Origin of the sequence: Flavobacterium psychraquaticum (assembly GCF_034497725.1) — a bacterium.
Lineage (GTDB): Bacteria > Bacteroidota > Bacteroidia > Flavobacteriales > Flavobacteriaceae > Flavobacterium > Flavobacterium psychraquaticum.
Genome location: NZ_JAXKVR010000018.1, coordinates 1 through 42,333 on the forward strand (window position 1 = coordinate 1; position 42,333 = coordinate 42,333).

At 34.3% G+C, this 42,333-nt stretch carries 37 protein-coding genes; 4 read left to right on the forward strand and 33 right to left on the reverse strand.

The genetic code is table 11. The features are described 5' to 3' along the window. Positions 1–486: 486 nt before the first annotated feature. From neuB to T1L09_RS00890, 18 genes are all read right to left on the reverse strand, one after another. Positions 487–1,527, reverse strand: a complete 1,041-nt coding sequence (neuB, locus tag T1L09_RS00805; RefSeq protein ID WP_322549036.1) for an N-acetylneuraminate synthase — start codon at positions 1,525–1,527, stop codon at positions 487–489. Between the two features lie 88 nt (positions 1,528–1,615). Further along, a complete protein-coding gene (locus T1L09_RS00810; RefSeq protein ID WP_322549037.1) occupies positions 1,616–2,284 on the reverse strand; it encodes an acylneuraminate cytidylyltransferase family protein in 669 nt (222 codons plus the stop codon). Then, positions 2,281–3,369 (reverse strand): glycosyltransferase family 4 protein, encoded by a 1,089-nt coding sequence (locus T1L09_RS00815; protein ID WP_322549038.1) that lies wholly within the window; start codon positions 3,367–3,369, stop codon positions 2,281–2,283. The genes T1L09_RS00810 and T1L09_RS00815 overlap by 4 nt, the downstream gene beginning before the upstream one ends. 2 nt (positions 3,370–3,371) lie before the next feature. Next, positions 3,372–4,403 (reverse strand): glycosyltransferase family A protein, encoded by a 1,032-nt coding sequence (locus T1L09_RS00820; protein WP_322549039.1) that lies wholly within the window; start codon positions 4,401–4,403, stop codon positions 3,372–3,374. 1 nt (position 4,404) lies between these two features. Beyond that, positions 4,405–5,331: a polysaccharide biosynthesis protein gene (locus T1L09_RS00825; RefSeq protein ID WP_322549040.1), complete on the reverse strand. Its 927-nt coding sequence runs from the start codon at positions 5,329–5,331 to the stop codon at positions 4,405–4,407. Positions 5,332–5,334: 3 nt separating this feature from the next. After that, positions 5,335–6,036, reverse strand: coding sequence for an NAD-dependent epimerase/dehydratase family protein (locus T1L09_RS00830; protein ID WP_322549041.1), 702 nt, complete (start codon positions 6,034–6,036; stop codon positions 5,335–5,337). Positions 6,037–6,164: 128 nt separating this feature from the next. After that, on the reverse strand, positions 6,165–7,319 hold the full coding sequence (locus tag T1L09_RS00835; RefSeq protein WP_322549042.1) for a glycosyltransferase: 1,155 nt from the start codon (positions 7,317–7,319) through the stop codon (positions 6,165–6,167). Beyond that, positions 7,320–8,495, reverse strand: a complete 1,176-nt coding sequence (locus T1L09_RS00840; protein WP_322549043.1) for a glycosyltransferase family 4 protein — start codon at positions 8,493–8,495, stop codon at positions 7,320–7,322. Position 8,496: 1 nt separating this feature from the next. Beyond that, positions 8,497–9,489, reverse strand: a complete 993-nt coding sequence (locus tag T1L09_RS00845) for a glycosyltransferase family 2 protein (RefSeq protein WP_322549044.1) — start codon at positions 9,487–9,489, stop codon at positions 8,497–8,499. 182 nt (positions 9,490–9,671) lie between these two features. Continuing rightward, entirely contained in the window at positions 9,672–10,574 is a 903-nt protein-coding gene (locus tag T1L09_RS00850) for a glycosyltransferase family 2 protein (RefSeq protein ID WP_322549045.1), read from the reverse strand. A gap of 2 nt (positions 10,575–10,576) precedes the next feature. Next, positions 10,577–11,698 (reverse strand): glycosyltransferase WbsX family protein, encoded by a 1,122-nt coding sequence (locus tag T1L09_RS00855; protein ID WP_322549046.1) that lies wholly within the window; start codon positions 11,696–11,698, stop codon positions 10,577–10,579. A gap of 13 nt (positions 11,699–11,711) precedes the next feature. Beyond that, positions 11,712–12,605 (reverse strand): glycosyltransferase family 2 protein, encoded by an 894-nt coding sequence (locus T1L09_RS00860; RefSeq protein ID WP_322549047.1) that lies wholly within the window; start codon positions 12,603–12,605, stop codon positions 11,712–11,714. Between the two features lie 2 nt (positions 12,606–12,607). Further along, entirely contained in the window at positions 12,608–13,255 is a 648-nt protein-coding gene (locus tag T1L09_RS00865) for an acetyltransferase (protein ID WP_322549048.1), read from the reverse strand. Beyond that, positions 13,249–14,325 (reverse strand): DegT/DnrJ/EryC1/StrS family aminotransferase, encoded by a 1,077-nt coding sequence (locus T1L09_RS00870; protein ID WP_322549072.1) that lies wholly within the window; start codon positions 14,323–14,325, stop codon positions 13,249–13,251. The genes T1L09_RS00865 and T1L09_RS00870 overlap by 7 nt, the downstream gene beginning before the upstream one ends. Positions 14,326–14,329: 4 nt before the next feature. Next, positions 14,330–15,544, reverse strand: a complete 1,215-nt coding sequence (locus T1L09_RS00875) for a glycosyltransferase family 4 protein (protein WP_322549049.1) — start codon at positions 15,542–15,544, stop codon at positions 14,330–14,332. Between the two features lie 29 nt (positions 15,545–15,573). Further along, a complete protein-coding gene (locus T1L09_RS00880; protein ID WP_322549050.1) occupies positions 15,574–16,833 on the reverse strand; it encodes an ABC transporter ATP-binding protein in 1,260 nt (419 codons plus the stop codon). A gap of 644 nt (positions 16,834–17,477) precedes the next feature. Then, positions 17,478–18,359, reverse strand: a complete 882-nt coding sequence (locus T1L09_RS00885) for an ABC transporter permease (RefSeq protein WP_322549051.1) — start codon at positions 18,357–18,359, stop codon at positions 17,478–17,480. A gap of 255 nt (positions 18,360–18,614) precedes the next feature. After that, positions 18,615–19,160 (reverse strand): DUF3575 domain-containing protein, encoded by a 546-nt coding sequence (locus T1L09_RS00890; RefSeq protein ID WP_322549052.1) that lies wholly within the window; start codon positions 19,158–19,160, stop codon positions 18,615–18,617. Between the two features lie 1,441 nt (positions 19,161–20,601). Between T1L09_RS00890 and T1L09_RS00895 the strand changes: the two genes are divergently transcribed. From T1L09_RS00895 to T1L09_RS00910, 4 genes are all read left to right on the forward strand, one after another. Next, positions 20,602–21,738 (forward strand): DegT/DnrJ/EryC1/StrS family aminotransferase, encoded by a 1,137-nt coding sequence (locus tag T1L09_RS00895; protein WP_322549053.1) that lies wholly within the window; start codon positions 20,602–20,604, stop codon positions 21,736–21,738. Positions 21,739–21,790: 52 nt separating this feature from the next. Further along, positions 21,791–23,728, forward strand: a complete 1,938-nt coding sequence (locus tag T1L09_RS00900; protein WP_322549054.1) for a polysaccharide biosynthesis protein — start codon at positions 21,791–21,793, stop codon at positions 23,726–23,728. 132 nt (positions 23,729–23,860) lie between these two features. Then, a complete protein-coding gene (locus tag T1L09_RS00905; RefSeq protein WP_322549074.1) occupies positions 23,861–24,547 on the forward strand; it encodes a polysaccharide biosynthesis/export family protein in 687 nt (228 codons plus the stop codon). Positions 24,548–24,549: 2 nt separating this feature from the next. After that, a complete protein-coding gene (locus T1L09_RS00910) occupies positions 24,550–26,940 on the forward strand; it encodes a GumC family protein (RefSeq protein ID WP_322549055.1) in 2,391 nt (796 codons plus the stop codon). 59 nt (positions 26,941–26,999) lie between these two features. On the opposite strand, the gene T1L09_RS00915 is transcribed toward T1L09_RS00910, so the two are convergent. From T1L09_RS00915 to T1L09_RS00985, 15 genes are all read right to left on the reverse strand, one after another. Then, a complete protein-coding gene (locus T1L09_RS00915) occupies positions 27,000–27,734 on the reverse strand; it encodes a tyrosine-protein phosphatase (RefSeq protein ID WP_322549056.1) in 735 nt (244 codons plus the stop codon). A 966-nt stretch (positions 27,735–28,700) separates the two neighbouring features. Further along, on the reverse strand, positions 28,701–29,285 hold the full coding sequence (locus T1L09_RS00920; protein WP_322549057.1) for a sugar transferase: 585 nt from the start codon (positions 29,283–29,285) through the stop codon (positions 28,701–28,703). After that, entirely contained in the window at positions 29,282–29,896 is a 615-nt protein-coding gene (locus tag T1L09_RS00925; protein WP_322549058.1) for an acetyltransferase, read from the reverse strand. The genes T1L09_RS00920 and T1L09_RS00925 overlap by 4 nt, the downstream gene beginning before the upstream one ends. A 124-nt stretch (positions 29,897–30,020) precedes the next feature. After that, entirely contained in the window at positions 30,021–30,743 is a 723-nt protein-coding gene (locus T1L09_RS00930) for an ATPase (protein WP_322549059.1), read from the reverse strand. After that, the gene (locus T1L09_RS00935) at positions 30,740–30,961 is read right to left on the reverse strand and encodes a hypothetical protein (protein ID WP_322549060.1); all 222 of its coding nucleotides are present in this window, start codon (positions 30,959–30,961) and stop codon (positions 30,740–30,742) included. Before T1L09_RS00935 ends, T1L09_RS00930 begins: the two co-directional genes overlap by 4 nt. A 213-nt stretch (positions 30,962–31,174) precedes the next feature. Further along, entirely contained in the window at positions 31,175–31,780 is a 606-nt protein-coding gene (locus tag T1L09_RS00940) for a sugar transferase (protein ID WP_322549062.1), read from the reverse strand. Then, the gene (locus tag T1L09_RS00945) at positions 31,773–32,921 is read right to left on the reverse strand and encodes a glycosyltransferase family 4 protein (RefSeq protein WP_322549063.1); all 1,149 of its coding nucleotides are present in this window, start codon (positions 32,919–32,921) and stop codon (positions 31,773–31,775) included. The genes T1L09_RS00940 and T1L09_RS00945 overlap by 8 nt, the downstream gene beginning before the upstream one ends. Continuing rightward, on the reverse strand, positions 32,918–34,090 hold the full coding sequence (locus tag T1L09_RS00950; RefSeq protein ID WP_322549064.1) for a glycosyltransferase: 1,173 nt from the start codon (positions 34,088–34,090) through the stop codon (positions 32,918–32,920). Before T1L09_RS00950 ends, T1L09_RS00945 begins: the two co-directional genes overlap by 4 nt. Positions 34,091–34,273: 183 nt before the next feature. Beyond that, positions 34,274–35,503: an O-antigen ligase family protein gene (locus tag T1L09_RS00955; RefSeq protein ID WP_322549065.1), complete on the reverse strand. Its 1,230-nt coding sequence runs from the start codon at positions 35,501–35,503 to the stop codon at positions 34,274–34,276. Then, entirely contained in the window at positions 35,478–36,641 is a 1,164-nt protein-coding gene (locus T1L09_RS00960) for a glycosyltransferase family 4 protein (protein ID WP_322549066.1), read from the reverse strand. The genes T1L09_RS00955 and T1L09_RS00960 overlap by 26 nt, the downstream gene beginning before the upstream one ends. Then, positions 36,638–37,849 (reverse strand): glycosyltransferase, encoded by a 1,212-nt coding sequence (locus tag T1L09_RS00965; protein ID WP_322549067.1) that lies wholly within the window; start codon positions 37,847–37,849, stop codon positions 36,638–36,640. The genes T1L09_RS00960 and T1L09_RS00965 overlap by 4 nt, the downstream gene beginning before the upstream one ends. Continuing rightward, on the reverse strand, positions 37,846–39,132 hold the full coding sequence (locus tag T1L09_RS00970) for an oligosaccharide flippase family protein (protein WP_322549068.1): 1,287 nt from the start codon (positions 39,130–39,132) through the stop codon (positions 37,846–37,848). The genes T1L09_RS00965 and T1L09_RS00970 overlap by 4 nt, the downstream gene beginning before the upstream one ends. Next, complete coding sequence (gene wecB / locus T1L09_RS00975; RefSeq protein WP_322549069.1) at positions 39,126–40,250, reverse strand: non-hydrolyzing UDP-N-acetylglucosamine 2-epimerase; 1,125 nt, start codon at positions 40,248–40,250, stop codon at positions 39,126–39,128. Before wecB ends, T1L09_RS00970 begins: the two co-directional genes overlap by 7 nt. Positions 40,251–40,260: 10 nt before the next feature. Further along, positions 40,261–41,553, reverse strand: a complete 1,293-nt coding sequence (locus tag T1L09_RS00980) for a nucleotide sugar dehydrogenase (RefSeq protein WP_322549070.1) — start codon at positions 41,551–41,553, stop codon at positions 40,261–40,263. 134 nt (positions 41,554–41,687) lie between these two features. Beyond that, a complete protein-coding gene (locus T1L09_RS00985; protein WP_322549071.1) occupies positions 41,688–42,212 on the reverse strand; it encodes an ArsR family transcriptional regulator in 525 nt (174 codons plus the stop codon). Positions 42,213–42,333: the final 121 nt, after the last annotated feature.

A 42,333-nucleotide genomic window follows, 5' to 3' on the forward strand; every position in this document is an offset into this window, starting at 1 on the left:
GTCTTGAGCCACGTCGAAAGGGAGTCGAGATGGATTAAAAAAGTCTCGATACTTCGACAAAGCTCAGCAAAGGCTAGCTCGACTTGACAGAATAGTAGTTGTAAGTTTTTGAATCAAGCAACACATTTTCAGATCGATTAGCCTGTCTTGAGCCACGTCGCAAGGGAGTCGAGATGGATTTGAGAAGTCTCGACTCCGCTCGACCTGACAAAATCTAGCTTTAAATAATAATAGTGAAATTACATAGCATAAAAACTACTTCTCTGTCATATCGAGTAGCCTGTCTTGAGCCACGTCGAAAGGGAGTCGAGATGGATTAAAAAAGTCTCGATACTTCAACAAAGCTCAGCACAAGCGAGCTCGACCTGACAGTACAGTGCATACGACTAGACCTAACAGAGACTACTAAATTTAAGATTTTATTATAACGCCAATGTTTTCAGATCGAACAGTCTGTCTTGATAAGATTATGTAATAATGCCTTAACTACTCAAAATCAGTAAAATCCAATTGCTCATCATTTGCAATGTCTCTTGTAGCTTTCTTACCTAATAACGAATCAAAATGTTCAGCTAAAATTTTTCCGGTTCCTGGTCGTTTTGCCCAAATGTTTTCTTTGGTTAGTATTGCTCCTTTTTGAATAGGCGCAATAGCACAAACCGTTGCAAAAGCAAAATCGATGGTTACTTGTTCTTCAGCTGCCGGTTTTTTTGTACCCCCACGCATTTGAGCCACTTCGGCACTGTTTATGATTAATTCTTTACACGCATTTTCGTCCATACTGCAAACAATATCGGGACCCGTTCTGTTCATACGATCCGTAAAATGACGTTCTAAAATAGAGGCTCCTAAAGCCACCGCTCCTATACAAGCATTGTTGTTTAACGTATGATCTGAAAGACCGAATACTTTATCAGGGAATGCTTGATGCATTTCTAGCATGGCGCCAAATCGTACGAGATGAATTGGGGTTGGATATAAATTGGTCGTATGCAATAAGGCAACTGGAATCTTGTGTTTGTCAAAAATAGCGACTGCTTTTGCTATGCTTTCAATGGTGTTCATTCCGGTGCTTAGAATAACAGGTTTTCCAAAAGAAGCAATATGCTCCAATAAGGGATAATTATTGCATTCGCCGGAACCAATTTTGTAAGCAGGAATATCAAATTTTTTCAAGCGTTCGGCTGCGGCACGAGAGAAAGGGGTTGATATAAAAATCATCCCTTTGCTTTCTACATAGTTTTTTAGTGCCAGTTCATCGGCTTCGTTTAAAGCACAACGTTCCATAATTTCATAGATGGAAACATCGGCATTACCCGGAATTACTTTTTTAGCTGCCGCACTCATTTCATCGGCCACGATATGGGTTTGGTGTTTTACTACTTCCACTCCTGCGCTATGCGCAGCATCGACCATTTCTTTGGCTACTTGTAAAGAACCTTCGTGGTTGATTCCTATTTCCGCAATGACTAAAGGCGGAAAATCTTGACCTATTTTTCGGCCGGCTATTTCTATGTAGGGATTCATTTTTTTTGTTGTAAGTTGTAGGTTGTAAGTTGTAAGTTGTAGGTTGTAGGTTGTAGGTTATGGGTTATGGGTAATTAGTTCTTTTTTCCTAATCACTCTTTACTTTTTTGTTGAACAAATAGGTTGCATATTCAAAGTCTTCCTGCGTATCGATATCGACTGATGCAAAAATATGATTTACTTCAAAAGGAAAACCAGCTTCGTCAAAGATACTATCTTTTAAAATTAATTCGGCCTTTGAAATATAGAGCAAGCCATTTTCATAATACAAAGGTTCTAAATCTTGACTTCGTTGACCGATGGTGTAATTAAAAGGTTCGAATTTATTGTGGTTTATTTTTCCCAATTTGTGCCGATTTTGAGAAACGGTAAACAAGCTGTCGCAATTCTTTTCTTGAAAAATTTGAAAAGCTTCCGCCAACATTTTCTCTGGTCTTAATGGATTGGTGGCTTGTAATAAAACTAAGTTTTCAACATCCTCCTCTATGGTTTCTAAAACATGTTTTAAGGCTGAAACCGTAGGTTCCAAATCGCCTGAAAGTGCTGCGGGTCGGTCGATAACTACCGCTCCGTAGTGCAAGGCTACTTTTTTTATCGCTTCATCATCTGTGGAAACATAGACTTCTGAAATAAAAGAATGTTTTTTGGCAAACAAAATACTGTGGGCAATTAGTGGAATTCCACCCAATAACTGAATGTTTTTGTTAGGCAGTCTTTTAGAACCGCCTCGTGCAGGGATGATGGCGATGGTTTTCATTTGAAATTTTCTTTTGTATTTTGAATTAATTGATTCATGTTTTTATTCCAAACTTCTTTAGAATATAATTCTTTCGGAATTGGTAAATTCTCATGATCACCTTTTAAATAATTCTCAATTGCTATAACCCATTCATCAATAAAATTTGGATTTTCTATTAATTTACCATATTTACCATATTCTAAAACCTCTGGAACACCACCTAATGCAGAGGCAATGCAATAACAACCGCAATGCAAAGCTTCTGTTAAACTTAAAGGAAAACCTTCTTGACACAACGTTGAAAACAAATATACATCTGCCATTTGATAATATCGAGCCAAATTGCTATTCGGTATACGACCTAAATAACTAATACCAGGTGAATCTTGCTTTTTAGCCGTACCAATAATTAATAATTCCACATTTGAATATTTGGCATAAACTTTTTGCCATGCATCCAAAATAATATGCAAACCTTTTTTAGGACGATCTTGAGAACACCATACAAAAATGGTTTTATGATTCAATTGAAACGATTTTTTCAAATCTTGCTTCTCTAGAGTTGATAGTGAATAAAATTTTGAAGTATCAATACCATTGTGTAAAATAGAAATACGACAAGGAAAAGTATTTACATTTTTTTTAATTGATTCATAACTTTTATAAGTTAGCAAAGTAAGTTCATCCACTTTGCTGTACAATTGTTCATTTTTAAAAAAAGGAAAGCCGTGATAAAAATAATGAATGTAAAAATTATCACGAATGCCTTTCTTTTCTAAGTAGGATGACAATGCCATACAAAGACCAAAGTTGTCAATGATATGAATAATATAATTACTTTCTGACTGTATTGCTTTTTTTAAAGTTGTGATAGTTTGATGCCAGGGAAGTTGCAATTTTAATTTCTTTAAAATTCTCGAGATTAAACTACCGTTGTTTTTTAAAAAAAAATATTTTTTATCTTGATATTGATTGTTAGTGTATGGACAAATAATTATATCAACTTCATTTTCAGTTTTTAAATAATTGTCATATATTGTAGACCAACTACCAATTTTTGAGTACGGTAATGGAATTTGTGAAATTAAAATTACTTTCGTCATAATTAATATTCAAATTTTGAACTCAATCCAAATCGTTTAAATAATATTTTTTTTATCGGTTGTTTTAGAATTAGAAAATTTAAAATCTTACCAATCCTTATTTTAAAAGTATTTTTTTTGAAATTAGTTTTAAAAAATTTTGCATCCATTGACCTATTTCTTTCTACATCTTTTAAAGTATCAAACTCGGTATTCATCCATTCTTCAATTGAATTACCCATATGATAGGCAAAATTGTCTTTTGTAGCTAATCTTAAAAAACCTAAATCTTCATTTGGACAGTCAATAAATTTAGATTCTACACCATGCTGTATTTTTATAAAAGCTGGCTCATTTGTACCTTTATCAAATACTTCTCTTCGCATTGTAGCTACAAAATGACCACAGCCCATAACTGCTTCGCAGTTTTTCTTTTTATTTCTTATTACTAAATATTTTTTTAAATGAATTGGTTTATAAAGTCTATAGCTATTTCCTAAGCTATCATCAAATCTTACTAATGCTAAAGTATCAGTTACATTATCAAAATAAATCTTTCCTTTAATTAAACCATAAATCCAGTTATTAGCCGTAAAATTCCCATAAGCTTTACTACTAGGAACTGGACTTACCATACCTGCTTCTGGAAACCCACAAAAAACATCTTCAACTGCATTTTGCCAATTGTGCTTAAACAAAACATCAGCATCTGTAATGGTAATAAGTGGTTCCAAATTTCCTTTTGCAGCAGCTAAAATGGCATTAATTTTTCCTAAATTTTCTTTAGAGTGAAAAACTTGGTCGATTAGAATTGATGACTGATATTTTTCATCAATATATTGTTTAACTTTTTCATGGCAATTATTATTGTAAATAGTAATTCTTGTCTTACTATGAACTGTTGCTAATAAAGATTCTATGCACAATTGAAAGACTTCAAATGCTTCTTTGAAGTAACCTTCAAAATTTGGAATATAAACAGGCACAATAACTCTATGATAGTTATGCACTTCAATATTACTATTGTTTTTTTCTGGATTAGAACCTATTCGCATTTTATTTTAGATAAAAGTTATTATCCTTTAATTTCTTATAAAGATTCTCTTTAGACACTACAACATCTTCACTAGAAAACTCATCAAAAGCTACCGTATCATTATCATAGATATTATGGTAATGCATCATGTATAAATTTGTATTTTTATCCAGATAAGTACGTGGAACTTCTTCTCTTGAAATCATAATTTCATGGATTTTTTCTGAAATACGAGGAATTCCCTCAGTATATTTTAACCCAAACTCTTCTTGATATATTTCGAATAGATCTTTTACTTTAAAACTAGGAATATTAGGAATGATATTAAATCCTGTAAATTCAAATGCATTTTTAATTAAAGTTACGGCTTCTTCTACATCAATCATAAAACGAGTCATTTCTGGAGAATACAACTTCAATTGATATTTATTCTGTATAGAGTCTAAAATTAATGGAATAATACTTCCCGTTGAATTTAAAACATTACCATATATAGCAGTAGTTAATTTCACATTGGAGTTCTCTGCATTTACAATAAAAGCTTCTCCACCTATAAATTTCATAGACCCATACAAAGTTGTAGCTGCTCTACTTTTGTCAGAAGAAATAAAACATGCTGCTTTGAAATTATTTTCTTCTGCAACATTTCTTGAATTAATTGCTCCGTTTATAATAGTTCTAACTGCTACTTCTACATTTTGATCTACCGCTTCAATTTGTTTTAATGAAGCTGCAAAAATGCCATAATCATTTCCTTTCGCTGCTTTGTTCATCAAATTAAAATCTGCTACATCTCCAATAACACATCTAATTTTAGGAAATTGTTTTTTTAAATAATAATGTTTGGCTTCATCTCTACTATAAATCGTAATTTCAGCTTCACTATAAAATCTTTTTACAATTTCTTTCCCTAAATAACCTGCTCCACCCGTTATAAATAATCTCACTTTTTAAACTTTATAATTAGTATAATCTAAATATGTTTGAAACAAATGTAATTCTAATTCGTCATTTAAAATTGGAAATTGATTCAAATTAACCAATTTTCTAAATTCTAGTAACTTAAAATACACCTCCTCAACTGAAATTTCAGTGTAATTAATCTCTTTTTCTTCTAATGTACCTATTAGAGCAACTACGCTATCTACATAATTTAATTTTACAATGTTATTATTGTAGTTGACCTCTAAATTATTGTGCAGATTATAACAAAAAGTAGCAATAAAAGATGTTTTATTAGGTTGAGCATACCTACCAAACACATTAGGCAACTTGTAGGAAACAAATTTACTTTTAACATCTGAACAATATATTTGCAACAATTCTCTTGATTCTTTTTTAGCATTACCATATGGAGTGTTTAAATCCTCTTGAATGGAAGATAAAAAAACCACATTAACCTTTTTTTTATTTTTCTTTAAACCCTCAATGGTAGCTAATGTTAATTTTCGGTTTTCTTCTAAAATTTCATTTGAATCAGAGCTTCTATGTAAAAAAGCACCATGAATTAACCAATCTAATTCGTCTAAATCAGAAAGTATGCTGAGGTAATCTCTACCAAGCTCAACAACTTCATATTTTAGAATGTGTCTAAAATAATTTGTTAAATGAATACCAATAAAACCCTTTTCTCCTGTAATAGCTGTTTTCATATTAATTAAAACAATAGATTTATTTAAAAAAATGTATCAGATTATTAAAATTTAATTCATTTTTTTTGATCTATATACAATTATATAGTATAAAATTATATTTTTTCTCAACTAAATTGGATTAAAACCTACTCGCTTACTTCATTTTCAATTTGTTGGTATAAAGCTACTATTTTTTGTTGATTAACTGCATAATCTAATCGTTCTTTTGCGATTTTTTGATTGATTTCAAATGCTTTTTGAAGCCATTCGGGTTGCTGTAAAACCTTAATAATTAGATTTGAAATAGCGTTGTCATCATTTGGATTTTCAATCAAAAAACCATTTTCACCTGCGGTTATAATTTCGGCAGTTACATTTCCTGGATTCGACTGAATTGGAAAAGCGCCCATAAAAATCGCTTCCAATAGCGTATTGGGCATACCATCTGAAATACTATTTCCTAAATATAAGGTTGATTTTCCCATAAGTCGTAACAAATCGTGATGAGCTAATCCATGACGGTCGAACACTTGATAAGGTAATTTATTTTCCTTAATATAATCGATTACAATAGGATGTGCTCCAAAAACTACTACTTTAAAACCTAATTTTTGAATACTTTCCTGAATTCTTTGTACCCCTTTTACCAGTATCAAACCTCTGCCTACATTATGATGATAACCCTTAATTAAAATAATTTTTCGTTCTGATGGTCGTTGTGAATAGGGTAGCAACTGTTCCAAATGAAAACCACCTCCACCCGGAATAACACCCGTGTGTTTGCCTTTCAAACCTAGCGTTTGTGCTATGGTAAAATCTCGTTCACAATCAGTGTGCAAATATTGAATCCGACTTAAAACTGATTTAATTTTCGACAGATGTTGCGGTTGATTTTGATAATAAAACAAATCGCTACCCCAACAGGAATACAACCATTTGATTTTTGGAAATTTCTGCATCGTTTCTAAGATGGGATAACTACAACTTTGCATCTCAAAACTATGTACTAAGTCTGGTTGAATTTTATTTAAAATTTGTGCTAATTTCTCATTAGCTGTTACTTCTAAGAAAGGTTGTAAAGTGGTATAAAAACCTGGGAATTTTCGTTGTAAAAAGTATTCTCCTTTAATATAAGGTACTTTCCTTTTTTTCCAATCTGTAATTTGCTGAATGGAAATTTTTGTGTGTAATTTTCCTTTCCCTAACACATCAAACCAATACAATTGATGCCCAGATGCGTTTAGATTTTCAATCCAACGAACCGCATGAAGCGAAGGCATAGATACAAATAGGATTTTCATTTAAGAATATTTTTCAAATAATTCTTTCAGTCTAAGACAATAATTTTCTAAACTATATTTTTTTACAAGTTCTAAATGCTCTTTCCCAATAGATTCTCTCAGATTAGCATCTTCATATAAAGTAATCATTTTTTCTCTTAAAGTATTTTCATCATTCTTAGGAACTAAAAATTCCGATTCTTCCATTAATAATTTACAACCGACATGGTTAGTTGCAATAATTGGTTTGCCATACATCATATACTCCATTAAAACAGTTGGAGCGCCTTCAAATTCTGAAACTAAAACTCCAACATCAAGAACACTTAATATTTTTTCTACTGATTCACCTGAAAGCAACGAAACTTTATCTTTAATACCAAGATTTTCAGACAGTGCAACTAAGCTATTATATTTGGACAGAGTATCTGCATCATTATCTTTATTTCCCAAAAACAATAAATGAACATTTCTATTATTTTCCATTTTACTAAAAGCTTCCATCAATAATTCAGGATGTTTTTGGTCTCTAAAATGAGCAATCATTCCATAAATCAACTTATTCTTAGGGATCTTAAATTCTTCTCTTGTTGTATTATTATCATAATCAACTCTTTTAAATGAAACATATTGAGTTAATAAATGACATTTTTCTTCTTTAACATTATATTTTTCTATAAACGTATTGAAACCATCTTTTGCATTGGCACAAAAAAACGGAATTTGCTTTACTGCTTTCTTTTCCAATTCATCATAGTAATAGTTGTCACTTTCACCTAATTCATGCCAAAAAGTGTATTTAGCCCCTACACTTTTATAAATTAAAGCCGCTAATTTTGATGCAAAATTCATATATGGGATTATTACATCTGGTTTCATTTTTTTTACTTCAGCTTTAACCATATACAAATATCTTAATGCCCTAATCGTCTTTTTTAAATTAGTGTAAGTATAACCTTTTCTAATCGCTAATGATGGAACACCATAATACTCAATTTTATCTACTCCACATGATAATGCAAACTTTCTAAATTCCTCTGTTTGTTCGTTAGAATGTGTTGCGATAAAATGAATTTTACAATTATATTTTTCTTTTAAAAACGCTGCTAATCCCAAAGCTTGTCTTTCTGCTCCTGCTAAAGAACATACTTTAATAATAAAAACTACTGTTTTATTTTGAAAGCTAAAATCTGCCATATTAGTTATATAGTTTTTTAATGATTCTTGAAACACCACTTCCTTTTATACTTGCAAAAGGCAACAAAACACGATCTGCCAAAAAGAATTTGAAAGCCGTTTTACTGTCCAAAAAAGCATGAGCTGCCAACAAATGTACTATTTTCTTATTATCTTCCTGAAAAGCGCGGCTGTTTTCTAAAATGGTAAAACGAAAAAACGTTTTATAGGATTGCACAAAATAGTCTTTTATGTCTTTGTTTATAAACGCACTCTCTTCGTTATGTTGCATGACGGTAACCAAACTCAATAACAATTCTGTAAAACATTTAACCATTCTGGTTTTAACTTCTGTAGAAATGTACTTCTCTTTGTAATTAAGATCGTTGCGGTAATAATAGTCAATTGATTGAAAAACAGAAAATTTATTGGATTTAACCATTGATTTAATAGCCAATTCGTAATCCTCAAATACATTCATTGATTCGTTAAAACCATTTGTTTTTAAGAAAAAATTCTTTTTATAAATTGGAGCGGTCGTTTGCCAAACACAATGTAAATTAACAAATAACCTCAAAATTTCATTTGGATTGCTTACAATATCAATTTCTTTTTTTGAAAAATCAGGTTCGTTAAGAAAACGTTCCATTTGAAACACTAAAAAATCACAATTTTGATTTTGTTTAAATCGTGCTACTCGATTCTCTAAACAAGTAGTAGCTAACAAATCATCGGCATCTAAAAAAATAAGATAATCGCCTTTGGCATGTGAGACGCCATAATTTCGTGCCGAAGAAGGTCCTTTTGGCAAATCTTCTGGTCGTTTGTTGAGTTTAAAACGATTGTCTTTTTCCTGATAATTAACAGATATCGTTTCGGTTAAATCTTCAGAACCGTCATCTACTAAAATACATTCCCAATTCGAATAGGTTTGCGAAAGCACGCTATTTAAAGTTGCCTTTATGTGCTTACTGCTATTAAACGTGGGAATAATTATGGAAACCAGTGGTTGCAAATCGTTTGTATTTATCGGAACAAAAATGGGAAAAGTTGCTTTCTTTTCCTAATTATTAAGTAGTATTTAATTGCTAAAGTAGAAGTAAACAATTTGGGATTCGATTTTAGTGGGTCGACACAACATTTTCAATCAATTACAATATTATGCTTTTCTTTATAATGCTAAAAAAATTTTGTATTTTAAGTACTTCTACTAATTAAAAAACGTCTAATAAACTTTGAAAATGGAATTATTTTAAAAGTGAGAAAATAATATTTAAACAAAAACTTCCATTCATTTAATGTAAGTTTTCGATGTTTTTTTACAATTACTTCAAATGCCATCAAAAGGGTAAGCACTTGTTTTGAAGTAAAAACATTTTTTTTATCTCTCAACAAATCCGTATAAAATTGAAAAGTAGCTGTTAATTTTAGCGGAATATTATCTTGTTTACCCGATATATTAATTGTTGAAAAACGCACATAAACAAACGCCTCATTGATGGTATAAATAGGCTTGTTCTCTGAAAAATCTAACCAAGCTTTATCATCGCTATGCCAAGCTAAGGGATAATTAACAAATTTATGTTTATTAAAAACCTCTCTTTTAAATAGATATTCAGAAAGTGAACTCCTGGTTAAATTTTTAACTTTTCTACAGTAAAAAGCTGAAGCCAACTCTAATTTTGGATGAAAATAAGGTCCTAAAAAAACTGCCCCTTCTGTATTAATTACGCTACAAGCAAAACGGATTACATTTGCTGTACTATTTCTTATTTCAATTTCATTATTGTAAAAATTAGCTACACAATTTTCTCCTAATACATCATCGTCGCCTAAAATAAGTAACCACTCCTCATTTTTAGAAAGCGCTATGCAACGCTCCCATTGTTGTGTTAAACTAGTACCTCCTAAATTAGTTTCGAAACGATGATAAATTAAATCAAATTTTCCTTCAAATTTTTCCAACAATGAAGTGCAATCTTCTGGGCTAGCATCATCACCGATATAAACCTTAAACCGTTTATCCGCTTGATTGGCTAACGATTGTAAAGTGGCCTCAAAAAAAGTGAGTTTATAATATGGTATGATGATGGCTAGCATAATTATTTAAGAACTTTCTTAATTACTTCTAAATATTGTGATTTCCATTTTTGACAAGGTTCTAAATGATTGCCTTCTGCCCATTCGTTCCAAGCATTTATAAAAAGGAATTTTTCGGGCATTTGACTCCAAGGATAGGCATTATGTATGTGTCGTAACCATACTTGAAACTTTTGAGGTGTAGAATTATTTAATATAAAGGCTTTCTTTTTTCTTCTGGCAGCATTATCCCACATTGGAGTTATACCTGGGTATACATTTTTTATGAATTTTTTACCCATTTGAAGTTTTGTAAATTCTTCATAATCATAAATCATATCTTTATCAGATACCTTTGATTTTGCTACAACATTAAAACCTAACCTTCTTAAAATCCTACGTTTAATTTGATTAAATTTTACTAATGCTCTTATAATAAATATTTCTTTTTTTTCAGGAACATTACTAAAATCTGGTTGAAATTCAAAAGCAAAATCAAACCCTTTAGAAGTAGGCTCATATTGATGTTCTGCGTTTTGAGAAAAGCCTAAATATAAATCTTCAAAACCAGCTTTTTTTACTTCCTCTCTCCAAATTGAAATTGTTTTTTCCATATCTGGAAAAAACTTAGGTCTATAAATTATAAAAACAGGTTTTCCGTTAACCTTAATGTAACGGTCATCTTTAAAGAATGATATTAAATGAATAATATGCTTCCTATCATCTTCAATTGAATAGTCTTGTTTTAAAAGAATTTTATTTTCTCCACCATCCCATGTTCTTGTCCAATTTTCATTAGCCCAACACATAAAAAAGGGTAAATCTTCTTTTTTATTTGCCATTTTTCTATCCAAGGGTTCATTAAGGATAAGTTTACCATTAAACCAATAATGGTAATAACAAAAACCATATATACCAAATGATTTAGCCAAAGCTTCTTGAGCTAATCTTGCTTCTTCTAACCTTAGATCATAAAAACCTAAATCGGCCGGTAAATGCGGTTGATAATGATTTTTAAATCTTGGCGTTGCTTTTGTTGTATTAGTCCATTCTGTAAAACCTTTTCCCCACCATTCATCGTTTTCTGGAATGGGATGAAATTGAGGTAAATATATGGCTATGGGTTTTATTTTCTTATTAATCAAAACACAAATATTTTTATTGATTTATTTTATATCTCGTTATTTTTTTGATTATGATTTTAATCAAATCAAAATAGGATTTCTTTTTGGCTAAAGCATTATTTGATAATTCCTTTTGAAAGGTCATCATATTTCCGTTAACAATATCAAAATTACGTTGTAAAATAATATTATTTATTTTTTCATTCCTTAAATATGATAATATGCAAGCATATTGTTTAATAATCATACTTTGAATTTTAATATCGGTTTGCGAAGAAAAAATACCAACTCCCGCTCTGTATACCGCCATTTCATCTTCGCTGTACTTTAACTTACCGTATTCAGATAATAGTAAATACAAAAAATAATCTCCTATCGGGCTTAAAGAAAACTCGGGTGGAAACTCTTTAATTACATTTCTAAAAACCACAGAAGGCGTATGAATATAGTTTCCTAAACGCGCTAACGTTTCTTGATTTTCATAGTTTTCCGGAACTTTTGTAATAAAATCATCAACAAATTCGCCATTAGGTTGTAGAATTTTTATTTTGTGAAAACATAACACATACTCCTTATGCGCTTCTAGAAAATCAACTTGTTTTTGGAGTTTGTAAGGGTCTGTCCAATAGTCGTCACCTTCACATAAAGCAATATACTCCCCTTGAGCTTGTTGTAATGCAAAAATGAAATTTGGCATCATCCCTAAATTTTTTGGATGCTTATGATAGATGATCCAATTGCCTTGGGGGTGCTTTTGAATGATGTCGTTAATAACGCAATCTGTAGTATCAGGCGAACAATCGTTAGCCACAATTAATTCTACGTCAAAATCACAGTTTTGCATCAAAACACCTTCAATAGCCTGGCGAATATAATTCTCATGACCGTAAGTTATCATCACTACACTAACCCTTGGTTTTTGGCTCATCGCTACCGTATTAATTTTGGTACTTCTTTTTTTATCACTGCTGGTACACCCACTACTAAACAATTCGCCGGTACATCTTTTGTTACTACGGAACCTGCTCCAACAATAACGTTTTCACCTAAAATAATGTCTGGCAAAACCGTAGCATTAGAACCTATTTGCGTATACCTCCCAATTTTGCACCTCCCTAAAACTTTTACACTAGGTGAAATTTCAACATAATTTTCAATTATACAATCGTGTGTAATTACAGAATTAAAATAAATAAGGCATCCTTTTCCAATGGTAACATCATTTGAGACAATAGCACCAGTCATAATATTCGAACCTGCGCCAATAGTAGTTCCGAAATGCCCAATAGTAGCGAATGGACTAATGGTACTGGTATAAATACCCCCTATAGCTTCAAATTTATGAACTAATTTTTTCCTCAAACTTGGATTTCCAATTCCAATCGTAAAGGCTGCATCTATTGTTTTAAAATATAAGGCAACTTCTTCTATGCTTTTTAAAACAGGAAATTGGTTGTACAAAAGAGCTGGTGCATCTGCATTTACATCATCAAAAAAAACTAAGTGCTCTAGTTGTTGCAACTGATAGCATACTTCTAATACTTCTTTGGCGAATCCTTTAGCACCAACTATTAACATATCTTCGTATTTATTAAATGTACTATTTGTTCTAAGTCACTTGTTTCCAAACCTGCATACAAAGGTAAGCACAATATTCTAGAAGCAATACTTTCTGAAACGGGCATTGCTGCTCCTTTCACATAAAAAATCGTATTCAAAGAAGGATAAAAATAACGTCTTGGGAAAATATTGGTTGCATTCAAGGCTTTTTGAACCTGCAGCAACTGGCTTTCTGTTTCAAAAATTATTGGATAATAGCTGTAGTTCCATTCGGTATGTTCTCTTATTTTAATTGTTTTTAATTCTTTAAAATTCAGGTGCTGGTTGTAATATGCCACTACATTTTTTCGGCTTTCCAAAATAGTTTCCATATACGGCAAAACCGTTAATCCCATAGCCGCTTGCAGTTCCGATATTTTAGCATTGATACCTAAACCGTGAAAAGCTTCGGGACCGTTGTGTCCGAAATTGTGACTGTAAAATAATTGGTGTTGTAAATCGGCATCCTTCGCAAACAAAGCACCGCCTTCGCCGGTGTGGAATAACTTGGTAGCATGAAAGCTGCACGTACTGACATTGCCAAAATTAAAAATAGATTCATTTTTATAAGTTACGCCAAAAGCATGTGCGGCATCGTAGATGACTTTTAGATTGTGTTTTTTAGCTATAACTTCAATAGCTTCCACATGGCAAGGATTACCAAAAACATGGGTGGCTAAAATCGCTGTTGTTTTATTCGTAATTGCGGCCTCAATTTTAGTTTCATCAATCGTTAAGTATTCTGGGTGAATATCCACAAAAACGGGTGTGCAATTTTCCCATATTATGGCAGCAGTGGTGGCCACATAACTGAAAGGTGTGGTGATGATTTCGCCTCCATTACCCAATAATTTCAACGCAATTTGTAACGGAATCGTACCGTTATTAGTTATTAGAATATGATCCACCGAAAGGTAATTCCTTAACTTTTCTTCTAATTCTACTACCAATGCTCCACGATTGGTTAACCATTGGTTTTTCCAAATGCGTTGCAATTGTTCTTGATATTCTTCTATAGGAGGAAAAAATGTTTTGGTTACGTTAATCATATTATTATTCTTCAATTTCATTTCTTAACAATTGTATTCTAGGATTCATTTGGTACTCATTTGAATAAATTTTTAAGAATTTCTTTCTTCCTTGCTCCGCTATAGTCTTTAGCTTGTTCGGTTGTTCAATCAAATCTATTATTATTTTTTCAATTGCATCCACATTATCGTTTATTATAATAATTTCTTCTCCTTCTTCAAAGACGGTATTTTGTTTCAGTTGATCCGTGACTAGCGCGACTACTCCATTTAAGACCGCTTCTACTACTGTGCCTAATGGAAAACCATCAAAAGCTCCTTTGCCTAAAAAGAAAGGCTTGTTAGGCGATAAGATAACATCCATTCCTTTATAAATAGCAGCTAAATCTTCAAACTTTTGATACCCATAAAATGTAATATTGCTATCTAATAAACTGACCTCTATTTCTTCTTTGCTAAAACCTCCAACCACATGAAACCGAACAAAATCAAATTTTTTAATTAAGCTATGTGCTAATTCTATGAAAACATCATAGCCTTTATCTAAACCTTTCGGCATATATTTAGCCGCGCAAAAAACAATATCAAATGTATCTTTTTCTGGGTAATTTATTTTGGCTTTTAAATTGGTATTTAATGAAACTTGAGGCACAACACCACCAAAAATATATTCAATTTTATCCATTTCACAAAATTGATTTTTAATCAAATATTGTTTTGTATAAAGCTGAGTCACTATCACTTTTCTAAATTGTGGTGAGGCAGTAACGCTCTTTAATTTTTGATTACTTAAATCATCTTCCACTTGAAATCCACCACCCGGATATAGTGTGAAAACAAAGGGTATTTTATATTTTTCTAACCATTCTAAATTATCATAAATATTATTTAAAAAAATGCAATAAAACAATTTAGTGTTTACGTTTATTGCTCCTTCTGCATTTACAAGTTTATTTTTTGCATAGGGAAATTTTGTTTTAAATTCTACAACATGCGTTTTATGCAAATCAATGGTTGTACCAACAATAGGATAAGAAATCGGCTCTAAAATAATTTTAGAATTCTGAAACGCTTCTAATACTATTCTAAATTCTTCATATCTAAAACCAGAAATAGGATGCGGGAAAATGTCGTCATAAATTAATAAATCATATTTATGATAGCTTTTAAAAAATCTTTTTTTTAAAAACAACCTTTCAAATTTCTTTCTTACCTTTCTCCTAAGTTTATAAAGTATCATTGCACTTGTCCTTAAATTATTTCTAAGAATTAAATTTCTGAATTGCTCCAATTAAAGTAAGGTCTTACTAAACCGCTCCAGTGACCATAAAAACTCCCCCTTCGGCTTCCTTCTTCAATTAATTCTAAGGAAACAACTTTATCTAACTCTGCAATAAGTTCAAAATTATTTCCAATTAATAAAACCGTAAAAAAATGTTTGCCGTTATTAAATGTGTTCTTTTCGATTTTACATACACTTTTATAGACTCCTTTTTTAAGCTCTTTTCTATCCAAATTAGGAGAAGCAACCAAATAATTATCTTTATTATCAAATATTGATAAGGAAACATTCAAAGTTTGCGTTATTAGTAGGTTTTCATATATGACTTCTACAAAAACATCTTCTTCTATAAAATTAGATCCACTTTCGGAATATACCTTTACCGATTTAATAATTGCATTTTCATTACCTCGTGCTTCATTTCTTGCAAAATTAACTTCAGATGCTGCGCTGTCACTTTGTGAATTGTAAAAATCTAAAGCTAGTTCTGTATTTCCATTATATTTTATCAAACCATTTTCAAGTACAATCCCTTTTTCGCAAAGACTTCTGACCGCCGCCATATTATGACTCACGAACAAAACCGTTCTACCCTCTCCTTTGCTCACATCATTCATCTTGCCCAAACACTTCTTTTGGAATTCCGCATCGCCAACAGCCAACACCTCATCTACAATTAAAATCTCGGATTCTAAATGTGCTGCCACCGCAAATGCCAAGCGTACGTACATTCCGGAGGAATATCTTTTGACCGGCGTGTCGATGTAACGTTCTACGCCTGAAAAGGCAATAATTTCATCCAATTTACGCTGAATTTCGTGCTTGCGCATCCCTAAAATGGCACCATTCAAAAAGATATTTTCGCGGCCCGTCATTTCGGGATGAAAACCAGTTCCTACTTCTAATAACGAAGCAATTCGGCCTTTGGTATAGATTTTTCCGGTAGTGGGTTGGGTTACCTGACTCAATATTTTTAATAAAGTAGATTTCCCAGCACCATTACGCCCAATGATTCCAACAGAATCGCCTTGATTGATTTCAAAATTGATGTCGCGCAAACTCCACACGTAATCGCTTTCGCCTTTGCTGCTTCTGTCATTGGCTTCTCCAATTTTTAAAAACGGATCTTCTTTGCCGCGCATGTTGTACCACCAACGTTTCATATCGTCTTTGATAGTCCCCGTTCCTACGAGTCCTAAACGGTATTGTTTGGAGATATTTTCTGCTTTTATTACTACTTTACTCATTTTTTTTACTTCTTTTTGTCAGGCTGAGCGGATTCGAAGTTATCATAAGTTCTCGACTCCGCTCGAAGTGACACTTCATTATTTATAGTTCAACTTCAAAAAGCACTACAGATAAGTGAAATTTTAAAAATCTGTTCAATCTTTCCAATCTGTGTTCTACATTAATTTTAAAAAAAAGCAACACGGATTTAATTCGTTAATTCACACTTTCATGATCGGGTAAGAATTTTAATACTCTTTATTTTAAAGCCTCTAAGTTAATACTAAACTGATAACAAACAACCGACAACTTCTTAAAAGATTCCTTGCGGAATGACAAGATTGTGGGTGATTTTTTTTAAACATATAAGGCATTTAAGTTACTACTTAACGGATAACATACAACCGACAACATACAATTTACAACTTCTTAAAAGATTCTTTACGGAATGACAAGATTGTGGATGATTTTTTTTAAAACTATTAGTTAATAATTAACTGATAACCTAGAACATACAACTTACAATCTACAACATACAATTTACAACTTCTTAAAAGATTCCCAACGGAATAAGAGTATTATAATCAAACTTTAATCACACGGTCTTCAACCTAATCTACTTCCGCAATCTACTCCCCTTCTTCGGAGGGACTGGGGAGGCTTACTACACCGTGTCCATAAAAGTTTTCTGTACTTTATTAAACACTAAGATACCAAAAAACAAAATCACTACCGAAAAAACAGTAGGAAAAATAAAATCGGACAAAGTAAAGGATCCTACTCCTAAAAATGCAAAACGCATGTAATCAAACAAGCTGACTAGCGGATTCAAATTTACAACCCATTGGTAAGCTGGCGGTATAGCCGAACTCGGATAAATTACGGGTGTGGCATACATAAATAATTGCATACCGAAAGATATCAACTGATTCAAATCTTTGTATTTGGTGGTCATGGACGATAATATCAAACCAATTCCCATGGCAATTAAGGCCATTAATACAATTACCAAAGGCAAGGCCAACACCCACAAATTGGGATGAATTTGCTCTTGCACCACAAAGTAACTTACAAAGCACAGAAACAGTAAAAACTGTACGCCAAACTTCATTAAATTGGAGATTACAATGGTCAACGGCATAATTAATCGCGGAAAATAGACTTTACCAAAAATGCCTGCATTGGTATTAAAGACGCCAGAAACAGCGGTTAGACACGTGGAAAAATAATTCCAAAGGGTAATACCTGCCATATAAAACACGACTTTGGGTGCGCCATCGGTAGACAATTGGGCTACATTACCAAAGATAATGGTGAACGTAATCGTGGTTAAAATAGGCTGAATAAAAAACCACAACGGGCCTAAAATCGTTTGTTTGTAAACCGTAACAAAATCGCGTCGTACAAACAAAACCAGCAAGTCACGGTAGTGCCACAATTCCTTAAAGTTAATGGCAAAAAGTGAGTGCTTGGCTTCTATCACAGCATCCCATTCTTGGCTAGCAATCGGTTTTTGATCCGTTGCTGTGTGTACGTTTTTGGGCATAAAAATAGGGGTTTCCTTTGAGCTCTCAAAAATACACTATTTTGAGTAGTGGACAAGTAAAATATCGAAAGTTTTTAGCAAGCAGTGGGCAGTGGGCAGTGGGCAGTAAATGGTAAAAGTGAGCGCAACTTATAACGAATTGTAGTTTCCAACACAATTCAAACTTCAAACCTGAAACTTCAAACCTGAAACTTGAAACTTGAAACTTGAAACTTGAAACCTGAAACCTAAAACCCCAAACTCTCAACCACCACACTACAACAAAAAAATCACGGTCACGCCTCCTCGATAGGGCAGCCATTCGCCACTTTTATTAAACTTTTTTGCACCATCATACCGATTTCCTGTGGTGGTATCATAGCCTTTATAAAAACTTTGGACCGAACCTCCTCCGACAAAAGCTTCAAGTGCAATACCTTCCGAAATTGGATAGACGTAGCCCACGCTTACGCCCAATTGATAGGCCAACCCTTTTTGGTATAAATTGGTGTTTTGATAATTGTATTTCTGGAGTTCAAAGATACTTCCGCCTATATGTGCACCCAAGTAGAATCCCGTACCTTTCCGTTTGGCATACCAACGTATTTCTGGTGTGATACTTAAAAACTTCAGCGGCATGTTGTGATAGCTGTTAAAAGCTGAACCGAAAGCATCAACATGAAAACTGTAATGCGATGCTATAAGGCGCTCATAACCAACCCCAGGAAAACCGGCCAATGTGGTCCCATTCACGCTAATACGATTTTGACCGTACGTTAAAGCGAAGCACAAAAAACTAAAACCTATAAAAACAAACTTCATTACTGCTGATTTTTGACAAATATAGGAAACAATGGAGAAAAAGCCAGTTGTGTTGGAAGGTTGTGGGTTTTAGGTTGTATGTTGTAGGTTGTAGGTTCTAGGTTCTAGGTTGTTGGTTCTAGGTTGTTGGTTCTAGGTTGTTGGTTCTAGGTTGTTGGTGAGTTTTCTTGTCAGACTGAGCGGAGTCGAAGTTTCTATAAGTTCTCGACTACGCTCGAAATGACAAAATTCTAGGTAAACAAAAGTGTCAGAGGGAGCGGAGTCGAAGCTATCATAAATTCTCGACTGCGCTCGAAATGACAAAATTGTGGGTAAATAAAAGTGTCAGGGGGAGCGGAGTCGAAGTTTCTATAAGTTCTCGACTGCGCTCGAAGTGACAAAATTGTGGTAGATTTTCTTGTCAGACTGAGCGGAGTCGAAGTTATCAGAAGTTCTCGACTACGCTCGAAGTGACAAAGTTCTAGATAAATAAAAGTGTCAGGCTGAGCAGAGTCGAAGCTATCATAAATTCTCGACTACGCTCGAAGTGACAAAATTCTAGGTAAACAAAAGTGTCAGATTGAGCGGAGTCGAAGTTATCAGAAGTTCTCGACTGCGCTCGAAGTGACAAAGTTCTAGATAAATAAAAGTGTCAGGCTGAGCGGAGTCGAAGCTATCATAAATTCTCGACTACGCTCGAAATGACAAGATTGTGGGTAGGTTTTCTTGTCAGAGGGAACGGAGTCGAAGTTTTTATAAATTCTCGACTGCGCTCGATATGACAAATTTTTAGGTAAATAGAAATGTCAAACTTAGCGGAGTCGAAGTTTCTATAAGTTCTCGACTACGCTCGATATGACAAATTTTTAGGTAAATAGAAATGTCAAACTTAGCGGAGTCGAAGTTTCTATAAGTTCTCGACTACGCTCGAAATGACAAAATTCTAGGTAAACAAAAGTGTCAGAGGGAGCGGAGTCGAAGTCTCTATAAGTTCTCAATGGTCCTCGAAATAACAAAATTGTGGTAGATTTTCTTGTCAGACTGAGCGGAGTCGAAGTTTCTATAAGTTCTCGACTACGCTCGAAATGACAAAATTGTGAAAAGCCCCCTAGCCCCCAAAGGGGAACTTACAAAATTGTCGAAGTAGTTTGCCAACATAAAACTTACAACCGACAACCTACAACACACAACCTACAACACACAACACACAACCTACAACACACAACCTACAACACACAACATACAACCCACAACCCACAACCCACAACCCACAACATACAACTTACAACATACAACACACAACATACAACCTACAACATACAATATACAGCATACAACACACAACCCCCTAAACAAGCAAAACAAACACTTCATCGGATATTTTAACCTTTGAAAAGATTATTTCAATTCGTTATAGTTATTTTAACTACTTTTACGGTGTTAAAATCTTTACTTAAAAGTAATGCAACAACTCCCTAAAATCTGGCTGTCGTCCCCTCACATGGGCGGCAATGAAACAAAATACGTACAAGAAGCCTTTGATGCCAATTGGGTAGCTCCTTTGGGCCCTAATGTCAATGGTTTAGAAGAATCTATCGCACACTATTTAAAGCAATCGCGTCATGTGGCTGCTTTGAGTTCAGGTACCGCGGCTTTGCATTTAGGCCTACTCTTGTTAGGAGTTGAAGCAGGTGACGAAGTGCTATGTCAAAGCATGACTTTTTCGGCTTCGGCCAACCCCATTCGCTATGTAGGCGCCACTCCTATCTTTATAGACAGCGAAAGCGCTACTTGGAACTTATGTCCAATTGCTTTGGAAGAAGCAATCATTGATCGCATGGCGAAGGGTAAAAAACCAAAAGCAATTATCGCCGTACACTTATATGGTATGCCTTTTCAAGTGACCGAAATAATGGCGGTATCCCAAAAATATGACATTCCTGTTTTAGAAGATAGTGCAGAAGCGTTAGGCAGTTCTTTCAAAGGACAAAACTGCGGCACGTTTGGTCCGCTAGCCGCTTTATCTTTTAACGGCAATAAAATTATTACCACTTCCGGTGGTGGTGCTTTGGTTTGTAATACGCCACAACAGAAAGAAAAAGCAGTTTTTTGGGCCACGCAATCGCGAGATGACGCACCCCATTACCAACATTCCGAAATTGGTTATAACTACCGAATGAGTAACATTTGCGCCGGAATTGGACGTGGTCAAATGGAGGTAATTGACTTACGAGTTTCGCAGCGAAGAGCTGTGAATGCTTTCTATCAAGCGCTTTTTAAAGACAATCCAGACGTCACGGTATTTAAAGAGCCTAATGCCGCTTATTTTTCTAACCATTGGCTAAGTGCAATCATCTTAAATTCGTTTGAACAACGAGAAGCGCTACGCTTGGCATTAGAACAGGAAAATATTGAGTCGCGCCCCCTCTGGAAACCGATGCATTTGCAACCTGTTTTCGAAAAATATCCCTATTATGGCACTACCGTTTCAGCCGATTTATTTGAAAAAGGCCTGTGCTTGCCATCGGGATCTAATTTAACAACAGCTGATTTAGACCGCATAAAAGACGTTTTGATTCGTTTTTTCAGGAGTAATTAACGTTGCCCTACAATAGTTCAAGTAGTTTACTAGTAATTCCATTCGTATTTTTATGAATAACAGCCGCAACAAATCCTACAGTCCACCTTCTTTTTTGAAGCACCTCTTTCTGAATTTAAACTACTTGCCGCGCTGGATTGTAGTGCTTATCGATGCCTTAATTTTAATAATTGCTAACGCTATTACGTTCCTTTTATTAACGCAATTACATACTAATTTCCACACTACTTTAAGCAGTTTGGAAAGAAATGTCTTAATTGTTTTTGTCAACATTTGTTTTTTTATTTACTACAAAACGTATGCGGGTATCATCCGACACAGTAGTTCGATTGACGCCATGAAGTTATTTCTTTCTACCAGTTCGGCCTTTGTAGTTTTGGTCGGAATCAATTATGGTAGTTTTTTGATGTGGGACAAAAAGATATTTTTAATGCCGGGGTTAATCCTTAGCTTTTTAATATCGTTTGCCTTTTTATTCTTTTTTAGGGTCATTGTCAAGTTTGTTTATGAAAGTTTGCAGCTTTCCTTTTTATCCAAAGACGCTATTCCCACTATAATTTATGGTGCCGATTCCCATGCAATTGCTATTGCAAATGCGATTCAAGCAGAGAACCCCTCCCGCTTTAAAATCGTGGCTTTCATGGACAAATCGACCGCTACTAATTCTAAAAGTATTTTAGGGTTACCGATTTTAAGCCACACTAAAAAGACCGCTGTGGTGTTACGTGCATACAAAGTACAAGCATTTATCATTGCCGAACGGACGCTTTCGAAAAAAGAAAAATTGGCTTTGGTGGAAGATTGTTTGGTCAACAATATTAAAGTATACACGCTTCCCGTGGTAAAGAACTACGAAAACCAAAAAGAAATTTCCAAGCAAATTAAAAGTTTTGAAATTAATGATTTACTAGAACGTAAACCCATCGTATTAGACAATCAAAAAGTTGCTGCGGAATTGTGTGGAAAAGTAGTTGTCATCACAGGAGCCGCAGGTTCCATTGGCAGCGAGATTGTTCGACAAGTAATCCTTTTCAATCCTAAAAAAATACTGCTGATTGACCAAGCAGAAACTCCTTTATGCGATATATCTTTGGAAATTATCGCCCTGAAAAAAGACACCGAAATATTCAATATTATTGCCGATATTCGCAACAAAACGGTCTTAGACCGCATTTTTAAAACCCATCTCCCCGACGCTGTTTTTCATGCAGCCGCTTACAAACACGTCCCTTTAATGGAGGAAAATCCTTGGCAGGCGATTCAAACGAATATCTTGGGTACTAAAAACTTAGCTGATTTAGCGCTGCACTACCAAGTAAAAAAGTTTGTAATGGTTTCTACGGACAAAGCCGTCAACCCAAGTAATGTAATGGGCGCAAGCAAACGCATTGCGGAAAAATATGTGCAATCCTTACACTGTAAAAACCGCCAAGCACTTGCACCCCAAACCAAATTCATCACTACTCGTTTTGGAAATGTGTTGGGTTCCAATGGCTCGGTGGTGCCGTTGTTTAAAAAACAAATTGAAGCGGGGGGACCTATCACCATTACACATCCAGATATTATTCGCTATTTTATGACCATTCCAGAAGCGTGCCAACTGGTGCTCGAAGCGGGAGGAATGGGAAATGGCGGCGAGATTTATATTTTTGATATGGGCAAGCCCGTTAAAATTATCGATTTGGCTAAAAAAATGATTCAACTGGCCGGTTACGAACCCGATAAGGAAATTAAAATAGAAATTGTGGGCTTGCGCCCGGGTGAAAAACTGTACGAAGAATTGCTAAACGACTGCTCTAAGACATTGCCCACGCACCACGAAAAAATCATGATTTCCCAAGAACGAGAAGAAGACTATGCATCGGTTTTAGCCAGCATTGACGCCTTAGTTCGTATGGAAAAACAAGACGTAGAAATGGTACAAGCTATGAAACAAATCGTTACGGAATTCAAGAGTTTAAATTCTGTATTTGCGCATTTAGATAAATAATTTGTCCACTGTTGCTAAGAACACTATATTTGTAAAAAAAAATTGACCTTGAAAAGAATAATCCTGCTCACGTGTTTGCTGGTAATCATTGCTGTATTGAACAGTTGCGCTTCCAAGTCCGACTTCATTTATTTGAATGGCACTACCGCCACCACTAAAGCTGCCGACTATGAAATAAAACTGCAACCCGATGATGTTTTGTTAATCGTAGTGTCCTCTATTAATCCGGAAATTGCGATCCCGTATAACTTGCAAACAGTTACGGCCCAAGGCAATTCAAATGGTGGTACAGGTGCTGGCCAGCAAATTCAATTGTCTTATTTGATCAGTAAAGAAGGGACAATAGTGTTTCCCGTTATTGGCAGTATTGCTGTAGGAGGTTTAACCCGAATTGAGGCGCAAAATAAGGTGCAAAACGCCCTAAAAGAACACATTGCAGATGCCACGGTGCTCATCAAAATAATAAATTTTAAAGTTACCGTTCTAGGAGAAGTTACCAGACCCGGAGCTATTCAGGTGCCCAGCGAACGCATTACTATATTAGAAGCGCTTGGAAATGCTGGTGATTTATCCGTGTTTGGCAAACGAAAAAACATTTTACTAATTAGAGAGCGGGACGGCCAAACGCAAACCCATCGCTTAGACCTCACGGATCCCAATCTAACGGCATCGCCTTACTACTATTTGGCGCAAAATGATGTGATTTATGTAGAGCCTAATAAAACCAAAATCAACAGTTCCGTAGTGGGACCCAATTTAACCGTTGGGATTTCGGCTATCTCACTACTAATAACAATTTTAGCTTTAACTACTCGATAATAATGAACAGTCAAAATCCGAATGCTAACCTACAAGACAACACCGAAAACTTTACTATTAAAGAACTGTTGTGGCCTTATTTGTTAAATTGGAAAGCATTTGTTGTCGCTGTCCTAACTACCGTAACAATTGCATTTTTGTACCTTCGATATGCAACACCTTATTATAGTGCAAGTATTATTATTCAGGTAAAAGATGACCGTCGTGGCGGAATGCCTTCGGAGTTAGCTGCCTTTTCAGAGCTCACGAATATGGCTGGGGTGAAAAACAATGTGGAGAACGAAGTAGAAGTTTTACGTTCGCGAACCTTAATGGAAAAAACCGTTGAAGCCTTACAGTTGGATGTCGCTTTTTTCAGTAAAGGAACCGTAAAAACCAGTGAACTTTACAAAAATACCCCAATTACAATTCAATGGTTAAAAGACAAAGTATCCAATCAAAATCAAAAAGGCGGCACCTTTTCCATTAAAGAAATTAGCCCCAAACAATTTGATTTATTTGATGCCACTGAAGTTAAAATAGGTACTTTTTCCTATGATGAACTAATCAAATTAAAAGAGGTTGGCGCCATCACGGTCACCAAAGCACCAAAAGGCACTTCTAGTGAAAATTATAATTTAAACTTTCAGTTAAAACCGATCAAAAATATCGCTGCGGGTTATAAAGCAAGTCTTGGTATTGCCACCTTAGGAAAAAATACTAGTGTCGTGGAACTTTCCCTTACCGATGCAGTGCCTCAAAAATCAGAAGACATTTTAAATACTTTAATTGCCCTCTACAACCAAGAAGCAATTAAAGACAAGCAATATGTGGCACAAAACACCTCGAGTTTTATTGAAGAACGTCTGAACTTAATTGCAAAAGAATTGGAAGGTGCTACAGCAGAAGTCGAGACTTTTAAAAAGGAAAACAACTTAGTCGATTTAGCTACTGAGGCTACTATATTTAGGGAAAATGCTAGTGCTTTTGAAAAAAAGGCCATTGAAACGGAAACGCAAATTAATATTTTAGAAACCCTAAAAGCATATAATAAAAAAGCCACTACTGCTGATTTGTTACCCGCTACTATTTTATCAACTGAAAGTAGTGCTTCACCACTAATCGAACAGTACAACGCCTTGGTATTACAACGTGATAAACAAGCGGTTAGTGCCGGTCCGAAAAACGCAGTAATTGTGCAATTGGATCAAAAAATAAATGCGATCAAACAAAATATTGAAGCCAATTTAAACCAGTCGTTGGCGAATTTAAACATTGTTAAAAGAGATTTAAACCGTCAGCAAAATTTATTAGGTGGAAAGCTGGCTAAAGTACCCACGCAAGAAAAATTATTCAAAGAGATTTTCAGAAAGCAGTCCATTAAAGATGCTATTTATTCTTATTTACTGCAAAAAAGAGAAGAAACAGCAATCAGTTTGGCGGTTACGGAACCTAATGCTAAAGTAATTGACGCGGCATCTGCAGGCGATCAGCCAATTGCGCCTAAACGCAACATAATCTTATTAGGTGCTTTTGTTTTAGGGCTATTGATTCCTGCGGGAATCATTTACTTGCTGCTCCTTTTGGATACCAAAATAAAACACAAAGGCGACATTGAAAAAGCAACTACTATTCCTATTGTAGGCGATGTACCGCATGCGGCAGACAGTGAGGAGCGTGTGGTGGCGGCGAACAGTCGCACGAATACTGCCGAATCCCTGCGGATTGTGCGAACGAATCTAAACTTTATCTTAAACGAAGTACCCGACGGCCGTGCGAAGCTGATTTTCTTAACCTCAACTTTCCCTAAAGAAGGTAAAACTTTTATATCTGTAAATTTAGCAGCCACTATTGCCTTGTCTGAAAAGCGTGTGCTGCTTATGGGGATGGATATTCGTAATCCAAAACTTGATGATTATTTGGATGTGCCTGAGCAAGGAGTAACCAATTTCTTATCCGATAAATCAGACAAACCGTATACGGATTATGTGAAGAAAATGGACGGTTACGAGAATTTTTATGTACTACCTGCTGGAATCATTCCGCCAAATCCTGCCGAATTGCTAATGGGCAAAAAAGTAAATGAACTTTTTGAAGCGGTGAAAAAAGATTTTGATTATGTAATTGTAGATACAGCCCCTGTTAGTTTGGTGACCGATACTTTATTGATTGCGCAGCAAGCGGATGCTTTCGTCTACATCACTAGAGCCAATTATTTAGAGAAAAACATGTTAACATTACCGCAACAATTGTATGTGGATAAAAAACTCCCAAATATGTCCATCTTAATTAATGATACCGACACCAAAAAAGGATACGGATACGGTTATGGCTATGGATACGGCTATGGCCAAGACGCAGAAGAAAAATCTTCGTTTTACAAACGCGTTAAAAGCTGGTTTCGAATTAGTTAAGCGCTACCAATTGATACGATAACAAAGCGATAGCCCTTCAAAAGATGCTATCGCTTTTTTTATTTGAAAAATTGATTCTTCGCTAGCAATTCTTCTACCCTATTTTGATTGCCAAGTATAATTTTCTTTTGAAAAGATTCGACGTGAAATTTGTGATGAATGTCCGATCCAACAAAGTTGTATAGTCCTTCTTTTAACAAATAATCGGCAGTATTTGCGACATCTTTACCGTAATAGCCAACAATAGCTAGTAAATTCAACTGAAACAAACAGCCGGCTTTTTTCAATTTGGTATATTCCTTTTTGTGGTTGTGCAAAAACGAATAGCGTTCGGGATGGGCTAAAATTAATTGATAGCCTTTCAATTGCAATTCAAATAAAAAATCATACAGTTGAAGCGGCGCATTCAAATAAGACATTTCTACCAAAATATAATTTTCTTTTAAAGTTAGTAACGGTCCTTGCGCTGCTAATTCCATCAAATGCTCGTCTAAGAAATATTCAGAAGCGGCTTGTAAATTTGCAGTTTGGGCTGCATTTCCTACTTCCAATTGCACTTTTTGTAAGGCATTATTGATGGTAGCTGTTGTATTGTTCCAAACATTTCCCATAGTATGCGGGGTTGTAATCACTTTTGAAAAACCAAGATGCATCATGCTGTGCAACAAAAATTCCGAGTCTTGCACTGTTTTCGCACCATCATCTATGCCGGGCAACACGTGGGAATGGATGTCCACATAGCCTGCAGGAATTAATTCGAATAACTTCGGTTTTGTTTTAAAAAGGGATAACATCTTTACTAATTTGCCGTAAAATTACGAATTTTTATTGGAAGTGATTGGTGATTAGTGGTCAGTTTTCAGTGTTCAGTTTTCAGTGGTCAGTTTTCAGTGGTCAGTTTTCAGTGGTCAGTGGTCAGTTTTCAGTGTTGAGTGTTCAGTAAATAGTGCAGAGAAAGCAATGCGCTCGCAACTTATGACGCCTACTATTCACACCAACTTGTCATCCTGTAAGGATTCCTCGCCACGGGTTTTATGGGATATTTTTCGTAAAAGTGATTATTATTAAAAAAAAAATCCTAGCTAAAGTTTCCGCGATTAGAATTTATCAAAAAGAACAAGCACCTTCAAAACCCTGACAACACAAAAAACAATTTGAAGGATTGTACTCTTTATTTTACTTTGGGCATGTTGAGAGGGGATTGCAATTTAAAATGGAATAAAAAGCACAACTATCTTAAAATACCTAACAACCTAAAGAATCATTTGAAGGAGTGTACTCTTTAGTGGCCTTTGGGGGTGTTAAGAGAGCGTGCAATTTGCCATGGAACACCCCGCCCTTCGGGCACCCTCTAGAAGAGGGGAACAAGATTGCGCAAAAGCCCCTAGCCCCCGAAGGGGGAAATGACAAGGTTACGGAAAAGCCCCCTAGCCTCCGAAGGGGGAACAGAACAAGATTGCGGAAAAGCCCCCTAACCCCCGAAGGGGGAAATGACAAGATTGCGGAAAAGCCCCCTAGCCCCCGAAGGGGGAAATGACAAGATTGCGGAAAAGCCCCCTAGCCCCGAAGGGGGAAATGACAAGATTGCGGAAAAGCCCCCTTACCCCGAAGGGGGAAATGACAAGATTGCGGAAAAGCCCCCTAACCCCCAAAGGGGGAAATGACAAGATTACGGAAATGGTTCGCGTGAGATCCTTACAAGATGACAAGTTTGTTTGCGTAGTTTGCGAACAGACAACTGACAACAAACAACTCACAACCTACAACTTCCCCACCACCCGATCCGCATCAAAAGGAAAAGGAAAAAACGTATAAAATAAAATTTTCAAATCCAGTAAAAAGCTTTGGTGGTGTACGTACCAACTATTAAGCCTTACTTTATCAGGCCAAATGACCGTATCGTTGTAGTGTAGTGGATTTTCTTGTACAGCTAAGAGTTGCTCTTCGTTGCGGTATTTTAGGGAGGCCAAACCCGTAACGCCTGGTTGAACCGATAAAATAATTTGGGCTGCTCCGGTTAGTTGATCGGCGTAGCCGGGAATATCGGGGCGGGGGCCCACAAACGACATGGTTCCGTTTAAAATATTGAATAGTTGGGGCAACTCATCGATTTTTGATTTTCGTAGCAATCGCCCGAAGGCTGAAACTTGTTGGCTACTATCGTTGAGTGTTTTGATTTTATAGATTAAAAAAGGGCGACCTTCTTTTCCTATTCGTTTTTGAAGAAACAAACCAACCGATCGGGTGTCGATACTCGCAAAAACTAAGGCTAGCAAAAGAAGCCAGCTAAATAATAGTAAAACAACTACTGCTAAGAATAGGTCAAAAAGCCGTTTTAAAGTCATGGGGTGTGTTGCTTGATTATTTTCCCAGGATTCCCTACAACAACCGCATAATCGGGTATGTCTTTTATAATTACAGCTCCTGCACCAATGGTAGCCCATTTGCCTATTGTTATGCCCTGAATAACACTCGCGCCAATACCAATGTGTGTGCCTTCGCCTACCGAAACGTTACCGGCTAAAGAAGCATTGGGCGAAATGTGAACATAGTCCTCCAGAACACAATCGTGTTCTACCACACTTCTGGAATTCAAGATGCAATGTTTTCCAATTCGACTTTCCGCATTGACGACTGCTTGAGGCATCACCACAGTTCCTTCGCCTAAAGTGGCAAAACTAGAAACACTGGCATGAGCATGAACTGCTGTAAAATAATTAAAATCATGACTGTTTACAATCTTCTTTCGAATGGCATTTGCACCAACGGCAACGATAAAAGTACTTTTAGGAGAAAGCGAAAAGCTTGAAGGAAGTCCAACAAGAATATGTAACAATTCCGTTACTTTTGGGTGATCGTCTAAAACAGCCGTTACTTGTATGTTTTGGGAAAATAATACATCCAGCACCACTTTGGCGTGGCCACTTGCTCCAAAAATATATACTTGCTGTTCCATGCTTCTTTTTATTTTGATCCTTTAAAAACTTCTAGCGTTACTTCGCCTTCTTGAAAAAAGTTGCTTTTTTAAAGTTTGAAATAGTTTACCTCTTTTAAAACCTAGTCTATTTATTACTAAAGGATTAAATTTTATCTAATAAATACATTTGAATCCATTGTGGAATTTCATTGCTAAATATTTCTATGTCATCCCCATTCTTTTCTACTAAAATCATTCTTTCTTCGTCTATTGAACTGTCAATTACAAAAGCTCTATCAGCAGCTAAAAAAGCTTCTGCAAGCAATGCTAACGATTTGTAGTAGCGGCTTTCTATTTTATCCGCTTGTACATCATGTCCTCCTTTTTCCACCCGAACCTGAACTCTATTGCTGTTTATTAAAGGGTCACTAGTACAAATAAAATAGAGGTATGTTTTGAATCCTTGCTCTTTTACCTTTTTTAAAAATGATACTTTAGCAGGAAACGACATAACGGTTTCAAATGAAAAAGAGGCGTCAGTGTATAAAAGAATATTCCTGAAAAAATCGGCAATTATAGCCGAAGTATAGCTATCAATATTGGTTTCAGCTATCATAATTCCTTCCTTTATTGTTAGAGTAGAAAGTACCTCAACACTAACCCTAGTGTCAACTTCTTGAATTTTTTGTTTGAAATTATTCCAATCGGATTGGGTGGGGAGTAGCGGAAGAAAGTCTGCACAATCAATAAAATGCTGTTTGGCAAAAGTGTTTTGAATTACATCTGCATTAATAAAAAACCCCACGTTATACTGTTTGTCAATTTCTTCAATTAAGGTAGACTTTCCAGAACCATTGGGTCCGGCAAACATTCTAAAACGTTTCACTTTTTTTTCAGTTTAAATGTTTTTTGCAATACTTTTACCATAGTGAATTTTGGCTTACCAATAACGGTTACAATGCCATCAGTACCTACTTCGACTAACATATTATTCTCAATTTTGCGATACATTAAGCCCAAAGCCTTGTTCTCTCGAACGGCATTTTGCACGGCACTACTTTGTATTTTTTTTAGATTTTCTATGTTTAATTCTACTTCTTTCATATGTAGCTATTTATTGTTTTTTATCGGTCATATGTAATTCGCTTATCTTCATCGGGGTTTGCATCTCATTCTCATTATGCTCATTTCATAAGTACACTACTTTATAATTCAAATATACAACATATTAACAATCTAGAAAGTCTTGCAATTGGTTTTATTTGATAGCCCATCTGAGCAAAGGCCACTATAAAACACCTTTGAAATTATATTATTTTATTGATTTCCTTTAAAAACCTCCATTGTTACTTCGCCCTCCTGACTAATGCCTTCGCTTTTGAATACTTTTTTCACCGTTAAAACTAGTATTTTTATATCTAAAACAAAACTACAATTTTCTACATACCAAACATCATACGCAAATTTTTGTTCCCAACTAATAGCGTTCCTGCCGTTGACTTGTGCCCAACCGGTGATGCCGGGGCGGATGTTGTGGCGTTTTTTTTGAACCGCATCATACAACGGTAAGTATTGTATCAATAATGGCCTGGGCCCTATCAAACTCATGTCGCCCTTCAATACATTTAGCAACTGTGGAATTTCATCCAAAGAGGTTTTTCGCACAAAGCTTCCTATTGGAGTTAAGCGTGCTGCGTCTGGAAATAAATTCCCGTCAGCGTCTTTCTTGTCGTTCATGGTTTTGAACTTGATGATTTGAAAAAGTCGCTCGTCTTTGCCTGGACGGGTTTGCAAGAAAAAAGGTTTTCCATTATTGGCAAAAAACAAGCCTACGGTCGCTACTGCAAAAATAGGGCTTAAAACAAGCAATCCGATTAAGGCCGCAAAGAAATCTAGGAGTCTTTTGAAGCAGGATTTATACATTTTTTTCTAAGCTTTTATATTCCTTTAAAATGGCGTTCCAAACTACTTTTTGTTCATAATTAGCTGCAATTCTTTTTCTTGCATTTTGCTTCATTTCGTTGTAAAGCGTTTTGTTTTCAATCATTTCTTTCATCGCTTCAAAGATAGCTTTTGTATTTTTAACGGGAATAATCATTCCGTTGTGGTTTTCCACTATAATTTCATTACACCCATTAATATCGCTGACAATACTGGGCAAGCCCATCGCGCCAGCTTGCATTACTACATTGGGAAACCCTTCTCTATAACTAGGGAAGACTAATGCATTGGCAATTGCAAAATAAGGGCGCACGTCATTTTGAAAACCAACACTTAGTATAGCTTTATTGTCTTGAATTTCTTTTAAAGTTTCAGGGAACAAGGGATCTAATTCGGCTTCAAAAGGGCCTACCAACAGTAATTTTGTATTTGGCACAAAACGGTTTACTGCTTTAAAAGCTTCCACCAATTCATTAATTCCTTTATCACTAACTAATCTTCCCACAAAAATAAAGACAAAATCTTCGGATACTATTCCCAGGTCTTGTTTTAATTGGTTTTGTTGTGTTGTTGTGACTTGCTCTAAGGTAAAATAGACTAGGTCAATTCCGTTTACATTTCCGTTGGCTATAACTTTTAAAGGTTTCTTGGTGATTTTATAGTTGATCAAATCCATTTTAACCCCATTCCCTTCTGGATAAATATGAGTCGCGTGTTTGCACAAAATCATGTCCATAAAAATGAGTAGCTTTTTAAGAATGCCCGTTTTGGTTGGAAAAATCAATCCGGTAAAAGTATGTATGCGCACCGGAACGCCGGCATATTTTGCAGCCACCATGGTGAGCAAACCCGCTTTTGGGGTTATGGAATGTACTATTTGAGGACGCTCTGTTTTAAACAACCAATACAAGCGCAATAAAGAAACCAAATCGTGAAACGGACGAATTGCACGTTGCATACTCAAAGGCACTACCCGCACCTGTTCTCTTTCTGCTACTTCACGCAAATGATTATCGTCTCCAGAAACAGCCACTACTTCAAAATGCTGGTTCAGAAAATGCAACTGACCTTTTAAAAGGTAGTTTAAAGACATAGGGACGGTAGCAGTGCGGATTATTTTCATCGATAATTTTTATTTTTCACCAGTGACTCAAAAAAGCTGTTTCTTCTTTTATCTAAAACAGAAGGACTAAAATTTGTAGCTTTCTTTATGCTATAGTCAGACATTTTCTCATAAAAATTAGCATCGCTAATTAACAATTCAATTTTATCTGCTAATTGTTTACTATTCTCCACATCAAATAATAATTTTGTATTTACTAATTCTGGTATACCACCAACATTACTCCCTATACAAGGTAATGATCTTGCCATTGCTTCTACAATTGCCCTAGGTAATCCTTCGGTTCTTGAAGCTAGTACAAAAATATCTGATTCATCTAAATCTTTTATGAGAGTTTCATTATCCACAGATCCTTTAAAATCTACATAATTACCGATATCTAAATTATCTGCTAATGCTGCCATTTCTTGTAAATGTGTACCATGCCCTAGCCATGTAAGAGAAACTTTTATATTTTTATCAACTAATAATTTAACAGCTTTTAAAAGAATATCTGGTCCTTTATACATTTGTTCTAAAGAACCAACGCTAATTAGCTTTACAAGGTAATAATTATTAATCTTTTTTACATTTCTAACTACTTCATTTATTGCAACATCTGATGCGTAGGTTTGAAATGCTTTAGGATTTGACGGATATCTAGTTTGCAATTTATTTTGAGTTACATAAATTACCGAAGAAGCATTATATACTGCTTTTTTTTGATAATAAGTAAATAATCGACGCAATACTGCACGTAGTGGATGTTTAATCACACCTGGTGCAAAAACATCATAAGGGTCTCCTATAACTTCTATTCCATATGACATATTTATTGCAATACAATATCTGGAAGCTAGATACCCTATTGATCCAGCTCCACGAATTATTACTGCATGAGGCTGATGTTCATTAAAATATAAACTAATTACATTTTTTATTTTATTGCGAAGAGTTAAAAAACTTGTCGAGGATTCGAAAGCTTCAATCGGTAGAATTGTAACCTCTGTAATTTTGTTTTCTTCTTTTACAAAATCTTCTACATAAAACAGTCTAGCTAATACATAAATTTCAAAAAATTGCTGTTTATATCTTCTCCATAAAATATCTGAGAATGAAAACTCACCTGAATAGATATTGCCATCTGGTGTTTGATAAAAGCGTGCATCAGTTATAAAAAATAGTTTCATTTTAAAATTTAATTTTTAATTTCTTATTTAAAGTAATGGTATTAACATTTTTTTATTAGACCGTACCCCTTTGCTTATGTAGCATTTTGAAAACTTGCGATTTTTTTTAATTTCAAACATTCTACCATAAATACAACTGTAAATTACCCGCAAAATTAGCTTCTTTTTGCTGGATAATAATAATTATCTAAAATTCACATTAACATCTTTAATATAGTTAAACTTATATATAAAAAACAAGAACACGATGAAATTAACTATCCAAAAATATGTAACTGGACCATCAGAAGTAATAAAACATACAGCGTTAACGGAAATATAATCTATAAAAATTTTTTTTGAAACTGTATTTGTAGCAATTTTGCTATAAATAAAAGATAACAAGTTAAGGAAACATATTACACCTAAAAGTCCATAACAGAGAATTAAAGAAAGAAAACCATTATGAGCAAATGAGTATAAATCATCTCCTTCTGAATACTCTGAAGGCCCCACTCCAAAAAATAATGTACGCCAGTCTAAATATAGTTTTAAAGAATTAAAAAAAGTATCAATTCTACCTGATCCTTCTAACAAATTATTGCTAATTTCAGACTCTCTTTCATTTCTTAATAGAATATTATCTAGATAAACATCTATGATACCCGAGTAATAGATAAAAACACCTGCTATTAAAAATATAATTAAAATCTTAATTCTATTTTTAGATTTAAGAGCTATTAATAACAGATAAATGAAGAGACCTAAAAGTGCTGTTCGACTAGCTGTCATAAATATACATATAATTATTAAAAATAAAATACAGTATAAGAACGTTGATGTCCATCTCTTAAAATTAATATAAAGCATTGTTGTGTTTACGATTACAAATGTATTCAACAAAAAAACACCAGCCGAAATAGGAGACAAATAAGCTCCATACGCTCTAAAATAAATATCTAAAGTTTCTTGAGATTCAAATGTAGTAATTTTGAAAGTAGGTTCAATAAATCCTATTTTATAAGAGTCTAATACAATAATAATTAAACTTAAAGAAAATCCAAGTAAAAAAGATTTAATCCAAAATAAGAAATCATGTTTGCTTTTTGTACTAATAAACAAGAATAATGTCAATATAAAAAAAGATAGGTATCTCAATGTAGACGCAATGTAATCGGAAATATCAATATTATAAGATAAGACAGAAGAAAAAACATTTGCAACCAAAACTAATAAAAATAGCCACCAAAAAAAAGAAATTATTTTATTAGATTGGAAACTTTTATTTCTATTTAAGAATAAGCTTAATCCAAAACAGACGAATATATATATATAATTAATGTATGTTCCTTCAAATAATTTGTTAGGATAAGCTAACAAAAGAGGGAATAGGAAAAAGTATATAATTTTAATTAGTGATGGCGTACTCTTCATATAACTCAGTTAATTTTAACAATGTACAACTAATATCAAACTTATTCAAAGCCGCATCAAACGCATTATTTTTTATATCGCTAATTCTGTTAAAATCAATTTTATTAATTTTACTAAATAGTTCGTTCGTAGAATTTGAAGAAATCAAATATCCGCTAACTCCATCTTTTATGATTTCTCCTGCTGCTCCAACATCAATTGCTAATACTGGAACTTTTGCGGCCATAGACTCCACATAAATTAAACCAAACCCTTCTCCTAATCCATTATTCCAAGTGGCTCCAATAAACAAATCCAAATTAGCAATATAATTTTTTGGAGGATAGATATTATGATCTTCTAAAAAATAAATTTGATCTTGCAAATCATTATTTGAAACTTTGTTTTTAAGATATTTTAAATACCTAACACTATCTTGATTTGGACAGGAGCCAATAAGAACTACTTTTATGTTACTATCTAACTTGTTTTCGATAAAACAATTTATAATTAAATCATGACATTTTATAGGTGTAAAAGAACCTATTGTACCTAATAAAATATTACCCTCGTTTAGATTCAATAAATGTGACAACTTACTTTTATTTTTAATATTTTCTTTATAAATAGAATGCACATCTACGCCATTATAAATTACAGTACTTTTTAATTGTAAATCCATAGGTAGCGATGATTTAACAACTAAGCTAATACAGATTACTTTATCTATTTTTTTTAAGAGAAACTGATATTGATTTGAACTAGCTAAACCCACACATCTCCAATGAGATATAATATATAGTTTAGGATTTAATAATTTGCAAAGTAAACATATTAATAATGCATGGTTATTTGTTGTATGTATAACTTTCACTTTATGTTTTCTTATGGACATAGTTAAAATATAAGTTGTAATTATAATCCAAACAACAAACTTTATGTTTTGTATTGCTTTTAAAACAAAATTACTTGAACCTATTATGGGTGGTTCAAAAGAATTTAAACTGATGACGCTTTTGTTTTTAAATAATTTAGAAAACCTACTATTACATAAAAACAAAACTTTGAAATTATCTTTCCCAATAAAATTATCTAATATAGCTTTAGAAGATGCTGCAGCTCCGCCATGTTCATTTCCGACTAATACTTTATAAATCATTTTTTAGTGTAATTTCTTATCGTATTAAAAATTGGATAAAATCTTAAATAATATTTACCGAACCTTTTGAATCCTTTGTTATCATAATCATTAATAAGTTGAATTAAATCTTTACTAGCTTCATTAAATTTAACTTTTTTGAGCAAAATACTTAGATTAGCAAAATTTTTATTAACGTCTAATTTTTCTTCGGCAATCTTCCGAGATGCTATTTTCATTTCGGAAACTTTTGATTTGTTTTCTGCTAATTCATCTAATATTTTTGCTAAGTGGTCTATGTCAACTTCACACTTTGGCCAGTAATAACCATCTAATCTAGCATATAGTCGATTGATATTTATCAATTGTGAATTACTTTCAAATGCAAATTCATTCATAGGTGCATTATTTGGAACAACAACACCTAGTCCTGATGAAATAGCTTCAGCTATTGTTAGTCCTATTCCCTCTAATCGTGAAGGATAAACATAAATATCTCCCTTGAAAAACAATCCGGGAGCATGCACTGTTTTTGTAATTATATCGATTTTATTTTTTAATTTTAATCTTTCTATTATTTGTAATAAATTAGGGTTTGTAATTTCATTTTGTGTATGAATTACTAATTTTGAAAAGTTAGCAGTCTTGTCATAAGCTTCTAGTAATAAATCTGTGCCTTTCCTATATGTATCCCAACCACAAGAATGAAAAAAAGTCACATAATCTTTATTAACTAAATTTGTATCAGTTTGTTTAAAGACATTAACTTGTGTTCCCCAAGGTAAATATATTGCATTATTATGTCTTTCGAAAGCTGAGAGGTGTCTTTTGGTATTACAAATTAAACTATCATAAATATCGAACAACGGTATAGTTTCTTCCGTGTAATAATCAATGTAAGCAACTGTTCTTATGCCTAATTCTTTGCACCACAACAAAGGTTGGAACCAATGCTGTTCATTAAATATTATAAGTTCTATTTCATATTTGTTTATCCATTTAAGAAAATCAGATTTTTCGATTACCGTACTAGAAAAAGGACAAATTCTAATCTTACCCCAATAGACATTTTCTTTGTCCCATTTAGAATCTTGTTTCGCATACTCCTCTCCTCCTCTTGCATATATAAATATCTTTATTTCATCGTCTTGAGACAAAACATCTTCAAATGTTTTAGAAACATACGCGGCTCCTCTTTCAAACCATGTTGAAACAATTCCTACATTCATAATTTTATTTTTTTAACTAAATAATTCAAATCTTCTTTATTTATGAAAAGACTATTAATAAAACCGATCTTAATTTCTTTATTAACAAACAAATATAATATTAATGAATTTACAATTGAGCTAATCAGTACTGCTATTGCTGCTCCACTAATCCCATAAATTGGTATTAAAATCATATTTCCAACAATGATAAAAAAAAATGTAATTAATAATGAGTACATCGTTAGCATAGCCTTTCCTTGTGATGCTAAATAGTTATTAAACACTTCACTTCTAACTTGAAACATCAACGATAATAATAAAATTATTAAAGTATTATGAGCACTTATAAATTCAATTCCGTACAAGATTTGTAGGATATTATTGCTAAAGATTATTCCAATTATTATGACAACAATCGAAAGCGTATTGAAAACTCGTAATGTTTTTTGAATTTCATTTTTGTACTCTTTTTTATCCAAGTTTGCGGACCATCTCGAAAATAATAAAGGTCCTACTGCAGTAGGAATCATATAAACAATTGAACTAATTGCAATAGCTCTTGAATATAATCCTACGTCTGCGAAGCCACCTACTGAAATTTTATTAATAAAAAAAATAGAAGTATTACTTATTAATATAAATAATAAATTAGATGCTGATAATTTAATTCCGTAAAAACTAACATCCAATATGTTTTTTAACTTTATTTTTTCATTAAAAGAAATATTATGTTTGTGATATAAAAGCGAGAAAATCAAGGCAATAAAGTTACCTATACCCCAAATAGACAAAACATTAAAAACACTTAGTTTTTGAACAATTACTAAGCCAATAACACCAATTATAAGAAATATTGACGGTAATAAATTTATCCATGTTATTTGTAAAACTTTTTTTCTTACAAATAATATAGGCCTTAATATCGATATAATAATTAGTGAAGCGGTTCCTAATAAAAATAGAATAAACCCTCCCTTTTCTATCTTGCCAAAATAATCCGTGCTATTATAAACAATTATGTAAAATACAATACAGCTTATAATTGCTAAAATTATAAAAATTTTCAGAAATGAGGAGACAACAGCTTTTTCAGTAATTTTATTCTTATTTATAAAATAAATTGATGAGTTACCAATACCCAAAGTTACTGCTGTTATTAGAACTGTTTGTGTAGAAATAAATATCTGATATTGTCCTAATTTCTCGGGCCCTAATATTCTGGCTAAAAATATACCTGACACTAAACCTAATGCAGCGGCTACTATTTTACCAAATATTAATATAAAGCTTTGCTTTAGCATTCAAAATATTTTATAAAATCTACTATTCTTTCACAAGCTTTTCCATCTCCATAAGGATTGTGCAAAGCACTCATGTCTTGATATTTATCCGAATCGTTTAATAAATTTAAACATTCTGAAACTATTTTCTCTTTATCAGTACCCACCAAAATAACGGTTCCCGCTTCAACTGCCTCAGGTCTTTCCGTAGTATCTCTCATAACAAGCACGGGCTTTCCTAAACTTGGAGCTTCTTCTTGCACACCACCACTATCAGTTATGATTATGTAAGATTTATTCATTAACCATACAAATGCAGGATAAGCCAAGGGATCTATAAGTTTAATATTTGACACACCACCTAAAATTTCATAAACGGGTTTCTTAACATTAGGATTCAAATGTACCGGATAAATAATTTGAACCTCAGGATTTGTAACTGCAATTTCTTTAAGGGCAGCACAAATATTAATGAATCCTTCACCGTGATTTTCTCTTCTATGGCCAGTAACTAATATTATTTTTTTAGTAAAATCTAAAGTTTCTTTTAAGAATTCAATTTCTCCATTTTGAATTTTACTAACTTTATCTGAACTTTGTAAAAGTGCATCAATTACTGTATTTCCAGTAATTAATATTGAAGAGTCAGAAATATTTTCTAAAAGTAAATTTTCTTTAGAAGTTATAGTTGGTGCGAAATGAATATCCGCTATCCTACCTGTTACTTGTCTATTAATTTCTTCTGGGAACGGAGAATATTTATTATGAGTTCTTAAACCAGCTTCTACATGACAAACTTTTGCACCAGCATAAAATGCAGAAATACTCGCAGCCATTGTTGTTGTTGTATCTCCATGCACATATACAAAATCTGGTTTAAAATCATCTAAAATTGGTTTTAAACCTAAAATAATATCTGTTGTAAGAGTATATAAATTCTGATTGGGTTTCATTAAATCCAAATCATAATCAGGTGTTATTTCAAAAAAATCTAAAACTTGATCTAGCATTTCCCTGTGTTGCGCTGTTACGCAAACACGAGTATCGAAGTTATTTTTATCTTTTAAAAACTCTTTTACCAAAGGAGCCATTTTTATGGCTTCAGGTCTTGTTCCAAATACAATTAAATTTTTTTTCATAACAGTTAAATTACAATTTCCCATCCACATTTCCTTTCAAAACCCCTTTCACATCATACAACACACTGTTTTCTTTCAGCAAGTTTGGTAAGTCTAGTGCTAAGAATTCTTGGTGTGCTACGCCCAACACTACCGCATCAAACGATTGCTTCGGTATAGTTGTCACACAGTTCAGTTTATATTCATGCATCACTTCTGCGGGATTTGCCCAAGGGTCGAAAATCGTTACTTGAATGCCGTAGTCTGCCAAAGCCGCTACCACATCTACGATCTTGGTGTTGCGCACATCGGGACAGTTTTCTTTGAAGGTGATGCCCAGCATCAATAAGTTTGCACCGTTTACCGCCACGCCTTTTTTAATCATGCATTTCACCACTTGCGACGCCACATAGTCGCCCATGCTGTCGTTCAAACGACGACCGGCCAAGATAATCTCAGGATGATAGCCTTTTTCTTGGGCTTTTTGCGCCAAATAATATGGATCCACTCCAATGCAATGACCGCCCACTAATCCCGGTTTGAAGGGTAAAAAGTTCCATTTGGTTCCTGCCGCTTCCAACACATCGTGGGTATTGATGTCTAACAAGTTAAAAATCTTAGCCAATTCGTTCACAAACGCAATGTTAATATCGCGCTGAGAATTTTCAATTACTTTCGCCGCTTCCGCCACTTTAATCGTAGGCGCCAAATACGTTCCGGCCGAAATCACACTTTTATATAAGGCATCGACACGCTGGCCGATTTCTGGCGTAGAACCCGCCGTAACTTTCAATATTTTTTCTACCGTATGTTCTTTATCTCCCGGATTGATACGCTCGGGCGAATAGCCTGCAAAGAAATCGACGTTAAAGGTCAAACCCGAAACGCGTTCCAAAACCGGTACACATTCTTCCTCCGTAACCCCCGGATAAACCGTAGACTCATAGATAACGAGGTCTCCTTTTTTCAATACCTTACCCACCGTTTCACTCGCTTTGTACAAAGGTGTTAAATCGGGACGGTTGTTTTTGTCTACGGGCGTAGGCACGGTAACAATATAAGTGGTGCAGTCTGCAATAGCTTCTAAATTAGAAGAGCACAACAAACCAGTGGGATTCTCGACTCCGCTCGAACTGACAAAGTCAGAAACCAACACAGCTTGCAAAACTTCATCTGAAATTTCTAGCGTACTGTCCGTACCCCCACGCAAAGCCGCAATTCGTGCTTCATTAATATCAAATCCTACTACTGGATATTTTGTAGCGAAAAGGCGTGCTAAGGGTAAGCCTACATATCCTAATCCGATAATTGCTATTTTATTCATATTTTTATTTTTAAATCAATATTGCTACACCCCTAAAGTCCCCTCGATTGCTTGTCTCGCTTGCGGGAGTACAATTCCAAGTAGACATTTTTCTTTATGAGGTTTTAAAACGGCATCGCTACACTCCTCGCTTCTCACTCTTCAAAAATCAACAAACCCTCCCCGATAAAATCAGTCGTAACCGTAAACTGTACTTCTTTTTTAATTTCTTGTTGTATTTTCGGGGCCAATTGCTCCAAATACGCCTGATTCACATCTTCACCTTCTACCACCACTTTGATGGTGCCCGAATCAATACCTTGTGCATAATCGCCAATTAGATATATTTTAGACACAGCACCCATACGATCAAGCACTTGCGTGATGATTTGATCAATGCCCAAATGCTTGCGCACCAATTGTTGTAGGGTAGCAAATAACGGATGATGGATATTCGCACGGTACATGATTTTGGTTTCGGCCGCATCCCGTAGGATGTAACCGGCCTCACTTAAATGATTTAATTCCTTACGAATGGCGTTCGTATTTTCACTCATTTCCAAAGCCAAACCACGCAAATACCCTGAATTCGCGGCACTAATGAAGAATTTCACAAGCAGCTGCAGGCGGGTTTTAGACGTAATGAGTTCGTTGAGCATTGCGGTTTTAATGAATAACAAAAGTACTCATTAATTTTAATTGGGAAAGGGATTTTGTGGTTTAATCGATGTAGGGAGTGTTTTTTCGATGAAGGGAAGCCTTGCGAAGAAAGTCCCCCAAGCCCCCTAGCCCCCAAGGAAG

Coding starts and splice junctions, on each gene's coding strand:
- T1L09_RS00955 (WP_322549065.1), bottom strand. CDS start 35,503: ATGAAGAGTACGCCATCACTAATTAAAATTATATACTTTTTCCTATTC.
- T1L09_RS00840 (WP_322549043.1), bottom strand. CDS start 8,495: ATGGCAGATTTTAGCTTTCAAAATAAAACAGTAGTTTTTATTATTAAA.
- T1L09_RS00920 (WP_322549057.1), bottom strand. CDS start 29,285: ATGACTTTAAAACGGCTTTTTGACCTATTCTTAGCAGTAGTTGTTTTA.
- T1L09_RS00810 (WP_322549037.1), bottom strand. CDS start 2,284: ATGAAAACCATCGCCATCATCCCTGCACGAGGCGGTTCTAAAAGACTG.
- T1L09_RS00900 (WP_322549054.1), top strand. CDS start 21,791: ATGAATAACAGCCGCAACAAATCCTACAGTCCACCTTCTTTTTTGAAG.
- neuB (WP_322549036.1), bottom strand. CDS start 1,527: ATGAATCCCTACATAGAAATAGCCGGCCGAAAAATAGGTCAAGATTTT.
- T1L09_RS00945 (WP_322549063.1), bottom strand. CDS start 32,921: ATGAAAATAATCCGCACTGCTACCGTCCCTATGTCTTTAAACTACCTT.
- T1L09_RS00915 (WP_322549056.1), bottom strand. CDS start 27,734: ATGTTATCCCTTTTTAAAACAAAACCGAAGTTATTCGAATTAATTCCT.
- T1L09_RS00895 (WP_322549053.1), top strand. CDS start 20,602: ATGCAACAACTCCCTAAAATCTGGCTGTCGTCCCCTCACATGGGCGGC.
- T1L09_RS00910 (WP_322549055.1), top strand. CDS start 24,550: ATGAACAGTCAAAATCCGAATGCTAACCTACAAGACAACACCGAAAAC.
- T1L09_RS00865 (WP_322549048.1), bottom strand. CDS start 13,255: ATGTTAATAGTTGGTGCTAAAGGATTCGCCAAAGAAGTATTAGAAGTA.
- T1L09_RS00860 (WP_322549047.1), bottom strand. CDS start 12,605: ATGAGCCAAAAACCAAGGGTTAGTGTAGTGATGATAACTTACGGTCAT.
- wecB (WP_322549069.1), bottom strand. CDS start 40,250: ATGAAAAAAAATTTAATTGTATTTGGAACAAGACCTGAAGCCATAAAA.
- T1L09_RS00940 (WP_322549062.1), bottom strand. CDS start 31,780: ATGTATAAATCCTGCTTCAAAAGACTCCTAGATTTCTTTGCGGCCTTA.
- T1L09_RS00960 (WP_322549066.1), bottom strand. CDS start 36,641: ATGATTTATAAAGTATTAGTCGGAAATGAACATGGCGGAGCTGCAGCA.
- T1L09_RS00850 (WP_322549045.1), bottom strand. CDS start 10,574: ATGCTAGCCATCATCATACCATATTATAAACTCACTTTTTTTGAGGCC.
- T1L09_RS00970 (WP_322549068.1), bottom strand. CDS start 39,132: ATGCTAAAGCAAAGCTTTATATTAATATTTGGTAAAATAGTAGCCGCT.
- T1L09_RS00875 (WP_322549049.1), bottom strand. CDS start 15,544: ATGATACTTTATAAACTTAGGAGAAAGGTAAGAAAGAAATTTGAAAGG.
- T1L09_RS00925 (WP_322549058.1), bottom strand. CDS start 29,896: ATGGAACAGCAAGTATATATTTTTGGAGCAAGTGGCCACGCCAAAGTG.
- T1L09_RS00890 (WP_322549052.1), bottom strand. CDS start 19,160: ATGAAGTTTGTTTTTATAGGTTTTAGTTTTTTGTGCTTCGCTTTAACG.
- T1L09_RS00880 (WP_322549050.1), bottom strand. CDS start 16,833: ATGAGTAAAGTAGTAATAAAAGCAGAAAATATCTCCAAACAATACCGT.
- T1L09_RS00830 (WP_322549041.1), bottom strand. CDS start 6,036: ATGAAAACAGCTATTACAGGAGAAAAGGGTTTTATTGGTATTCATTTA.
- T1L09_RS00835 (WP_322549042.1), bottom strand. CDS start 7,319: ATGAAAATCCTATTTGTATCTATGCCTTCGCTTCATGCGGTTCGTTGG.
- T1L09_RS00965 (WP_322549067.1), bottom strand. CDS start 37,849: ATGAATGTAGGAATTGTTTCAACATGGTTTGAAAGAGGAGCCGCGTAT.
- T1L09_RS00980 (WP_322549070.1), bottom strand. CDS start 41,553: ATGAATAAAATAGCAATTATCGGATTAGGATATGTAGGCTTACCCTTA.
- T1L09_RS00935 (WP_322549060.1), bottom strand. CDS start 30,961: ATGAAAGAAGTAGAATTAAACATAGAAAATCTAAAAAAAATACAAAGT.
- T1L09_RS00820 (WP_322549039.1), bottom strand. CDS start 4,403: ATGCGAATAGGTTCTAATCCAGAAAAAAACAATAGTAATATTGAAGTG.
- T1L09_RS00815 (WP_322549038.1), bottom strand. CDS start 3,369: ATGACGAAAGTAATTTTAATTTCACAAATTCCATTACCGTACTCAAAA.
- T1L09_RS00885 (WP_322549051.1), bottom strand. CDS start 18,359: ATGCCCAAAAACGTACACACAGCAACGGATCAAAAACCGATTGCTAGC.
- T1L09_RS00870 (WP_322549072.1), bottom strand. CDS start 14,325: ATGATTAACGTAACCAAAACATTTTTTCCTCCTATAGAAGAATATCAA.
- T1L09_RS00950 (WP_322549064.1), bottom strand. CDS start 34,090: ATGAAACTATTTTTTATAACTGATGCACGCTTTTATCAAACACCAGAT.